Origin of the sequence: Pseudomonas sp. CCC3.1 (genome assembly GCF_034347405.1) — a bacterium.
In the GTDB taxonomy this organism is placed as follows: Bacteria; Pseudomonadota; Gammaproteobacteria; order Pseudomonadales; family Pseudomonadaceae; genus Aquipseudomonas.
In genome coordinates this window covers 5,749,781-5,806,566 of sequence record NZ_CP133778.1, presented here as the reverse complement: position 1 = coordinate 5,806,566, position 56,786 = coordinate 5,749,781, and the positions used below count along the sequence as shown (strand labels likewise).

At 59.6% G+C, this 56,786-nt stretch carries 52 protein-coding genes (1 of these 52 cut by a window edge); 26 read left to right on the top strand and 26 right to left on the bottom strand.

From position 1 onward, the window contains the following. Nucleotides 1–22 precede the first annotated feature (22 nt). From pqqA to RHM56_RS25585, 6 genes are all read left to right on the top strand, one after another. Entirely contained in the window at nt 23–97 is a 75-nt protein-coding gene (gene pqqA, locus RHM56_RS25610) for a pyrroloquinoline quinone precursor peptide PqqA (protein WP_003422658.1), read from the top strand. 97 nt (nt 98–194) lie between these two features. After that, on the top strand, nt 195–1,106 hold the full coding sequence (gene pqqB / locus RHM56_RS25605) for a pyrroloquinoline quinone biosynthesis protein PqqB (protein ID WP_322237204.1): 912 nt from the start codon (nt 195–197) through the stop codon (nt 1,104–1,106). Between the two features lie 103 nt (nt 1,107–1,209). Next, nucleotides 1,210–1,962 carry a pyrroloquinoline-quinone synthase PqqC gene (gene pqqC / locus RHM56_RS25600; RefSeq protein WP_131653336.1) on the top strand — a complete coding sequence of 251 codons (753 nt, stop codon included), beginning with the start codon at nt 1,210–1,212 and terminating at the stop codon, nt 1,960–1,962. Beyond that, nucleotides 1,959–2,234: a pyrroloquinoline quinone biosynthesis peptide chaperone PqqD gene (pqqD, locus tag RHM56_RS25595; RefSeq protein ID WP_322237200.1), complete on the top strand. Its 276-nt coding sequence runs from the start codon at nt 1,959–1,961 to the stop codon at nt 2,232–2,234. Before pqqC ends, pqqD begins: the two co-directional genes overlap by 4 nt. A gap of 7 nt (nt 2,235–2,241) precedes the next feature. Then, on the top strand, nt 2,242–3,378 hold the full coding sequence (gene pqqE / locus RHM56_RS25590; protein ID WP_322241868.1) for a pyrroloquinoline quinone biosynthesis protein PqqE: 1,137 nt from the start codon (nt 2,242–2,244) through the stop codon (nt 3,376–3,378). Continuing rightward, nucleotides 3,344–5,170, top strand: a complete 1,827-nt coding sequence (locus RHM56_RS25585; RefSeq protein ID WP_322237198.1) for a S9 family peptidase — start codon at nt 3,344–3,346, stop codon at nt 5,168–5,170. Before pqqE ends, RHM56_RS25585 begins: the two co-directional genes overlap by 35 nt. A gap of 81 nt (nt 5,171–5,251) precedes the next feature. Here the strand turns inward: RHM56_RS25585 and RHM56_RS25580 are convergent, their stop codons facing one another. Together RHM56_RS25580 and RHM56_RS25575 are read right to left on the bottom strand one after the other, a co-directional pair. Then, entirely contained in the window at nt 5,252–5,416 is a 165-nt protein-coding gene (locus RHM56_RS25580) for a YqaE/Pmp3 family membrane protein (protein ID WP_019409826.1), read from the bottom strand. A gap of 180 nt (nt 5,417–5,596) precedes the next feature. Continuing rightward, on the bottom strand, nt 5,597–6,880 hold the full coding sequence (locus tag RHM56_RS25575) for an aspartate aminotransferase family protein (RefSeq protein WP_322237195.1): 1,284 nt from the start codon (nt 6,878–6,880) through the stop codon (nt 5,597–5,599). Nucleotides 6,881–7,108: 228 nt separating this feature from the next. On the opposite strand from RHM56_RS25575, the gene RHM56_RS25570 reads away from it, so the two are divergent. Further along, nucleotides 7,109–8,008 (top strand): LysR family transcriptional regulator, encoded by a 900-nt coding sequence (locus RHM56_RS25570; RefSeq protein ID WP_322237193.1) that lies wholly within the window; start codon nt 7,109–7,111, stop codon nt 8,006–8,008. A gap of 420 nt (nt 8,009–8,428) precedes the next feature. On the opposite strand, the gene RHM56_RS25565 is transcribed toward RHM56_RS25570, so the two are convergent. The 7 genes from RHM56_RS25565 to bioB form a co-directional block, all read right to left on the bottom strand. Then, nucleotides 8,429–10,207: an acyl-CoA dehydrogenase C-terminal domain-containing protein gene (locus RHM56_RS25565; protein WP_322237191.1), complete on the bottom strand. Its 1,779-nt coding sequence runs from the start codon at nt 10,205–10,207 to the stop codon at nt 8,429–8,431. Between the two features lie 197 nt (nt 10,208–10,404). Continuing rightward, complete coding sequence (locus tag RHM56_RS25560; RefSeq protein ID WP_322237189.1) at nt 10,405–12,210, bottom strand: phenylacyl-CoA dehydrogenase; 1,806 nt, start codon at nt 12,208–12,210, stop codon at nt 10,405–10,407. Nucleotides 12,211–12,461: 251 nt separating this feature from the next. Continuing rightward, nucleotides 12,462–13,142 carry a dethiobiotin synthase gene (bioD, locus tag RHM56_RS25555; RefSeq protein ID WP_322237186.1) on the bottom strand — a complete coding sequence of 227 codons (681 nt, stop codon included), beginning with the start codon at nt 13,140–13,142 and terminating at the stop codon, nt 12,462–12,464. Beyond that, a complete protein-coding gene (gene bioC, locus RHM56_RS25550) occupies nt 13,139–13,951 on the bottom strand; it encodes a malonyl-ACP O-methyltransferase BioC (RefSeq protein ID WP_322237183.1) in 813 nt (270 codons plus the stop codon). Before bioC ends, bioD begins: the two co-directional genes overlap by 4 nt. Then, complete coding sequence (locus RHM56_RS25545) at nt 13,944–14,675, bottom strand: alpha/beta fold hydrolase (RefSeq protein WP_322237181.1); 732 nt, start codon at nt 14,673–14,675, stop codon at nt 13,944–13,946. Before RHM56_RS25545 ends, bioC begins: the two co-directional genes overlap by 8 nt. Further along, nucleotides 14,668–15,840 (bottom strand): 8-amino-7-oxononanoate synthase, encoded by a 1,173-nt coding sequence (gene bioF, locus RHM56_RS25540; RefSeq protein WP_322237180.1) that lies wholly within the window; start codon nt 15,838–15,840, stop codon nt 14,668–14,670. The genes RHM56_RS25545 and bioF overlap by 8 nt, the downstream gene beginning before the upstream one ends. A 108-nt stretch (nt 15,841–15,948) precedes the next feature. Further along, nucleotides 15,949–17,004: a biotin synthase BioB gene (gene bioB / locus RHM56_RS25535; RefSeq protein WP_322237178.1), complete on the bottom strand. Its 1,056-nt coding sequence runs from the start codon at nt 17,002–17,004 to the stop codon at nt 15,949–15,951. Between the two features lie 88 nt (nt 17,005–17,092). On the opposite strand from bioB, the gene RHM56_RS25530 reads away from it, so the two are divergent. From RHM56_RS25530 to rarD, 5 genes are all read left to right on the top strand, one after another. Then, nucleotides 17,093–17,833 (top strand): ComF family protein, encoded by a 741-nt coding sequence (locus RHM56_RS25530; protein WP_322237176.1) that lies wholly within the window; start codon nt 17,093–17,095, stop codon nt 17,831–17,833. 59 nt (nt 17,834–17,892) lie between these two features. Next, a complete protein-coding gene (locus RHM56_RS25525) occupies nt 17,893–18,660 on the top strand; it encodes a TOBE domain-containing protein (RefSeq protein WP_322237174.1) in 768 nt (255 codons plus the stop codon). 171 nt (nt 18,661–18,831) lie between these two features. Then, nucleotides 18,832–20,733: a PhoX family phosphatase gene (locus tag RHM56_RS25520; protein WP_322237172.1), complete on the top strand. Its 1,902-nt coding sequence runs from the start codon at nt 18,832–18,834 to the stop codon at nt 20,731–20,733. Nucleotides 20,734–20,930: 197 nt separating this feature from the next. Next, the gene (locus RHM56_RS25515) at nt 20,931–21,905 is read left to right on the top strand and encodes a serine/threonine protein kinase (protein WP_322237171.1); all 975 of its coding nucleotides are present in this window, start codon (nt 20,931–20,933) and stop codon (nt 21,903–21,905) included. Nucleotides 21,906–22,016: 111 nt separating this feature from the next. Beyond that, nucleotides 22,017–22,904, top strand: a complete 888-nt coding sequence (rarD, locus tag RHM56_RS25510) for an EamA family transporter RarD (protein WP_322237169.1) — start codon at nt 22,017–22,019, stop codon at nt 22,902–22,904. Between the two features lie 17 nt (nt 22,905–22,921). Here rarD and RHM56_RS25505 read toward each other — a convergent pair whose 3' ends face one another. Continuing rightward, nucleotides 22,922–23,440, bottom strand: a complete 519-nt coding sequence (locus RHM56_RS25505; RefSeq protein WP_322237167.1) for a glycine cleavage system protein R — start codon at nt 23,438–23,440, stop codon at nt 22,922–22,924. A 339-nt stretch (nt 23,441–23,779) separates the two neighbouring features. Between RHM56_RS25505 and RHM56_RS25500 the strand changes: the two genes are divergently transcribed. Further along, entirely contained in the window at nt 23,780–25,957 is a 2,178-nt protein-coding gene (locus RHM56_RS25500; RefSeq protein WP_322237165.1) for a malate synthase G, read from the top strand. A gap of 109 nt (nt 25,958–26,066) precedes the next feature. On the opposite strand, the gene RHM56_RS25495 is transcribed toward RHM56_RS25500, so the two are convergent. Then, nucleotides 26,067–26,519, bottom strand: coding sequence for a response regulator (locus RHM56_RS25495; protein WP_322237163.1), 453 nt, complete (start codon nt 26,517–26,519; stop codon nt 26,067–26,069). Between the two features lie 269 nt (nt 26,520–26,788). Here RHM56_RS25495 and RHM56_RS25490 point away from each other — a divergent pair, with 269 nt between their 5' ends. From RHM56_RS25490 to RHM56_RS25460, 7 genes are all read left to right on the top strand, one after another. Further along, nucleotides 26,789–28,723: a putative nucleotidyltransferase substrate binding domain-containing protein gene (locus RHM56_RS25490; RefSeq protein WP_322237161.1), complete on the top strand. Its 1,935-nt coding sequence runs from the start codon at nt 26,789–26,791 to the stop codon at nt 28,721–28,723. Beyond that, entirely contained in the window at nt 28,720–29,430 is a 711-nt protein-coding gene (locus RHM56_RS25485) for a 3'-5' exonuclease (protein WP_322237159.1), read from the top strand. The genes RHM56_RS25490 and RHM56_RS25485 overlap by 4 nt, the downstream gene beginning before the upstream one ends. Before the next feature lie 206 nt (nt 29,431–29,636). After that, complete coding sequence (locus RHM56_RS25480; RefSeq protein WP_322237156.1) at nt 29,637–30,155, top strand: RNA polymerase sigma factor; 519 nt, start codon at nt 29,637–29,639, stop codon at nt 30,153–30,155. Continuing rightward, the gene (locus RHM56_RS25475; protein ID WP_322237154.1) at nt 30,152–31,120 is read left to right on the top strand and encodes a FecR family protein; all 969 of its coding nucleotides are present in this window, start codon (nt 30,152–30,154) and stop codon (nt 31,118–31,120) included. Before RHM56_RS25480 ends, RHM56_RS25475 begins: the two co-directional genes overlap by 4 nt. Nucleotides 31,121–31,217: 97 nt before the next feature. Then, nucleotides 31,218–33,644, top strand: coding sequence for a TonB-dependent receptor (locus RHM56_RS25470; protein ID WP_322237152.1), 2,427 nt, complete (start codon nt 31,218–31,220; stop codon nt 33,642–33,644). A gap of 105 nt (nt 33,645–33,749) precedes the next feature. Then, nucleotides 33,750–34,862 carry a PepSY-associated TM helix domain-containing protein gene (locus tag RHM56_RS25465; protein ID WP_322237150.1) on the top strand — a complete coding sequence of 371 codons (1,113 nt, stop codon included), beginning with the start codon at nt 33,750–33,752 and terminating at the stop codon, nt 34,860–34,862. Continuing rightward, nucleotides 34,859–35,035 (top strand): hypothetical protein, encoded by a 177-nt coding sequence (locus tag RHM56_RS25460; protein ID WP_322237148.1) that lies wholly within the window; start codon nt 34,859–34,861, stop codon nt 35,033–35,035. Before RHM56_RS25465 ends, RHM56_RS25460 begins: the two co-directional genes overlap by 4 nt. Before the next feature lie 162 nt (nt 35,036–35,197). On the opposite strand, the gene RHM56_RS25455 is transcribed toward RHM56_RS25460, so the two are convergent. Next, complete coding sequence (locus RHM56_RS25455) at nt 35,198–35,698, bottom strand: ATP-dependent zinc protease (protein ID WP_322237146.1); 501 nt, start codon at nt 35,696–35,698, stop codon at nt 35,198–35,200. A gap of 221 nt (nt 35,699–35,919) precedes the next feature. On the opposite strand from RHM56_RS25455, the gene RHM56_RS25450 reads away from it, so the two are divergent. Next, complete coding sequence (locus tag RHM56_RS25450) at nt 35,920–36,807, top strand: acyltransferase (protein WP_322237144.1); 888 nt, start codon at nt 35,920–35,922, stop codon at nt 36,805–36,807. A gap of 3 nt (nt 36,808–36,810) precedes the next feature. On the opposite strand, the gene RHM56_RS25445 is transcribed toward RHM56_RS25450, so the two are convergent. Further along, complete coding sequence (locus RHM56_RS25445; protein WP_322237142.1) at nt 36,811–37,383, bottom strand: DUF2780 domain-containing protein; 573 nt, start codon at nt 37,381–37,383, stop codon at nt 36,811–36,813. A gap of 270 nt (nt 37,384–37,653) precedes the next feature. On the opposite strand from RHM56_RS25445, the gene RHM56_RS25440 reads away from it, so the two are divergent. From RHM56_RS25440 to RHM56_RS25430, 3 genes are all read left to right on the top strand, one after another. After that, nucleotides 37,654–38,286 carry an RNA polymerase sigma factor gene (locus RHM56_RS25440; RefSeq protein ID WP_322237140.1) on the top strand — a complete coding sequence of 211 codons (633 nt, stop codon included), beginning with the start codon at nt 37,654–37,656 and terminating at the stop codon, nt 38,284–38,286. Then, entirely contained in the window at nt 38,283–38,957 is a 675-nt protein-coding gene (locus tag RHM56_RS25435; protein WP_322237138.1) for an anti-sigma factor domain-containing protein, read from the top strand. The genes RHM56_RS25440 and RHM56_RS25435 overlap by 4 nt, the downstream gene beginning before the upstream one ends. A 220-nt stretch (nt 38,958–39,177) precedes the next feature. Continuing rightward, nucleotides 39,178–40,227 carry an RHS repeat-associated core domain-containing protein gene (locus RHM56_RS25430; protein ID WP_322237135.1) on the top strand — a complete coding sequence of 350 codons (1,050 nt, stop codon included), beginning with the start codon at nt 39,178–39,180 and terminating at the stop codon, nt 40,225–40,227. A 115-nt stretch (nt 40,228–40,342) separates the two neighbouring features. Here the strand turns inward: RHM56_RS25430 and fdhA are convergent, their stop codons facing one another. The 7 genes from fdhA to glyA all read right to left on the bottom strand — a co-directional run bounded on the left by fdhA (nt 40,343) and on the right by glyA (nt 49,104). After that, on the bottom strand, nt 40,343–41,542 hold the full coding sequence (gene fdhA, locus RHM56_RS25425) for a formaldehyde dehydrogenase, glutathione-independent (protein ID WP_322237133.1): 1,200 nt from the start codon (nt 41,540–41,542) through the stop codon (nt 40,343–40,345). Between the two features lie 75 nt (nt 41,543–41,617). Next, nucleotides 41,618–42,475 (bottom strand): formyltetrahydrofolate deformylase, encoded by an 858-nt coding sequence (gene purU, locus RHM56_RS25420; protein WP_322237131.1) that lies wholly within the window; start codon nt 42,473–42,475, stop codon nt 41,618–41,620. Between the two features lie 96 nt (nt 42,476–42,571). Continuing rightward, nucleotides 42,572–43,204, bottom strand: a complete 633-nt coding sequence (locus tag RHM56_RS25415; protein ID WP_322237130.1) for a sarcosine oxidase subunit gamma — start codon at nt 43,202–43,204, stop codon at nt 42,572–42,574. A 12-nt stretch (nt 43,205–43,216) separates the two neighbouring features. Further along, a complete protein-coding gene (locus RHM56_RS25410; RefSeq protein WP_322237128.1) occupies nt 43,217–46,234 on the bottom strand; it encodes a sarcosine oxidase subunit alpha in 3,018 nt (1,005 codons plus the stop codon). Then, on the bottom strand, nt 46,231–46,563 hold the full coding sequence (locus tag RHM56_RS25405) for a sarcosine oxidase subunit delta (RefSeq protein ID WP_322237127.1): 333 nt from the start codon (nt 46,561–46,563) through the stop codon (nt 46,231–46,233). Before RHM56_RS25405 ends, RHM56_RS25410 begins: the two co-directional genes overlap by 4 nt. Before the next feature lie 14 nt (nt 46,564–46,577). Then, nucleotides 46,578–47,828 carry a sarcosine oxidase subunit beta family protein gene (locus RHM56_RS25400; protein ID WP_322237125.1) on the bottom strand — a complete coding sequence of 417 codons (1,251 nt, stop codon included), beginning with the start codon at nt 47,826–47,828 and terminating at the stop codon, nt 46,578–46,580. A 22-nt stretch (nt 47,829–47,850) separates the two neighbouring features. Beyond that, nucleotides 47,851–49,104: a serine hydroxymethyltransferase gene (gene glyA, locus RHM56_RS25395; RefSeq protein WP_322237123.1), complete on the bottom strand. Its 1,254-nt coding sequence runs from the start codon at nt 49,102–49,104 to the stop codon at nt 47,851–47,853. A 352-nt stretch (nt 49,105–49,456) separates the two neighbouring features. Here glyA and RHM56_RS25390 point away from each other — a divergent pair, with 352 nt between their 5' ends. Then, nucleotides 49,457–50,497, top strand: coding sequence for a low specificity L-threonine aldolase (locus tag RHM56_RS25390; protein WP_322237121.1), 1,041 nt, complete (start codon nt 49,457–49,459; stop codon nt 50,495–50,497). Between the two features lie 112 nt (nt 50,498–50,609). On the opposite strand, the gene RHM56_RS25385 is transcribed toward RHM56_RS25390, so the two are convergent. From RHM56_RS25385 to gbcB, 3 genes are all read right to left on the bottom strand, one after another. After that, on the bottom strand, nt 50,610–50,912 hold the full coding sequence (locus tag RHM56_RS25385) for a cell division protein ZapA (protein ID WP_019408532.1): 303 nt from the start codon (nt 50,910–50,912) through the stop codon (nt 50,610–50,612). Continuing rightward, nucleotides 50,909–51,139: a hypothetical protein gene (locus tag RHM56_RS25380; RefSeq protein WP_322237118.1), complete on the bottom strand. Its 231-nt coding sequence runs from the start codon at nt 51,137–51,139 to the stop codon at nt 50,909–50,911. The genes RHM56_RS25385 and RHM56_RS25380 overlap by 4 nt, the downstream gene beginning before the upstream one ends. A gap of 208 nt (nt 51,140–51,347) precedes the next feature. Further along, the gene (gene gbcB, locus RHM56_RS25375) at nt 51,348–52,448 is read right to left on the bottom strand and encodes a glycine-betaine demethylase subunit GbcB (RefSeq protein WP_322237116.1); all 1,101 of its coding nucleotides are present in this window, start codon (nt 52,446–52,448) and stop codon (nt 51,348–51,350) included. 281 nt (nt 52,449–52,729) lie between these two features. Here gbcB and gbcA point away from each other — a divergent pair, with 281 nt between their 5' ends. Beyond that, a complete protein-coding gene (gene gbcA, locus RHM56_RS25370) occupies nt 52,730–54,022 on the top strand; it encodes a glycine-betaine demethylase subunit GbcA (RefSeq protein WP_322237113.1) in 1,293 nt (430 codons plus the stop codon). A 505-nt stretch (nt 54,023–54,527) separates the two neighbouring features. On the opposite strand, the gene RHM56_RS25365 is transcribed toward gbcA, so the two are convergent. From RHM56_RS25365 to dgcB, 3 genes are all read right to left on the bottom strand, one after another. Then, nucleotides 54,528–55,298, bottom strand: a complete 771-nt coding sequence (locus tag RHM56_RS25365) for an electron transfer flavoprotein subunit beta (protein WP_322237112.1) — start codon at nt 55,296–55,298, stop codon at nt 54,528–54,530. Nucleotides 55,299–55,399: 101 nt separating this feature from the next. Next, nucleotides 55,400–56,611 carry an electron transfer flavoprotein subunit alpha/FixB family protein gene (locus tag RHM56_RS25360; protein ID WP_322237110.1) on the bottom strand — a complete coding sequence of 404 codons (1,212 nt, stop codon included), beginning with the start codon at nt 56,609–56,611 and terminating at the stop codon, nt 55,400–55,402. Beyond that, on the bottom strand, nt 56,608–56,786 hold the 3' portion of the coding sequence (gene dgcB, locus RHM56_RS25355) for a dimethylglycine demethylation protein DgcB (protein WP_322237108.1). It continues 1,765 nt past the right edge of the window; 179 of the gene's 1,944 nt are visible here — the last part of the coding sequence; its start codon lies beyond the right edge, outside the window; its stop codon occupies nt 56,608–56,610. The genes RHM56_RS25360 and dgcB overlap by 4 nt, the downstream gene beginning before the upstream one ends.

Below are 56,786 nucleotides of genomic sequence, written 5' to 3'. Positions count from 1 at the left end.
CACCCGCTGAAGGAGACACCCTATGTCGTGGACTAAACCTGCTTACACCGACCTGCGTATTGGCTTTGAAGTGACCATGTACTTCGCAAGCCGTTGATCTGCCCCGGCTCTTGGTAAACAAGAGTTGAGCAGCGCAACCCAACGCCTCGGCTCGCCGGGGCGTTTTTATTTGAAGATCGACAAGAGAACACGCCATGTTTGTCCAGATTTTAGGTTCCGCCGCTGGCGGTGGTTTCCCACAGTGGAACTGTAACTGCGTCAACTGCGCGGGTTTTCGTGATGGCAGCCTGAACGCCAAGGCACGGACCCAATCCTCGATTGCGATCTCTGACGATGGCGTGAACTGGGTACTGTGCAACACCTCGCCCGACATTCGTGCGCAGCTCCAAAGCTTTGCCCCGATGCAGCCAGGCCGCGCCCTGCGTGACACCGGGATCAGCGCCATCATCTTGATGGACAGCCAGATCGACCACACCACCGGCCTGCTGAGCCTGCGCGAAGGCTGCCCGCACGATGTGTGGTGCACCGACATGGTCCACGAAGACCTGAGCACCGGCTTCCCGCTGTTCACCATGCTCAAGCACTGGAACGGCGGCCTGAACTGGCATCGCATCGAGCTTGAAGGCTCGTTCACCATCGCGGCCTGCCCGAGCCTGCGTTTCAGCCCGCTGCCCTTGCGCAGCGCGGCCCCGCCCTACTCACCGCATCGCTTCGACCCGCACCCGGGCGACAACATCGGCCTGATCGTCGAAGACCTGCGCACCGGCGGCAAACTGTTCTACGCCCCAGGCCTGGGCAAGGTCGACGCGCCGTTGCTGGAGATCATGGCGGGCAGCGATTGCCTGCTGGTGGATGGCACGATGTGGGACGACGACGAAATGCAGCGCCGTGGCGTTGGCACCCGCACCGGACGTGAAATGGGCCATCTGGCGCAAAACGGCCCCGGTGGCATGCTCGAAGTGCTGGAGCAATTGCCCGAGCAGCGCAAAGTGCTGATCCACATTAACAACACCAACCCGATCCTCGACGAAGACTCCGCCGAACGCGCCGAACTGGCCCGTCGGGGCGTTGAAGTGGCCTTTGATGGCATGAGCATCGAGCTGTAACCCACCCAAAACCTGTAGGAGCGAGCTTGCCTCGCGAGCTTTTAAACGATCAAAAGATCGCGAGGCAGCTCGCTCCTACAGAGATTCACTTTCTGGAGGCACCATGACCCAAGCCCCTCTCTCCACCGCCGAGTTCGAAGCCGCGCTGCGGGCCAAAGGCGCGTATTACCACATCTATCACCCGTATCAGGTGGCGATGTATGAAGGCCGCGCGACCCGCGAGCAGATTCAGGGCTGGGTCGCCAACCGCTTCTATTACCAGGTGAACATCCCGCTCAAAGACGCCGCCATTCTGGCCAATTGCCCGGACCGCGAAGTGCGACGCGAGTGGATCCAGCGCTTGCTCGACCACGACGGCGCCCCCGGTGAAGACGGCGGTATTGAAGCCTGGCTGCGTCTGGGCCAGGCAGTCGGTCTGGACCCGGACCAACTGCGCTCCCAGGAACTGGTCCTGCCCGGCGTACGCTTTGCGGTCGACGCCTACGTCAACTTCGCCCGTCGCGCCAGTTGGGAAGAAGCCGCCAGCAGCTCATTGACCGAGATGTTCGCGCCGCAAATCCACCAGTCGCGCCTCGACAGCTGGCCGCAGCATTACCCCTGGATCGACCCGGCCGGGTATGAATACTTCCGCACCCGTCTGGGCCAGGCCCGCCGCGATGTGGAGCACGGGCTGGCGATCACCTTGCAGCACTACACCACCTACGAAGGCCAGCAGCGCATGCTCGAAATTCTCCAGTTCAAACTGGATATTCTGTGGAGCATGCTCGATGCCATGACCATGGCTTACGAACTGGACCGCCCGCCTTATCACAGCGTGACCGACCAACGTGTCTGGCACAAAGGAATCACCTTATGAGCTTCGATCGCAGCAAAATCCCGACCTGGCGCCCCGGCTACCGTTTCCAGTACGAGCCCGCGCAAAAAGGCCACGTGCTGCTGTACCCCGAAGGCATGATCAAACTCAACGACAGCGCGGCCTTGATCGGCGGTCTGATCGACGGCCAGCGCGACGTTACGGCCATCATTGGCGAACTGGACAAACAGTTCCCCGGCGTACCCGAGCTCGGCGCAGACATCGAGCAATTTATGGAGGTCGCTCGTGCAGAGCACTGGATCGAACTTGCCTGATAGCCCGATGGCGCTGCCGCCCAAACCCGAAATCGGCCTGCCGCTGTGGCTGCTGGCCGAGCTGACCTATCGCTGCCCGCTGCAATGCCCGTATTGCTCCAACCCGCTGGACTTCGCCCAGCAAGGTAAAGAGCTGAGCACCGAGCAGTGGATCAAGGTGTTTCGCGAAGCGCGGGAAATGGGTGCGGCGCAACTGGGCTTTTCAGGCGGTGAGCCGCTGGTGCGCCAAGACTTGGCCGAACTGATTGGCGAGGCGCGCAAGCTGGGTTTCTACACCAACCTGATTACCTCGGGTATCGGCCTCACCGAGCAAAAAATCAGCGACTTCAAAAAGGCCGGGCTGGACCATATCCAGATCAGCTTCCAGGCCAGCGACGAGCAAGTGAACAACCTGCTCGCGGGTTCGAAAAAAGCCTTCGCGCAAAAGCTCGAAATGGCCCGCGCCGTCAAAGCCCACGGCTATCCGATGGTGCTGAACTTCGTCACCCATCGGCACAACATCGACAAGATCGACCGCATCATCGAGCTGTGCATCGCCCTTGAAGCCGACTTCGTCGAACTTGCCACCTGCCAGTTTTATGGCTGGGCGCAGCTCAACCGAGTGGGCCTGCTGCCGACCAAAGAGCAGTTGGTGCGCGCCGAACGCATCACCAACGAATACCGAGCCAAACTGGAAGCCGAAGGTCACCCCTGCAAGCTGATTTTCGTGACCCCGGACTACTACGAAGAACGGCCAAAAGCCTGCATGAACGGCTGGGGCAGCATTTTCCTGACCGTGACCCCGGACGGCACGGCCTTGCCGTGCCATGGAGCTAGACAAATGCCGGTCGAGTTCCCTAACGTACGCGACCACAGCATGCAGCACATCTGGTACGACTCGTTCGGCTTCAATCGATTTCGAGGCTATGACTGGATGCCCGAGCCTTGCCGCTCGTGCGACGAGAAAGAAAAGGACTTCGGCGGCTGTCGATGCCAGGCCTTTATGCTCACCGGAGACGCCAGCAATGCGGACCCGGTGTGCAGCAAATCGCCGCAACACGACCTGATTCTCAAGGCGCGCGAAGAAGCCGAGCACGCCACCCAGACCATCGAACAATTGGCCTTCCGAAATGAACGAAACTCACGCCTCATCGCCAAAGGCTGAACCTTTCAGCGCCGCCCTCGCCGTCGCCGCCGGTATCGATTTCGCAGAGCTGCGAGTCGGCCCACAGGGCTTGTTCTGGAACGAATACCGCCCGCAAGACGGGGCCAGCCGCATTTGGCACTGGCGGGATGGCCAACCACATTGCCTGACCCCCGCCGACTTCAGCGTGAGCAGTCGGGTGTACGAATATGGCGGCGGCTCGTTCTGCCTGAGCGATGACGGCGTGGTGTTCGTCAACGAAAAAGATCAACAGCTGTATCGACACGCCCTGGACGGCAGTGCCCCGCAAGCGCTGACCCAAGGCACCTGCCGTTATGGCGATGTGCAGTGTGCGAAGGGTCTGATACTGGCCGTCGAACAAGAAGCCGATCTACATCGTCTGATCAGCATTGACCTGGCCACGCAACAGCGCCAGGTCGTGGCCGAAGGCGCCGACTTCTATGCCGCCCCGACCCTCAGCCCAAATGGCCAGCGTCTGGCCTGGATCGAGTGGAGCAAGCCGCATCAACCCTGGACTTCAACCCGGCTGATGCTTGCCGAAGGCCAGATCGATGGTCACTGGAACGCCGCGCACTGTATGGCTGGAGAGCGCAGTGAAGAGTCGCTGCAACAGCCGCGCTTTAACGAGCACAATCGCCTGTACTGCCTCACCGACCGCGCAGGCTTCTGGCAGCCATGGGCCGAGTCGGGCGAAGGGCTGGTGCCAGCGCAAAGCGCCGCTGCCGATCACGCCCCGGCGCCTTGGCAACTCGGCGGCCGGACCTGGCTGCCGCTGGGCGAACAGCACTATTTGGCGACATGGACCGAAGCCGGGTTCGGCCGCTTGGGTATTCACGCGGCTGACGGCAGCGTCGAAGAATTCACTGGCGACTACAGCCGGTTTCGGTGCCTGGCGCTGGATGATGGGTTTATCTATTGCATCGCTGCGTCGCCAGTCAGTCCGTCGGCGATTATCAGCATCCGTCGCAGCGACAAGCAGGTCAGCGTGCTGGCCGGTGGTGTTGCGCCGTTGCCGCCCGAGCACATCAGCCGCCCGCAAACCTTGCGCTACCCATCAGGCAACGGCGAAGCGCATGGCTTTTTCTACCCCGCCATGCACGGCGAAAGCACACCGCCGCTGGTGGTCTTCGTCCACGGCGGCCCGACGTCAGCCTGCTACCCGATGCTCGATCCGCGCATCCAGTACTGGACGCAGCGCGGCTTTGCCGTGGCCGACCTCAACTACCGGGGCAGCACCGGCTATGGCCGCGAATACCGTCAGGCCTTGCACCTGAACTGGGGCAAAGTCGATGTCGAAGACGCCTGCTCAGTCGTCAGCTACCTGGCCGAGCAAGGGCTGATTGATGGCGACAACGCCTTTATTCGCGGCGGCAGCGCGGGCGGCTACACCACCCTGTGTGCGCTGGCGTTCAAAGACGTATTCCGCGCAGGCGCCAGCTTGTATGGCGTGAGCGACCCGATTGCCCTGACGCGCACGACCCACAAGTTTGAAGGCGACTACCTCGACTGGCTGATCGGTGACCCCGTGCGCGATGCCGAACGTTACGCCGCGCGCACGCCGTTGCTGCACGCGAACCAGATCCGCGTGCCGGTGATCTTCTTTCAAGGTGAACTGGATGCGGTCGTGGTGCCCCAGCAAACCCGCGACATGCTCAAGGCCCTTGAAGACAACGGCATCCCGGCCAAGGCCTATTACTACCCCGAAGAACGCCACGGCTTTCGTAAAGCCAGCAACCAGGCCCATGCACTGGAGCAGGAATGGTTGTTCTACAGCGACTTGCTAAACCACTGAACCCCTGTAGGAGCGAGCTCGCCTCGCGATCTTTTGGTCTTTAAAAGCTCGCGAGACAAGCTCGCTCCTACAGATGGCGGGTTAATTCGAACGCTTGGCAATGATGTACACCGCGTGCACAATCCCCGGGATGTAGCCGCACAGGGTCAGCAGAATATTCAGCCAGAACGCACCGCCTAAACCCACTTGCATAAACACGCCCAGTGGAGGAAGCAGGATGGCAAAGATGATTTTGATAAGTTCCACAGGCTCAGCTCCCAATTGATAACGGGCTCAAACGAGCCCCACAGTCAATCGACTCCGAGCGCCGGCCAAAGGTTCACATCACACTTATCCACAGACAAAAAAAAACGCCCCGTGCCGAACTAAAAGGCACAGGGCGATGCGTTATACCGCGAGACGGTTCTTTAAAGACGGCGTGGCGTTTTAGACGGCCACCCCGCGACGACAGTGCAGTTGTGCTGTTCGAACGCGGGCGAAAGCCCGGGCCAGACGCAGCAACATCTCATCGATGTTGCCTTTGCTCACGCACAACGCCGGGGTAAACCGCAGGCAATCGGGTTGCGGGGCGCTGATCAGCAACCCTTCGTACAACGCCGCTTTAACCACCTCAGCGGCCGAGTCATCCGACAACGTCAGGCCCCAAAACAAGCCTTGGCCGCGCAATTCACCCTGTGCATAACTATTGGCCAGCCGCCCCAAGCCTTCGCGCAGGTAGTGACCCGCGTCGCGCACGTGCGGCAGAAAATCTTTTTCCAGCAGCGTGTCGAGCACTGCAACACCGGCCGCGGTCATCAGCGCATTGCCGTGATGGGTGCCGCCCAACTCACCCGGCGCCAGGCAGCACGCCTTGCCCCGCGCCAGCAGCGCCGCCAAGGGCACGCCGCCGCCCAGGCCTTTGCCCAAGGTGATGATGTCGGCACGAACGCCGTAATGCTGTTCCGCGAGCAAGGTCCCGCAACGGCCCATGCCGGTCTGCACTTCATCCAGGATCAGCAAAATTCCCAGCTCACGGCACAGACGCTCGACGCCCTTGAGGTAATGCTCGGTGGCAGGAATCACCCCGGCATCGCTTTGCACCGGCTCCAGCATGATGGCCACGGTCTGCGCATCCACTGCTGCGTGCAACGCAGGCAGGTCGTTGAACGGCACATTGATGAAGCCCGGCAGTTGCGGCTCGAAGCGATTATCAAAGGTGGCGCTGCCTGAGGCTGACATCGCACCAAAGCTGCGGCCGTGACAGCTGCGGCTCGCCGTAATGATGCGATGAGCGCCGCCACGGTGCAGTTGCCCCCATTTGCGCGCCAGCTTGATCGCGCCTTCGTTGGCCTCGGCCCCGGTGTTTAAAAAATGCACCTGATCGCTGCCGGTGCTGTGGCACAGGCGCTCGGCCAAGTTGAGCATGGGCCGATTGAAGAAACCTGCGCCGGGGTTCATCAACGACTGGGCCTGATCGGCCATCGCCTTGACCAGCACCGCCGGGCTATGGCCCAGGCTGTTTACGGCACCACCTTGGGTGAAATCGAGGTAAGCGCGGCTGTCGCTGTCCCACATCCACGAACCCTGGCCACGCACAAACTCCTGCGCCGGGCGTTCAACGCTGGGCATCAGGCAATGGCGAGCCGAGGGGTTGCTGGTGTGCGACGGCACAGACTCAGCCGTCAGTTGATCAAGACTTGAGTGTGAGCGACGCAGGTTAAACAGGTTCATGCACGCAGACCTTGTGATCATAAGCAGATTCGATTTGCAACCACCCCGCTGTGGCCGGGGCGCTAAAACCTCTGTCGGGTTTTCAGCCTTGCCTATGCAAATTAATGCCCCACTCGGGCGCTTTAGCTCGCGCTATCACTCGATGAGCCCAGTGGAACGGGCGTAGACTAGGCGCCCTCGGCCCGTTGAGCCATTTCGTTTTTTAAGCATTTTCGATAAGTAATACTTATGGATTTCAAACAACTGCGTTATTTCGTCGCGGTGTACGAAGAAGGCCATGTCGGCCGTGCCGCCGAGCGTCTGTCGATCTCGCAACCCGCGTTGTCACAACAGGTCCGCCAGCTCGAACACAACCTTGATGTGACCCTGTTTGAACGCAGCAGCAAACGTTTGCTGCCGACGCTGGCCGCCCACACGTTGTACAACCATGCATTGCCGCTGCTCGACGGGTTGCAGCGCGCCAAAGAGGCATTGCGAAACTTCCAGGGCCACGCGCTGCGCACCATTGCCATTGGCGTGCTGCAAACCGTACACACCAGCCTGGTGCCGCAAATGCTTGAGCGCGTGCGCCAGGCGCAACCGCATCTCGTGGTACAGATTTACGAACTGACGGGGCTGGAGATCGAACGGCGCTTGCTCAATGGATCGCTCGACATCGGCATCAGCTACCTGCCGCCGCGTCAGCCGGGGCTTCACGGCACGCCGCTGTACGAAGATGAACTGCAACTGGTGATCCCGGCGGATCATCCTTTGCGCGAATTCAAGAAAGTCTCGCTGACCCAAGCAGCCGAATTGCCGATGTTGCTGCTGGGAGAAGAGTTTCAGGTACGCCAGATCTGGCAAGCGCAACTCGCCAGCTTAGGCCGCCGCCCACAGGTACAGGCCGAGTTGAACACCATGGCCGCCATACTCGACAGCCTGCTGCATACCCGGCTGGCGACTGTGCTGCCGGGGCGTTCACGTCACGAACATGACCATCCGGCCTTGCTATGGAAACCGCTGACCGAGCCTCGGGTGCCGCTGAAAGTGGGGTTGGTGTGCCGCGACGTGCAACGCCAGCAAGCCACAATGGGGCTATTGCGCACCTTGCTGGAAGAGGTGATGAATCATCAGGAAGTGACGTTGTAGGCAGCCAATTGTGTAGCAGTTGACGAGCCTGCGAGGCTACGTCCGGCGGCGCAGCCGTCGTAAAATCAGGCACTGCGGTGTGTCAGTTCAATCTTGCTCTTAGCGTTTACGATCGCTTCGCAATCGGACGCAGCCTCGCAGGCTCGGCAGCTGCTACGTGATTGGCGCTGCTACGGATCAACGTCTACGAGAAAATTCAGACACGGAAAAAAGAAAACCCCGCCTAAGCGGGGTTTTGCAGACTGTTTCCCTGACATCCTTTTCACTCCGCCACCCTGGCAGAATCCTACGTGTCCGTGTTGTTGCTTTGAGCTTCCTGCTCAACGTCCATTGAAAGTAGATTACATCTGGATCCAATCTGACGATATGGACGATTGCCAGCACGCAATGTAAGCAAATGCTTACATTGCACTAAACACCTTAAAAGTGTGCTTCATCCAGCAAGTACAACGACTCACTGCCGGCCTTCACCGACGCACTCAACGAATGGATGCGCGGCAGTAAACGCGCGAAGTAGAAGCGTGCAGTGCCCAATTTGCTGACATAGAACGCATCATCAGCCACTTTACCCAACGCCGTGCGGGCCATCAGTGCCCACATGTAGGCATACGCCGTGTAACCAAAAACTTGCAGGTACTCGACCGACGCAGCGCCGATTTCGTTGGGGTTCTGTTGCGAACGCTCCAAGACCCAAGCTGTCAACTGGTCAAGGTTGTCCAGCGCCGCCGCCAGCGGCTGAGTGAACTCACTCAGGTCGCCAGAAGCAGAGGCGATGAAGTGGCGAATTTCGTCAGCGAACACCCGATAATCCGCCCCGCGGTTGCCGACGATTTTGCGCCCCATCAGGTCCAGCGCCTGAATGCCGTTGGTGCCTTCGTAGATCTGCGTGATGCGCACATCACGCACTAATTGCTCCTGGCCCCACTCGCGAATGTAGCCGTGGCCGCCAAACACTTGTTGGCCATGAACGGTGGTTTCCAGCCCCAGGTCGGTCAAAAAGGCTTTGGCCACCGGCGTCAGCAAGGCCACCAGGCCATCGGCCCGCGCACGTGCGGTCGGGTCTTCGCTGAACTTGGCGATGTCCAGTTGATTGGCCACGTAAGTCGAAAAAGCCCGACCACCTTCGTTGGAAGCTTTCATGGTGAGCAGCATGCGACGCACGTCCGCGTGCACGATGATCGGGTCAGCGATTTTGTCTTTGGCCTGTGCACCCGTTGCAGAACGCCCTTGCAGACGGTCACGGGCGTATTCCACTGCGTTCTGATACGAACGTTCGCCCGACGCCAGGCCCTGAATACCGACCCCAAGACGCTCGTAATTCATCATGGTGAACATTGCCGCCAGGCCACGGTTAGGTTCGCCCACCAGATAACCGACGGCCTCGTCGAAGTTCATCACGCAGGTGGCCGACGCCTGAATACCCATTTTGTGTTCGATAGAGCCGCAGGTCACCGGGTTGCGGTCGCCCAAGCTGCCATCGGCATTAACCCTGAACTTGGGCACCAGAAACAGCGAAATACCTTTGGGCCCGGCCGGGGCATCCGGCAGCTTGGCCAACACCAGGTGGATGATGTTTTCGGTCAGGTCGTGTTCGCCGCCGGTGATAAAAATCTTGGTCCCGCTGACTTTATAAGAGCCGTCTGCTTGCGGCTCAGCCTTGGTGCGAATAATCCCCAGATCAGTACCGGCATGTGGCTCGGTCAAGCACATGGAACCGGCCCACTCGCCCGAGTACATATTGGGCAGGTAAGTGGCTTTCAATTCCTCGCTGGCGTGGGCATTGATCGACACGCAGGCGCCGGAGGTCAGCATCGGGTACAGGCCGAATGCCAGGCTTGAGGAGTTGATCATTTCTTCGACTTGCGCCGACACCGACTTAGGCATGCCCATGCCGCCGAACTCAGGATTGCCGCCTACGCCGACCCAACCGCCTTCGGCGTAGGTTCTGTAGGCGTCGACAAAACCGGCTGGCGTCGTGACCACGGTGTCATGCCAATGGCAGCCTTCTTCGTCAGCGCTGCGGCTCAATGGTGCGATGCTTTTGGCAGTCACTTTGCCTGCTTCTTCGAGAATGGCTTCAACCGTTTCAGCATCAACGGACTCTGCCAATGCAGGCAGTTGCGCCCAAAGAGAAGCAACCTCGAACACTTCATTGAGGACGAAGCGCATATCACGCAGGGGCGCTTTGTAATCAGCCATGGCAAACCTCGTATTCTGTAAACGACGATTAATGTGGGACGCAGTCTAGCTTAACGACGATAGTGATACATAGGGTCATGCCGTGACCAATAAGAAATATATGGTCACGCTCCTGCACGATTGAATCGAGCCACATAAACCAAAAAAGCCGCTCCCCCCGAAGGAGAAGCGGCTTTTTAAAGGTGACTCGCCAAGACTCAGTAGCCCAGGTCGAAGTCTTCTTCTTTCATGTCCATCAGGTTAGCAGCGCCCGACAGCATGGTTGCAACGTGTGTGCGGGTACGCGGCAAGATGCGCTGGAAGTAGAACCGCGCTGTTTGCAGCTTGGCGTTGTAGAAGGCTTCTTCGGACGTGCCTTGCGCCAGCTTTTCAGCCGCCAGACGCGCCATGTCAGCCCAGAAGTACGCCAGGCACGCATAACCGGAATACATCAGGTAGTCGACCGAGGCCGCACCCACTTCTTCACGGTCTTTCATGGCGGCCATACCGACCTTCATGGTCAGCTCGCCCCATTCCTTGTTCAGTGCAGCCAACGGCGCGACGAACTCTTTAACCGCTTCGTTGCCTTCGTTGTTCTGGCAGAACTTGTGGACGATTTTGGTGAAGCCTTTGAGGGCCTCGCCTTGGGTCATCAACACTTTACGGCCCAGCAGGTCGAGGGCCTGAATGCCGGTGGTGCCTTCGTACAGCATCGAAATACGGCTGTCGCGAACGTTCTGTTCCATGCCCCACTCAGCGATAAAGCCGTGGCCGCCGTAGATTTGAACGCCGTGGTTGGCAGACTCAAAGCCGACTTCGGTCATGAAGGCTTTCGCAATCGGCGTCATGAACGCCAGCAGTGCGTCAGCTTTCTTTTTCTCTTCTTCGTCAACGCCGTATTTCACGATGTCGACTTGCTTGGCGGTGAAGTAAACCATGGCGCGGTTGCCTTCAGCGAACGCCTTGGTGGTCAACAGCATGCGCCGTACGTCCGGGTGAACGATGATCGGATCAGCCGCCTTTTCAGGGGCTTTAGGGCCGGTCAACGAACGCATTTGCAGACGGTCACGGGCATATTTCAAGCCGCCCTGGAAGGCGATTTCAGCGTGCGACAGACCTTGCAGTGCTGTGCCCAGACGCGCGGTGTTCATAAAGGTGAACATGCAGTTCAGGCCTTTGTTCGGCGGGCCGATCAGGTAACCCGTGGCGCCGTCGAAGTTCATCACGCAGGTGGCGTTACCATGGATGCCCATTTTGTGCTCAAGGGAACCGCACGACACTGCGTTGCGCTCACCGAGGGTGCCATCGGCGTTCGCGTTGAACTTAGGCACGATGAACAGCGAAATGCCTTTGGTGCCAGCCGGTGCGTCCGGCAGGCGGGCCAGAACGATGTGGACGATGTTGTCGGCCATGTCGTGCTCACCGGCCGAGATGAAGATCTTGGTGCCAGAGATTTTGTACGAACCATCAGCCTGAGGTTCAGCCTTGGTACGCAGCAGGCCCAGGTCAGTACCGCAGTGCGATTCGGTCAGGCACATGGTGCCCGTCCATTCGCCAGTCACCAGCTTGGTCAGATAGGTGTGTTGCTGCTCTGGGGTGCCGTGCTCGGAGATGGTGTTCATCGCGCCGTGCGACAGGCCTGGGTACATGCCCCACGACCAGTTGGCCGCGCCGACCATTTCACTCACCGCCAGACCCAGCGACTCCGGCAGGCCTTGGCCACCATGGTCGACGTCGTGGGCCAGGCTTGGCCAGCCGCCTTCAACGAATTGTTTGTAGGCTTCTTTAAAACCGGTAGGGGTTTTAACCCCGGTCTCGCTCCATGTGCAGCCTTCGATATCACCCACACGGTTCAGCGGTGCCAGCACCTGCTCACAAAACTTGGCGCCTTCTTCGAGAATGGCGTCAACCATATCTGGAGTAGCGTCCTGGCAAGCCGGCAGGCTCTGATAGTGCGCTTCGTAACCGAGCAGTTCGTCACGAACGAAGCGAATATCACGCAAGGGGGCCTTGTAGTCAGGCATAGCGATAAACCTCTGCTGATGAATCCGGGGGATGAACAACCGCATGGATTTGTTATAGGCGGTCAAACAGTTGTTTGAAACATACGTTTACGCCCATTTGTTGTCAAGCAGCACAAAGCCTCCGTTCGTCTAGGTACGAACAGATCACAGAGAAGGGATATGTCGTCGACATCCTGTAGGAGCGAGCTTGCCTCGCGATCTTTTGATCTTTTAAAAGATCGCGAGGCAAGTTCGCTCCTACAGATAAAGGCTCAGTCCAGCAAGTCCAGTTGCAAATGCTCGGCCACGGCTTGGGCCGACGCCGATTTGAGTTTGGGCACACGGCCCAGGCAAGGTGCGGGGAGACGCTCGGCCAGGGTGGCGAGGTTCTCTTCAAGGCGCACGTTTTTCGGCCCGATGATGTTGGCCACCCAACCGGCCAATTGCAGGCCGTCACGGGCAATCGCCTCGGCCGTCAGCAAGGCATGGCTGATGCAGCCCAAACGCACGCCGACCACCAGAATCACCGGCAGGTCCAGCGCCTGTGCCAAGTCCGACAAGCTGTCCTGACCCGACAGTGGCACGCGCCAGCCACCAGCCCCTTCAATCAAGGTGAAATCGGCCTTCTTGGCCAGGATGTGTTGCATCGGCGCCAATAACGATTGCACGTTCACCACCACACCGGCTTCACGCGCCGCAATGTGCGGAGCGATGGGCGGCTCGAAGGCAAACGGGTTGACCTCATCGTAGGTCAACGCCACAGAACTCTCGGCCATCAGCGCCAGCGCGTCGGCATTGCGCAGGCCTTTGGACGTTATTTCACAGCCGGACGCCACGGGCTTGCCCGCTGCGGTGCTTAATCCGGCTTCACGTGCGGCATATAACAAACCGGCTGCAATCGTGGTTTTGCCCACATCGGTGTCGGTTCCTGTAATGAAGTACGCAGGGCTCATCGCGCTTTCTCCAAAATGCCGTAGACCACCTGATACGTCGCCGGGAGGCCCAGTGGCTGACGAAATTGCTCGTAGGCGCTGACCAATCCTTGAAGCCGCGCCCGGCCAGTCAACCCTTCGGGGCGGCCAGGGTTTAGATTGTGCGCGCCCAAAGCTTTCAGTTCATGGGTCAGTTGCCGTACCTGCGCGTAGTGCAGCACATGTGCCTGATTCTGCAAGTCGAGCACGCGCAAATTACTCTCGGCGCACAGTTGCTGATAGCGTTCGAACTCACGAAAACGGTTCACGTGGACTTGCCCGTCAACCGCCCGCCAACTGTCGCGCAATTCGCTCAAGGTGCCGACGCACAAGCTGGCAAACGCCAGTACGCCGCCGGGTTTAAGCACGCGATGGGCTTCACTGAGCACACGGTCGAAATCGGCGCACCATTGCAGCGCCAGGCTGGAAAAAATCAAATCACAGCAGTTGGACTGCAACGGCAGGCTTTCGGCATCACCGGCAATAAAATGCGCCGCGCCGCCCAAGGGCCGGGCAAACGCCAACATGCCATGGGCGATGTCCAGCGCCAGCCCTTCACTGTGGGCAAATTTGTGGCCCAGCACCCGGCTGAAATACCCGGTACCGCTGCCCAGGTCCAGCCACTGTTGCGGCGCCCTGTCAGTTGGCAAGCGGGCTATCAACTCATGCCCCACTGCACGTTGCAGCTCGGCCACGCTGTCGTAACTGGCCGCCGCCCGCGAAAACGAAACCGCTACCTGACGCTTGTCTGGCAGTTGGCCTGCCAGGGTTGCCACACTTAAATCAGTCATCGCCCAGCTCGTGTAAAAAAGCCTGAATCGCGGCCGCCAATTCGTGGGGCGCTTCCAGTAGAAAAGCATGACAGGCCTGTTCAATCAGACCCACTTCGACATCGGGCAACAGTGCCAGCAACGCATTGGCCGCTTCGGCTGGCACCAAGCCATCCATGCCAGCAAACACGTGCAATTGCGGCCCATTAAACGCTTGCAGCGCGGGGCGTACGTCCAGTTGTCCAAGCAGCTCAAGGCCCGCCAGCAACGTGGACGGCTGCGCGCGCGGCGCCCCACCCAACAGCAACTGCGCCATCGGTCGGGGTTCACCCGCGCCTTGGCTGCACAGCAGGCAAAAACGTTTGAGGGTACTGTTCGGGGCTTCGGCGAAGCCGGTGATAAAGGCCTCGAAGGTCGCGTTTGGCATGGCCGCTGGCCAATCGTCACGGCTGACAAAACTCGGGTTGCTGGCCAGCGTAACCAGCCCGCAGCAACGCTCGCCGCGCCGGGCTGCCAGCTCACTGGCGAGCATGCCGCCGAGTGACCAGCCGCCCAGCCATACGTTGTCCGGCAAGGTTGCGTCCAGCGCGTCCAGCCAGTCCTCCAGCCGGGCAGACTCCAGCACCGGCAGCGGTTCTATTTCGACCCGCAAATGTTCGTCCAATCCACGTAGCGCAGCGGCCAAGGGTTCCAACGCAGAAACACCCAAGCCCCAGCCGGGCAGCAAAATCAAACGATCACGCATGGTCGGGCTCCAGCTCGCGCCAACAGTCAAACAATGCGTTTAACAATAGCTGCACCTGTGCCTCTGTGTGGGCTGCCGACAAGGTCACGCGTAAACGCGCACTCCCGGCAGGCACGGTCGGCGGGCGAATCGCCGTCACCAACACGCCACGCTCGCGCAACATCGCAGACAGGCGCACCGCCCGGCCGCTATCGCCAATCAGGATCGGCTGAATAGGCGTAAAGCTGTCCATCAACTGCAAGCCGATCTGCTCGGCGCCCTCGCGGAACTGGCGAATCAAGGTGTTGAGGTGCTCGCGGCGCCACTGCTCGCTGCGCAACAGCTCAAGGCTTTTCAAGGTGGCACACGCCAACGCGGGAGGCTGGCTGGTGGTGTAGATATAAGGCCGGGCGAACTGGATCAAGCTCTCGATCAATTCTTCGCTGCCCGCGACAAACGCGCCGCTGGTGCCGAAGGCTTTGCCCAAGGTGCCCACCAGCACCGGCACATCGTCCGCGCTCAAGCCAAAATGCTCGGCAATCCCGCCGCCATTGGCGCCCAACGGGCCAAAGCCGTGGGCATCATCGACCATCAACCACGCGCCTTTGGCCTTGGTTTCACGGGCCAAAGACGGCAAATCGGCCACATCGCCGTCCATGCTGAACACGCCATCGGTGACCACCAGCGTATTGCCGCAGGCTTTCTCCAGGCGCTTGGCCAGGCTCGCCGCGTCGTTGTGCAGATAGCGATTGAAGCGCGCGCCGCTGAGCAAACCGGCATCCAGCAATGACGCGTGGTTGAGGCGGTCTTCGAGCACGGTATCGCCCTGCCCGACCAGCGCGGTGACAGCCCCCAGATTGGCCATGTAGCCATTGCTGAACAACAGCGCGCGCGGGCGTCCGGTGAACTCGGCCAAGGCTTCTTCCAGCGCGTGGTGCGGGCCGCTGTGGCCGATGACCAAATGCGACGCACCGCCGCCCACGCCCCAGCGCGATGCACCGGCCTGCCAGGCTTCTATCACTTGGGGGTGATTGGCCAAACCCAGGTAATCGTTGTTACAGAACGCTAATAAAGGCTGACCATCAACCACCACCAGCGGCCCTTGCGGGCTTTCAAGCAACGGGCGTTGACGATAAAGATTGTCGGCACGACGCGCAGCCAGACGGGCGCTTAAATCAAAAGACATGCTGGCCTCGGAAATGGATTGCACAAGACCTGTAGGAGCGAGCTCGCCTCGCGATCTTTTGATCGTTTAAAAGATCGCGAGGCAAGCTCGCTCCTACAGTTAAGAGGCTTACACCGCAGCGTTGTAGAACTGTTCGCTGGATTTCTGCTCGATCAGCGCTTGCTCAATCGCCGCCTGATGCACCTCGTCGGCGTGCTCTTCACGGGCTTCAGGCAAGATGCCCAAGCGCGCAAACAGCTGCATGTCTTTGTCGGCCTGCGGGTTGGAGGTGGTCAGCAATTTGTCGCCGTAGAAAATCGAGTTGGCCCCGGCAAAGAACGCCAGCGCTTGCATCTGCTCGTTCATCGCCTCACGACCGGCCGACAACCGCACATGGCACAGAGGCATCATGATGCGCGCCACGGCCAGCATCCGGATGAAATCGAACGGGTCGATGTCTTCAGCATTGGCCATCGGCGTACCCGCCACTTTCACCAACATGTTGATTGGCACCGACTCCGGGTGTTCTGGCAGGTTGGCCAGCTGAATCAACAGATTGGCGCGGTCGTCCAGCGACTCGCCCATGCCCAGAATCCCGCCGGAGCAGATCTTCATCCCGGCATCACGCACGTAGCTCAGGGTTTGCAGGCGCTCGCTGTAGGTACGGGTGGTGATAATGCTGGTGTAAAACTCCGGCGAGGTGTCGAGGTTGTGGTTGTAGTAATCCAACCCAGCGTGCGCCAGCGCTGCCGTTTGCTCCTGATCGAGCTTGCCCAGCGTCATGCAGGTTTCCAGGCCCAGGGCTTTTACGCCTTTGACCATCTCCAGCACGTAGGGCATGTCTTTGGCAGACGGGTGCTTCCAGGCCGCGCCCATGCAGAAACGCGTCGCGCCGATGGACTTGGCCCGTGCGGCTTCTTCGAGCACCGCCTGCACCTGCATCAACTTCTCTTTTTTCAGGCCAGTGTTGTAGTGGCCCGACTGCGGACAATATTTGCAATCTTCCGGACACGCCCCGGTTTTGATCGAAAGCAGCGTCGAAACCTGAACCCGATTCGCGTCGAAATGCGCGCGGTGAACGGTCTGCGCCTGAAATAACAGGTCATTGAACGGCTGGACAAACAAGGCCCGGACTTCGGCTAAAGACCAATCATGTCGCAAGTTGGCAAGGGTGCTGGCGCTCATCGGCGTTTCTCTTGTTTATGCTTTGACTAGAACCTGAGGTCATTGCCTCAGGCACGGCACGGATGCTCGGCATGTTTAAGGATGTGACATGAGTTGTCAACCACGCTTAAGAACACTGGTTGACAACTGGTTATTTAATAACCAGACCTGTTTATTGTGCGATGAACGCACCGATACCCGCCTCGCGCTGTGCACGGCGTGTGAACTTGAGCTGCCCTGGCTGGGCGACAGTTGCCAGCGCTGCGCATTGCCCTTGCCAATGGCGGGGCTCACCTGCGGCTTTTGCCTCAAGCAACCCCCGGCCTTCGAGTCGGTGCATGCGCCATGGGTGTATGGCTTTCCGGTCGACAGTTTGATCATTCGGTTCAAGCACAACAGCAAGTGGCCGTATGGCCGTCTGTTAGCCGAACTTCTCGGCCAATCGCTGCGCAATCACTTCGATACAGGTAACGATCCACCCGACTTTTTACTGCCCGTGCCGCTGTCTGTTCAGCGTCTGCGCCAACGGGGCTACAACCAATCGACCATGCTCGCCGACTGGCTCAGCGTGCACCTGAACATCCCTTGCCGTGAACACTGGCTGCTGCGCCCCCAAGACACCACGGCGCAACAGGCACTCGACGCCAAGACCCGCAAGCGCAACTTGCTGCAAGCCTTCAGCCTTGCACCGGGGATTGAGGTGCAAGGGTTGCACCTGGCGCTGGTGGACGATGTGCTCACGACGGGCGCCACCGCGCAAAGCCTGGCCCGTCTGCTGCTCAAGGCCGGGGCGCGGCGGGTGGATGTGTATTGCCTGGCGCGCACACCAAAGCCCGACGGGCCACCTTGACGGCACCTCGCTGCGCAGGCACTTTGCGAGGCTCTGCCCGCTTCGCGAAACACGCCGCCATGCCGCTGCCCACTTTGCTGACACAACACATCGCCCGCCGCCCACAGCGTATTGCGCTGTTGCAACACATCGCCGAGCAAGGTTCGATCACCCGTGCAGCCAAAAGCGCAGGTATCAGCTACAAAGCCGCGTGGGACGCGATTGATGAGCTGAACAACCTGGCACAAACCCCGCTGGTGGAGCGCAGTGTTGGCGGCAAGGGCGGCGGCGGTGCGCGCTTGTCTGTTTCCGGCGAGCGGGTACTGAGGCTATATCAGCGCTTGCAGGTGCTACAGAGCCAGGTGCTGGACGCTGCCGAGGACAGCAGCGACCTTGATCTGCTAGGCCGGTTGATGCTCAGGACCAGCGCTCGCAACCAGTTGCATGGCAGCGTGATCGCCATCCAGCGCCATGGCCACAATGATCTGATTCAGTTGGCGCTGCCCGGCGGGCTGACGCTGAACGCGCAAATCACCCGCGACAGTACCCAGCGCCTGGAATTAAGCATCGGCACCCCCGTGGTGGCGCTGATCAAAGCAGGCTGGCTGCAACTGACGGCACCGGACCAACCCGCCGCGCCTGAACACAATCAACTGCACGGGCAAATCGAACACATCCTGCACGCCGACGACGGCCCCAGCGAAGTGCGCATCAGCTTGCCCAGCGGCCAAACCTTGTGTGCCCTGACCGAGCCGCAACAACTCGAAACACTCCAGTTGAAGGTCGGCAGCGCGGTCAATGTGCAGTTCTCGCCGACGCTGGTGTTGCTGGGTACACCCGCCCTGTAGCCGCTGCCGCAGGCTGCGATAAGGGCCGCAGGACCTTCAACCACAGGGTCGCTACGCAACCCATCGCAGCCTGCGGCAGCGGCTACAGGGCGGGCGTGCCCAACATCTGAAACACCGCTGTCATACCCGCTGCTTAAGGTTGCTGCAAAAACCTTCGAGAGCCTGCGCGATATGAACCTGTTAGAAGAACAACAACTCACCGACCTTGAGCAGATGATCGGCCTCAGTCGGCGGCGTTTTATCGGCGCTGGTGCTCTGTGCGGGGCGGCGATGTTTTTGGGCGGCAACCTGCTGAGCCGCAGCGCACTGGCCGCCGGTGTCAGCGCCGCCTCCAGTTCCTTGCTCGGCTTTGAGAGCATCAACGCTGCCACCAGAGACTCCCTCAGCCTGCCGCCCGGCTATCGCGCCTCGGTCCTCATCAGTTGGGGCCACCCCTTGCACGTCAACGGCCCGGCCTTCGATCCGAGCGGCAATGGCAGCGCCGAAGCCCAAGAAGTGCAGTTCGGCGACAACAACGACGGGATGAGCCTGTTCGCGTTCCCCGACGACCCGAACCGCGCCCTGCTGGCGATCAACAACGAATACACCAACTATCGCTACCTGTACCCGCATGGCGGCCAGCCCACGTCTGCCGAAGACGTGCGCAAGGCCCAGGCCAGCGAAGGTGTGTCGGTGATTGAAGTACAGCGCAAAGGCGATGGCTGGCAGTTTGTGCAAGACTCGCCCTTCAACCGGCGCATCCATGGCAACACCCCGATTCGCCTCAGCGGCCCCGCCGAAGGCCACGCTTTGTTACGCACCCAGGCGGACATCAATGGCTCGCGCGTGCTGGGCACTTTCCAGAACTGCGCCAATGGCAAAACGCCGTGGGGCACCTACCTGACCTGCGAAGAAAACTTCACCGACTGCTTCGGCAGCTCTGATCCCAAGCAAACCTTCGACCCCGCGCAAAAACGCTACGGCGCCAGCGCCGCCAGCAAAGACATCAACTGGCACCTGCACGACCCGCGCTTCGACCTCGCGCTCAACCCCAACGAACTCAACCGCCACGGCTGGGTGGTCGAAATCGACCCGTTCGACCCGCAGTCGGTGCCGGTCAAACGCACAGCGCTGGGCCGCTTCAAGCATGAAAACGCCGCACTGGCGCAAACCAATGATGGGCGCGCCGTGGTGTACATGGGCGACGACGAGCGCGGCGAGTTCATCTACAAGTTCATCAGCCGCGACACGATCGATCATCAAAACCCCAAGGCCAATCGCGACCTGCTGGATCACGGCACGTTGTATGTGGCGCGTTTCGACGCGGGTGACAACAACCCGGATCGCCCCAAGGGCCAGGGTCAGTGGATCGAACTGCGTCACGGGCAAAACGGCATCGACGCCAGCAAGGGCTTTGCCAGCCAGGCGCAAGTGTTGATTCACGCCCGCCTGGCCGCCAGCGTGGTCAACGCCACACGCATGGACCGCCCGGAATGGATCGTCGTCAGCCCCAAAGACGGCCAGGTGTATTGCACCCTCACCAACAACGCCAAACGCGGCGAAGACGGGCAGCCTGTGGGCGGCCCCAACCCGCGCGAGAAAAACGTCTACGGGCAGATCCTGCGCTGGAAAACCCACAACGGCGACCACGGCGCTAACCGCTTCGACTGGGACCTGTTTGTGGTCGCAGGCAACCCGGTGGTCCACGCCAAACAGCCCAAGGGCGGCTCGGCCAACATCACCCCGCAAAACATGTTCAACAGCCCAGACGGTTTGGGCTTTGATGACGCCGGGCGTCTGTGGATCCTGACTGACGGCGACTACAGCAACAGCGGCGATTTCGCGGGCATGGGCAACAACCAAATGCTCTGCGCCGACCCCGACAGCGGCGAAATTCGCCGATTCATGGTCGGCCCGGTTGGCTGCGAAGTGACCGGCATCAGCTTCTCGCCCGACCAGAAAACCCTGTTTGTCGGCATCCAGCATCCGGGTGAAAACGGCGGTTCGACCTTCCCCGAGCACACCCCCAACGGCAAACCGCGCTCATCGGTCATGGCCATCAGCCGCGACGACGGCGGCATCGTCGGCAGCTAAACCCTGCACATTCCCTGTAGGAGCGAGCTTGCTCGCGATCTTTTGATCTTTAAAAGATCGCGAGCAAGCTCGCTCCTACAGAGGATGGTGGTAGATCGCAGCCTGCGGCAGCGACTACAGGTTTTGTGCCAGCTTGTAACCGGTCTACGCTAAGATGCATGGCCGGACGCGGCAGCCTGCTGCGCGCAGGAGTCAGCATGTCTCATCCGTTTGCAACACTTACCCCTGATCTGGTGCTCGACGCCGTCGAAAGCATTGGTTTCCTCAGCGATGCCCGCGTGCTCGCACTTAACAGTTACGAAAACCGCGTGTACCAGGTCGGCATCGAAGACTCGGAACCGCTGATCGCCAAGTTCTATCGCCCTCAGCGCTGGACCAACGAAGCCATTCTCGAAGAACACCGCTTCACCTTCGAACTGGCCGAGTGCGAAGTGCCGGTGGTCGCGCCGATGATTCACAACGGTCAAAGCCTGTTCGAACACGAAGGCTTTCGCTTCACCCTGTTTCCACGCCGTGGCGGCCGTGCACCCGAGCCTGGCAACCTCGATCAGCTGTATCGTCTGGGCCAACTGCTGGGCCGCCTGCATGCCGTGGGGGCCACCAAGCCGTTTGAACACCGCGAAGCCTTGGGTGTGAAAAACTTCGGCCATGACTCGCTGACCACGCTGCTCGAAGGCAACTTCATTCCGCGCAGTCTGTTGCCAGCCTACGAGTCTGTGGCCCGTGACCTGCTCAAGCGGGTTGAAGATGTGTACGCCGCCACCCCGCACACCAACATCCGCATGCACGGCGACTGCCACCCCGGCAACATGATGTGCCGCGACGAGGTGTTCCACATCGTCGATCTCGACGACTGCCGCATGGGCCCGGCCGTGCAAGACCTGTGGATGATGCTGGCCGGTGATCGTCAGGAATGCCTGGGCCAACTGTCTGAATTAATGGACGGCTACAGCGAGTTTCACGATTTCAACCCGCGTGAGCTGGCCCTGATCGAGCCGCTGCGCGCCTTGCGCCTGATGCACTACAGCGCGTGGCTGGCCCGCCGCTGGGACGACCCGGCCTTCCCGCACAGCTTTCCGTGGTTTGGCAGCGAACGCTATTGGGGCGACCAGATTCTGGCGTTGCGCGAACAACTCTCGGCACTGAATGAAGAACCGCTGAAGTTGTTTTAAGATCCCCCCCTGTAGGAGCGAGCTTGCCTCGCGATCTTTTTAAAAGATCAACAGATCGCGAGGCAAGCTCGCTCCTACAGCCCCCGTTAGTTGCCCAACCAAGGATTCTGCATGCCAGCCGCAAACCCGCGTCGCGGGTACATTTTAGGCCTCAGCGCCTATGCCATCTGGGGACTCTTCCCGCTCTACTTCAAGCTGCTAGAGAGCGTACCTGCCACCGAAATCATCGTCAGCCGAGTGCTCTGGTCGGCGTTGTTCGGTTCACTTCTGCTGCTGGTCTGGAAACATCCCGGTTGGTGGCAAGAACTGCGCGACAACCCCAAACGCATTGCTGTACTCGCGGGCAGCGGTCTGCTGATCGCGGCCAACTGGCTGACGTATGTGTGGGCGGTCAACAACGACCGCATGCTCGAAGCCAGCCTGGGTTATTACATCAACCCGCTGATCAACGTGCTGCTCGGCATGTTGCTGCTGGGCGAGCGTTTGCGTCGCTTGCAATGGATTGCCGTAGGCCTGGCCGCCGTGGGTGTTGCCCAGCAAGTGTGGCAAGTCGGCAGCCTCCCGTGGGTGTCGCTGGTGCTGGCGCTGACCTTTGGCTTTTACGGGCTGATTCGCAAACAGGCGCCGGTCAAGGCGCTGCCGGGGCTGGTGGTCGAAACCTGGATTCTGGTGCCCATCGCCCTCGTCTGGCTGCTCATACACCCCGAGGCCAACAGTGCCCACGCCCAATTCTGGACGACCTCCGAAGCCTGGCTGTTGGTGGCGGCAGGTCCGGCAACGTTGATTCCACTCGTGTGCTTCAACGCCGCCGCCCGGCATTTGCCCTACACCACACTCGGCTTTATGCAGTACCTGGCGCCGACGCTGGTGTTGATCCTGGCGGTGTATGTGTTTGGTGAGCACTTGTCCGAAAGCACGCTGATCGCCTTCATGTTTATCTGGGCTGGCCTGGTGGTGTACAGCCTCGACGCATGGCTGAGCATGCGCCGAAACGCCTGATCAAAAAACGCACAGATTTACTCGTCTGTGCGTAATTTGAGCTCAACCAGCAGTTCATCGGCCAACGTCTCCAAACGTTCCTGCAACACGTGCAGTGACAACGTCAGCGGCACCGCCAGAATCGCTTCGGCATGAAACAGCGGCTCGTTGCTCATGGGCGCGGGCCGCACGTCGGTCACCAGCCGTTCCAGGTTGACGCCCTGCTCCGTCAGCACCCGAGTGATGTCGCGCACGATGCCGGGGCGGTCGTTGCCCACCAACTCCATGGCAATGGGCTTCCAGGTGCAGGACTGCTCAATCCCGCTTTCGGCGATCAAGACCCGAATCCCTTCTGGCGCCAACCCGTGCAGCGCCTCGACCAGCCCGTCATAGGCCTCGGCTGGCACCGCCACGCGCAAGATCCCGGCAAATTGCCCGGCCATGCGCGACATCCGGCTTTCCAGCCAATTGCCGCCATGCTCGGCGATGCACTCAGCAATGCGCTCTACCTGCCCGGCCTTGTCCTGGGCAAACACCGTAATCACGAGATGGTTCATGGCAGGCTCTCTTATTAGTAGGATCGCTGAGTATAGGCAGCTCCCAAAAAGATCACCCGCCAACAAATTGTGTACTGTTTTTAGAATTATCTGGAACAACCTGTGTGTTTCTTGAGAACATCCCGTACTTCTACGTGACCGATAGCTTAAAAACAGTCGCAGAACGACGTAGTTAGTCTGATTTTCACATCGGCAAATGATCATGTAGTATGCCCCGGCGACCACTACATAATTAGCAACAAGGTCGGTCAAGGCGTCTGCTTTACCCCCGTACAAACCCGCTCAGGCGGTGTTTTGAGAAGCGCTCCAGGCTTTAAATAAAAATGAGTGAGGCAAGCAATGACTGAACACGTTCACGTCGGTGGCCTGCAGGTCGCCAAAGTCCTGTTCGACTTCGTCAACAACGAAGCCATACCCGGTACCGGCCTCAACGCCGACCAGTTCTGGGCCGGTGCCGACAAGGTCATCAATGACCTGGCACCCAAGAACAAAGCACTGCTCGCCAAACGCGATGATTTGCAGGCGCGGATCGACGCCTGGCACCAGGCTCAGGCCGGCAAGGCCCATGACGCCGTGGCTTACAAAGCCTTCCTACAAGACATTGGGTATCTGCTGCCAGAAGCGGCTGATTTCCAGGCAACGACGCAAAACGTCGATGACGAAATTGCACGCATGGCAGGCCCACAGTTGGTGGTGCCGGTGATGAATGCGCGCTTTGCCCTCAATGCGTCGAACGCCCGCTGGGGTTCGCTCTACGACGCGCTGTACGGCACCGATGCCATCAGCGAAGCCGATGGCGCCGAAAAGGGCAAAGGCTACAACAAGGTCCGTGGCGACAAAGTCATCGCCTTCGCCCGCGCCTTCCTCGACGACGCCGCACCGCTGGCCAGCGGTTCGCACGTTGACTCCAGCGCCTACGCGATCGTTGATGGCGCCTTGCAGGTCACGCTCAAGGGCGGCGCCAGCAGCGGCCTGCGCGACACCGCGCAACTGATCGGCTACCACGGCGCGGCCTCGGCACCGACCGCGGTGTTGCTCAAACACAATGGCTTGCACTTCGAGATCCAGATCGACGCCACCAGCCCTGTCGGCCAAACCGATGCGGCGGGCGTCAAAGACGTGCTGATGGAAGCCGCTCTGACCACCATCATGGACTGCGAAGACTCGGTCGCCGCCGTCGATGCAGACGACAAAGTGGTGATCTACCGCAACTGGCTCGGCCTGATGAAGGGCGACCTGAGCGAGCAAGTCGCCAAAGGTGGCACTACCTTCACCCGCACCATGAACCCGGACCGCGAGTACACCGCGCCCAACGGCGGCACGGTCAGCCTGCATGGCCGTTCGCTGTTGTTCGTGCGCAACGTGGGTCACCTGATGACCATCGACGCGATCCTCGACAAAGACGGCAACGAGGTGCCTGAGGGCATTCTCGACGGCCTGTTGACCAGCCTGGCAGCGATCCACAGCCTCAACGGCCAGGCCTCGCGCAAGAACAGCCGCACCGGCTCGGTCTATATCGTGAAGCCGAAGATGCACGGCCCGGAAGAAGCCGCGTTCACCAACGAGCTGTTCGGGCGCATCGAAGACGTGCTCAAGCTGCCACGCAATACGCTCAAAGTCGGGATCATGGACGAAGAGCGCCGCACTACGATCAACCTCAAGGCGTGCATCAAGGCCGCCAGCGAGCGCGTGGTGTTCATCAACACCGGCTTCCTGGACCGTACGGGTGACGAGATTCACACCTCCATGGAAGCCGGGCCGATGGTGCGCAAGGCCGACATGAAAGCCGAGAAGTGGATTTCGGCGTACGAAAACAACAACGTCGATGTTGGCTTGAGCACCGGCCTGCAAGGCCGCGCGCAAATCGGTAAAGGCATGTGGGCCATGCCTGATCTGATGGCGGCAATGCTGGAACAGAAAATCGCTCACCCGCTGGCCGGTGCCAACACCGCCTGGGTCCCTTCGCCGACCGCCGCTGCCTTGCACGCGCTGCACTATCACAAGGTTGACGTGTTCGCGCGTCAGGCCGAACTGACCAAGCGCGCGCACGCCTCGGTCGACGACATCCTGACCCTCCCGCTGGCCGTGAACCCGCAGTGGACGCCTGAGCAGATCCAGAACGAACTGGACAACAACTCGCAGGGCATCCTGGGTTACGTGGTGCGCTGGATCGACCAGGGCGTGGGTTGCTCGAAAGTGCCGGACATTCACGACATCGGCCTGATGGAAGACCGTGCGACGCTGCGTATTTCGAGCCAGCACATCGCCAACTGGCTGCGTCACGGCATCGTCAGCGAGACTCAGGTGCTTGAAAGCCTCAAGCGCATGGCCCCGGTGGTTGATCGCCAAAACGCCAACGACGCGCTGTACCGTCCATTGGCACCCAACTTCGACAGCAACATCGCCTTCCAGGCGGCGGTCGAACTGGTGATCGAAGGCACTAAACAGCCAAACGGCTACACCGAGCCGGTGCTGCACCGTCGTCGTCGTGAGTTCAAGGCTAAAAACGGCCTGTAAATAAAAACCCCGGCACGTGTGCCGGGGTTTTTATTGGGGCGCCCCCTGTAGGAGCGAGCTTGCCTCGCGAGCTTTTAAAGGATCAAAAGATCGCGAGACAAGCTCGCTCCTACAGATCCAGGTCGAGGTTGAGTTCCTGCTTAATCAGGTGCAGCAGCTTTGGCGGATCGATGGGCTTGAGCAAAAAGTCCAGCACGTTCAAGTGCATCGCTTCAATTGCGTCCCGCACCCCCGCATCCCCCGACATGATGATGATTGGCAGCTCAGCGCGATCCGATTCGCGCACCTTGCGGATCAGGTGCAAGCCATCGTGGGGCTCCATGCGCAAGTCCGTCACCATCAGGCCAATCGGCCGCTCAGAATCCAGCAACGCCAACGCCTGCGTTTCATTGCTCGCCGTCAGACACTCGATCTCATGCAGCGTCAGAAACTCCGCCAGCAAATCACGCGCAATCGGTTCATCGTCCACAATCAACACACACTGTTCTGCCTGTGCGGGGGCTTGCATCACCTCCCTCAAAGCTTGACGTTCGGCGTCGGTCAGAATGTCGTGTTCACTCATACACGTCTCAAGAACTGCCTCAAGGGTAAAAACCAAGCGGTTCAGTCAGTTATCCCGCAATGCGCTCAATGTGCACTGAGCTAAGCCTATTTCCAAGTAGACACTGTCTGAAAACCGTAAAAAGCACGCAAGTTGTCGAAAAACGCAGCCTCCACACAGCCTCCCTAGACTTACGTCCAATGGGCACCTGCGTGCAGACAACCGAGCATGAAGGTCAGCTGGGGCCCTGTCCCGTCATAACAACAACGGCCAACAATGCGGTAACGGTAATGAGTAAATCGGATGCGTTTCTCCAGGCAGGGAAAACTGCGGTGTTGCAGAACATTCACGGCACCATGCAGTTCTTGCAGCGATTCCCGCCCTTTAACCAAATGGAAAACACTCACTTGGCGTTCCTGGTGGAGCAGTGCCAACTGCGCTTCTATGGCCCCGGTGACAGCATCATTCGGCCCGCCGACGGGCCGGTCGAACACTTCTATATCGTCAAGCAAGGCCGCGTGGTGGGCGAGCGCACGCACGTAGGACGCGACGTTGCCGAAACCACGTTTGAAATCACTGCGGGGGAGTGCTTCCCGCTGGCCGCCTTGCTCGGTGAACGCGCCACCCGCACCGAGCATCGGGCCGCCGAAGACACCTTCTGCCTGCAACTGAACAAAGCGGCGTTTATCAAACTGTTCGCCCTGTCCGACGAGTTCCGCGACTTCGCCCTGCGCGGGGTCAGCAGCCTGCTCGACAAGGTCAATCAGCAAGTGCAGCAAAAAGCCGTTGAAACCCTGGGCACGCAATACTCGCTCAACACCCGCCTGGGTGAACTGGCCATGCGCCACCCGGTGACGTGCAGCCCGCACACCGCCCTGCGCGAGGCCGTGCGCCTGATGCACGAGCAACAAGTGGGCAGCATCGTGATCGTGGACGAACACAAGGCACCGCTGGGGATTTTCACCCTGCGCGACCTGCGCCACGTGGTGGCCGATGGCATACAGGACTTTGAGCAAGCCATCGACGCGCACATGACGCCGGGGCCGTTTTACCTGTCCCCCGACCACAGCGCCTTTGATGCCGCGATTGCCATGACTGAGCGGCACATCGCCCACGTGTGCCTGGTCAAAGAACAGCGCCTGTGCGGCGTGGTGTCCGAACGTGATCTGTTTTCTCTGCAACGGGTCGATCTGGTGCACCTGGCCCGCACCATTCGCCACGCGCCGCGCCTGGATACCCTGATCAACCTGCGCGGCGAGATCGGCCAACTGGTGGAGCGCATGCTGGCCCACGGCGCCTCGTCGACGCAGATCACGCACATCATCACCCTGCTCAACGACCACACCGTGTGCCGCGTGATCGAGTTGGTGCTGGCTGAACGCGGCGATCCTGGCGTGCCTTTCACTTGGCTGTGTTTCGGCAGCGAAGGACGACGCGAACAAACCCTGCACACCGATCAAGACAACGGCATTTTGTTCGACGCCAAAGACGCCACGCAGGCCGCCGAGATTCGTCTGCGCCTGCTGCCCATTGCGCAACACATCAACACCCACCTCGCGGCCTGCGGCTTCACCCTGTGCAAGGGCAACATCATGGCCGGCAACCCCGACCTGTGCCTGTCACGCGCCGAATGGACCCGACGCTTTGCGGCGTTTATTCGCGAGGCCACACCCGAAAACCTGCTGGGTTCCAGCATCTACTTTGACCTGCGGGTGGTCTGGGGCGATGAGCAGGGTTGCCAGCAACTGCGCCGCGGGATCCTTCAGCAAGTGGCCGACAACCGGTTGTTCCAGCGCATGATGGCCGACAATGCGCTGCGCCATCGCCCGCCCGTGGGGCGCTTTCGCGAGTTTGTGCTGGAGCGCAAAGGCGGCGACAAAGCCACCCTCGACCTCAAGGTGCAAGGCCTGACCCCGTTCGTTGACGGCGCCCGCCTGCTGGCGTTGGCCAATGGCGTTGAAGCCATCAACACCCTTGAGCGTTTGCGCCAGCTCATCACCCTCGGCGTGATCGAGCCCCTGGACGGCGCGGCCTACGAAGAGGCGTATCACTTTATTCAGCAGACCCGCATGCAACAGCACCAATTGCAGACCCGGCAAAACCGCCCGTATTCCAACCGTGTCGACCCCGACAACTTGAACCAGTTGGACCGACGCATCCTGCGTGAAGCCCTGCGCCAGGCCCAACGCCTGCAAAGCAGCCTGGCCCTGCGGTATCAGCTATGAGCCTGTTTTCCTGGCTGCTGGCGCGTAAAACCCCCAGCTTGACCCCGGCTCAGCAGCAGCGTTTAGCGCAGTTAACCGCGCCAGCGGAGTTGAGCGAGCACACCCTGCGCGCCCAACGCTGGGTGGTGGTCGACCTGGAAACCAGCGGTCTGAACCTTAATCGTGACCAAGTGCTGTCGATTGGGGCGATGGTCATTGAAGACGGCGCCATTGATCTGGGCCAGGCGTTCGAACGCACCTTGTTGCGTACCGACAACCCGCTCAGCCCCAGCGTCCTGCTGCACGGCCTGGGCCCGAGTGCGATTGCCGCCGGCAGTGACCCGGTGGATGCCCTGCTCGACTTTATGGCGTTTGTCGGTGATAGCCCGGTGCTGGCGTTTCACGCCCCGTTTGACCAGCACATGCTGAGCCGCGCACTCAAAGACAGCCTGGGTTATCGCTTGCAGCATCCCTTTATGGACGTGGCGGCGCTAGCGCCGATGCTGTGCCCGCAGGTCACTGTGCGAGAGGCCGGGCTGGATGACTGGATCAAGCACTTCAACCTGCACGTTGAAGACCGCCACAACGCCAGCGCCGACGCGCTGGCCACCGCTGAACTGGCGCTGATCCTGTTCAGCCGCGCCCGCGCCCAAGGCATCGACAGCCCCCAAGCCCTGCAACAGCGGCTTAACCAGTGGCAACGGCGCAAACAGGTTCACAGCTTTTAAGCACACACAGGCCCCCTGTAGGAGCGAGCTTGCCTCGCGATCTTTTGATCTTCTAAAAGATCGCGAGGCAAGCTCGCTCCTACAGATGAGGGCAGCCAACGACACCCATCAAAAGTCATCCGATGAGCGTCAATTGCGCCGCTCGTTCCCCTCTGACACAATCGCGAATAATTATCGTTAGTTAAAACTTGCATTCGGTGCTGCTCTTGTCGTCAGTCCAAACCCCTAACAGTGAACTGGTTGGATCGCTTTACCGCGACCATCGCGGTTGGCTGCTGGCGTGGTTACGGCGCAATGTGGCCTGCCCGCAACGTGCCGAAGACTTGAGCCAAGACACGTTCGTGCGCCTGCTGGGACGCCCCGAATTGACTGCCCCGCGTGAGCCGCGCGCCTTTCTGGCAGCCATCGCCAAAGGCCTGCTGTTTGACCACTTTCGCCGCGCCGCGCTGGAGCAGGCATACCTCAACGAACTGCTGCTGATCCCCGAAGCCGAGCAACCTTCGCCCGAAGAACAGCACCTGATTCTCGAAGACCTGAAAGCCATCGACCGCCTGCTGAGCAAGCTGTCGAGCAAATCGCGCGCGGCCTTCCTGCATAGCCGCCTCGATGGCCTGACCCACGCCGAAATCGCCGAACGCCTGGGCGTGTCTGTGCCCCGCGTGCGTCAGTACCTGGCGCAAGGCATTCGCCAGTGCTACATCGCGCTGTATGGCGAGCCGACATGAACGCGATCAGTTCCAAGCCGGTGTCCGCCCGCGTACTCGACGCCGCCATCGCCTGGCAACTGTGCCTGGACTGCGGCAATGGCAGTCTGGTCGAACAGGCCGAATTCACCAAGTGGTACGAAGCTAACGAAGAACACGCACGTGCCTGGCAACAGTTGGGCATGCTTGACCACCGCTTCAGCAACGCCAGCCTTCCGGCCCGCAATGCCCTGCTGAACGCGCGCAACGGCTTGCATCAACGGGTGCGCAAGCTCGGCAGCGGCTTGGCGAGCATCGCGCTGGTCTGCGGGCTGGCCGTGTTCGCGGGCAAACAGTATGTGCCGATTGATTACTGGATGGCCGACCAACGCACCGCCACCGGCGAGCAGCGCGAACTGCGACTGGCCGATGGCACCGTGATCAACCTCAACACCCACAGTGCCGTGGACGTTAAGTTTGACGCCAGCACCCGGCGAATCATCCTGCAAGAAGGCGAGATCATGGTGCAGACCGGCCATGGCGATCCTCGGCCGTTTATCGTGCAAACCCGTGATGGCAGCCTGCGCGCCTTGGGCACGCGCTTCTTGGTCAAGCGCGAAGACGACGGCACCCGCCTCAGCGTGCTGCAATCGCGCGTTGCTGCACACCCCGAAGACAGCACCGGCGAGACGATCTACAACGAAGGCCAGCAAGTGCTCATGCACCGCGATCACCTGGGGCAAATGGTTGCCGTCAACGCCGGGGCTGATGCCTGGACCCGCGGCATGCTAGTGCTCGACAACGTGCGACTGGCCGACATGGTGCGCGAGCTTAATCGCTACCAGCACGGCCATCTGGGCGTCGACCCGCACGTGGCCGACCTGCGCATCACCGGCAGCTTCCCGCTGAACAACGTGCCGTTGGCACTCAATGCCCTGCAACCCACCCTGCCCGTGAAAATTGAGCAACTCACCCCGTGGTGGATCACCGTCAGCGCCCAGCCGTAAAAGCCAAATCGAAATTATTTTCAATTAGCCCTATCACTTTTGAACGCTCGTTCGGCACATAAGCATTGAGAAACATTTCCATTCAGGAACCCGCCGAATGTCCCGCACCCTAGACACGTTGTTGCGCCCTAGCCTGTTAGCCGTCGCCATCGCCCTCAGCGCCCCGCTGGCCAGCACCTCGCTGATCGCCGCCGAGCAAAGCACGAGCGCGCGCAGCTACAACCTGCCCGCCGGACCGTTGGCGGCCACACTGAACCAGATCGCCAGTCAGGCGGGTGTGACGCTGGCGATTGATCCATCTTTACTCGCCGGTAAAACCTCGGCCGCAGTTAAAGGCACCTTTGAGGCCACCACCGCATTGCGCGAAGCCCTGCGCGGCACAGGCCTGCAATTGCAACAAAGCGGCGCCGCAACCTACACCCTGGTGCCCGTGGTCGAGGGTGCCTTGACCTTGGGCGACGTCAACATCAATGGTCAGGCAGTACCTGAAGGTTCAGAAGCGGCGGGTTACGTCAGCGAAAACGTGAGTAACGTCGGCGCCTTGGGCGGGATGAAACTGCAAGACACGCCCTACTCCATGAGCGTCACGTCGCAGGCGCTGCTCAAAAATACCCAGGCAACGTCCCTTGATGATGTGTTCAAACGCAACCCCTTCACCCAGATGTATTCGCCCACCGGGGCCGGTTATGCCAGCGCCGTCAATATTCGGGGCTTTAGCGGTGCGGGCAGCCTGAACATTGCCAACGATGGCTTGCGCTTCACCACAGGCGCAGATGCGGGCAACTTTCTGGAAGACACCGAACAGCTGGAAATCATCACGGGCCTGACCGGCTTCCTGTACGGCCCGGCATCGCCTGGTGGCTTGGCAAACTATGTACTCAAGCGCCCCACCTATGACACCTACCGCAGCGTAACGGTGGGCAATGCCGGTGGTGAGAACTACTACCTGCACGGCGATTTCGGCGGAAAGCTCGACGATGAAGGCAAGTTTGCCTATCGCTTGAACCTGCTGACTCAAGACGGCGAAACCGCCATCGATATGCAGAAACGTCGCCGCGAAATGATCAGCTTTGCCCTGGACTGGAATGTCAGCGACGACCTGCAATTGCAGTTCGATGCCTCGCACAAGAAAACTGAAAACCGTGGCCTGACCAGTTACTGGTTCTTCGGCGATCAGGCCTATCGGCCCCGGGCTTCGCAGTTGGACAACGACAAGCTGCACAGCCAGAAATGGGCGTTCTCGGATAACGAGACCGACAAGGCGGGCGTACGCGGCAAATGGCGTCTGAACGACACCTTTAGCCTGCGCGGCGCAGTGGCGGCGCAAAAATTCACCGAAGAGAACACTTACACCGGCCCAACGGTTTACAGCCCAGGGGTTTACACCCAGCCGCTGTATGCATTTGCCCCCATCGAACACGAAGAAACATCGGGCTATCTGTTCCTCGATTCGGCGTTCCAGACCGGCAACATTGGCCACAAGATGACCGTGGGTTATCAGGGCAATGTCTCGCGTATTCGCCAGTATGAAGACCACATCCCGTATCCCGGTCCGCAATACACGGACATGAGTGGCGGTGGTTTGCCCATCGGTGACAGCCAGCAATACGACAAACCCGGTTACTCGATTGGCCATGGTGATCAGCGTCTGGCGAGTAAAACAGAGTCCAATAACTTCCTGATCGGTGACGTCATCACCTTCAACGATCAATGGTCCAGCATCCTTGGCGTGACCCGCACCCAGATCAAGACCTACGCCAACGAGTTCGTCTACGCCAAGGCGTTTGGCACACCCGAAACCGAAACCCGCTACAACCAAAGCAAAACCTCGCCCAACATCTCGCTGATTTACAAGCCGCTGCCCTGGCTGACCACGTACGCCACCTACATTGAAGGGCTGCAAGCGGGCGGCACGGCGCCAAACACGGCGATCAACTATGGCGAAATGTTCGCCCCGCAAGTGAGCAAGCAATACGAAGTGGGTGCAAAAGCGACGGTGGGCGAAACCCTGCTGACGCTGGCCTTTTTCAACATTGAAAAACCCAATGGCTACATCAATCAGTTTCAGGTGTATTCCGAGGACGGCAAACAGGTCAACAACGGCCTGGAATTCAGCGTCACTGGCAAAGTCACGCCTGAGCTGACGGTCATCGGTGGTTTCACCCTGCTCGATCCGAAAATCAAAGACAGCAGCATCAAAGCCAATGACGGCAACGCCCCCACCAACGTCGCCAAGCAATTGGCCAAGGTGTATGCCGAATACGACATCAACCCGGTACCGGGCCTGGCCTTGACGGGTGGCGCGTTTTACACCGGCAAGCAATACACCGATGAGGCCAACGACTACCATCTGCCCGCGTTCACCACCTTTGATGCCGGGGCGCGTTACCGTATGAAAGTTGCCGAAAATGACCTGACCCTGCGCCTGAACGTCAGCAACCTGACCAACAAAGAATACTGGCTCAACAGCTACTACCTGGGTGACCCGCGGGCCGTGCAATTCTCGGCTCAATTGGAGTTCTAAAACCCCTCCCCCCTGTAGGAGCGAGCTTGCCTCGCGATCTTTTGATCTTTAAAAGCTCGCGAGGCAAGCTCGCTCCTACAGGGTGCTTTTGCATTTAGGACCCTCATGAAAAGCAAAACCATTCGCCGCTGGTCCTTTATCCACACCTGGACCAGCCTGATTTGCACCGCCTTCCTGTTGATGCTGGCGCTCACCGGTTTGCCGTTGATTTTTCACCATGAAATCGACCACCTGCTGGGTGATGCACCACAGGTCAAAGTACTGCCCCAAGGCACGCCGCAACTCGACTTGCAGCAACTGGTGCACGCCGCCGAGGCTCACCGGCCGGGCGAGGTCATGCAATATTTCGGCTGGGAAGAAGACGAGCCCAACGCCGTCTACGCCATCATGGCCGCCACCGCAGGCACCGAACCCAACTCATCCCACACCTTTATGCTCGACGCCCGCAGCGGCGAGGCCATAGAAGTGCCCTCCGCCAACGGCGGCATCATGATGGTCATGTTGCGCCTGCACGTGGACATGTTCGCCGGGCTGCCCGGCAAACTGCTGCTGGCCGTTATGGGCACCTTGTTTGTGCTGGCGATCATCTCCGGCACCGTGCTGTACCTGCCCTTCATGCGACGCCATGAATTCGCCACCGTGCGCACCGACAAATCCACACGCCTGCGCTGGCTCGACCTGCACAACCTGATCGGCGTGGTCACACTCACCTGGGCGTTGGTGGTCGGCGTCACCGGGGTTATCAGCGCCTGCGCCGACCTGATCATCGACGCCTGGCGCAACGACACCCTCAGCGCCATGGTCGAACCCTACCGCAATGCGCCGCCCCTGACCCAACTCGCCCCCGCCAGCCACCTGCTGGACATCGCCGCCACCGCGGCACCCGGCATGCGCCCGGACTTTATCGCCTTCCCCGGCACGCGCTTCTCCAGCGAACACCACTACGCCGTGTTCATGAAAGGCAGCACCCACCTCACCTCGCACCTGCTGACACCGGTCCTGATCGACGCCAGCACCCTGCACGTCACCGCCGTGGGCTCACGCCCTTGGTACATGGACGCCATGGGCATGTCGCAGCCGCTGCACTTTGGTGACTACGGCGGCATGCCCATGAAAATACTCTGGGCAGCCCTCGACCTGCTGACGATCATCGTGCTCGGCAGCGGCCTGTACCTGTGGTGGGTGCGGCGCAAGGCCGCCAAGGAGAGCGCGAAATGAAACCGCGTCAGTCGAGTTTCTGGAAAGTGTTCAGCGTGCCGCTGGCGATTGCCCTCGTCACAGGTGCGGGCTTGTTCGGCGCGCTTCTGGGCGACAGCGCCTGGGACGTGCTGAGCTGGATCGGCCTGGGCATCCCGGCATGGATCAGCGTGCGCGGGCTGCTTAAACGCTGATTCGAACCCACCCCCGCGTGGGAGCTGCCGCACTTCAATTCCCGCCCATTTTGATATGGGGCCTCATCTCTCGCAGCCGGTCCACATCAGGTCCATGGCTTTAATGGCGAACGACAAGACCCGCTTACCGGGCATTACTTATTGGGCAATGGGTACCCGACCTCAGCAGCCCGGCTTGTCCGCCGTATAGCGACGTGCCGGGTTCACCGCCGCACCGAACTCACGCAGCGCTTTGGCGCCGATCAACAGCGGGTAGTTAAAGCTGCTGCGGTCGGTGAGGTTGACCTCCACGGTGCGTTTGACGTCACCCAGGCACATCTCCAAATCGACCACCGGGCGCTTGGCCACTTCGGTGCCGTCTTTGTCTTCGTCTTCATCGGCGCGGTTTTTGATTTTGCTGATGCGCGACACTTTGTGTTCATACACCTTGCTGCTGGCATCCGGGGTGGCGAGCTGGAAACGTACCCACTCTTCACCATCACGGGTAAAGGTCTGAATATTTTTGGCCGACAGCGAAGCGGTCAAGGCACCGGTGTCCATTTTGGCTTTGAGCGTTTCGCCGATTTCCGGCAGTTTGATGTACTCATAACGCCCGTACAGGGTCGGTTCGGCGGCCATCACCGGCAGCGCCAATACAGACAGCAAGGCTAAAACAGACTTCATGGCGGTCATTTCCTTAAAAGAATCCAGTGGTCACACCCCCCTGTAGGAGCGAGCTTGCCTCGCGATTTTTTGATCTTTTAAAAGATCGCGAGGCAAGCTCGCTCCTACAGGATTTGCGTCAGGTTATCGCATTGCGAGTGAAACATTTGTTAGCACTTCGATTTGGCGTTCTGCAACACGCTGCTTATCATGGCCAGTCCTTAAACGTTCAAGAGTTGCTTATGCGCCGCCTGCTCACCGGCTGTTTGGTCACCCTGCTGTTGCTGTGCAACACCCTCATTCTGTTCGGCCCGCTGATGCTGTTTGCGCTGCTCAAACTGGTCTCGCCAGGGCGCCTGCGCGATTACAACTCGCAGGCCGTGATGTGGATCGCCGAGACCTGGTCCGACATCGACAAACGCATCTTCGCCCTCTGCCTGCCCACTCAATGGGACATACGCGGCGCCGAAAACCTCAGCCGCCACACCTCGTATCTGGTGATCAGCAATCATCAATCGTGGGTCGATATTCCCGCGCTCATGCAAGGCCTGAACCGGCGCACGCCGTTCTTCAAGTTCTTCCTCAAGAAAGAACTGATCTGGGTGCCCTTTCTGGGCCTGGCCTGGTGGGCACTCGACTACCCGTTCATGAAACGCTACTCCAAGGCATTTTTGGCCAAACACCCCGAACTCAAGGGCCAGGACCTCAAAATCACCCAAGCCGCCTGCGAGCTGTTCAAGCGCCAGCCGGTCACTGTGGTCAACTACCTGGAAGGCACGCGCTTTACCCCGGCCAAACGTGCGCAACAACAATCGCCCTACACCTACCTGCTCAAACCCAAGGCGGGTGGCGTGGCGTTTGTGCTGGCGGCGATGGGTGAACAGCTGGACGCGGTGCTCGACGTGACCGTGGTGTATCCACAGGCCAGCATTCCGGGCTTTTGGGCGTTGATCAGCGGGCAAGTGCCCAAGGTGATTGTCGATATTCAGACCCGCGAGCTGGACCCGGCGTTGTGGCAGGGCGATTACGCAAACGACCCGGTGTTTCGCGAGCAGGTCCAGAGCTGGATCAACCAGCTCTGGATCAAGAAAGACCAGCGCATCAGCACATTGCGCGCTGAGCGCGGCTAACGCTTAAATGCCCCAGAGGCTGCCCAGGGTGGTCAACAGCGGGCTGGCAACGCCCTGTTGGCCCAAGTACTGAGTAATGAGAGGGGCAAACTGCTGAACCATGCTGCTGTTCATGCCCAAGGCTTCGAACGCAGAGTCCAGTTGCGAGGCGTTGGTCACATTGCTCACCGCCACCTTGGCGTCTGAGCTGACTGGGTTGATCTGACCCACAAGGGCCTGAATCTGCGGGTTCTTGGCGCTTAATTGGCTCAGTTGAGTCAATGCACCCGCACCCGTCACCTTGTTGATACCCGGCACTTGCTGAGTCAGGGCACTGTAATCGGTAGAGGTCAGTTGGTTTTTAGCCAGGCTCAACATTGCACCCGCCCCCCCTGCGGCTTGCTCCGGCGTAACCCCCAATGCCTTGGCTTTGGTCAGCAAATCGACTGCCTGCATCGTCTTGTCAGAGCTGGCGCTGTTGCCGCCTTGTACCTGATTGAGTATTTGCGTTGCCGCGCCCAAGTCAAAACCTGCAAAAACCGGGCTCGCTGCCACGCTCATCAATGCTGCCAGTGCTACCGCATTCAACGTTTTCATCGCATCAACCTCTTAAACCAAAAAACCGCCCGCAACGGAGCAGCCAAACTGTCAATAAGACCCAACCCCTCGGCAGATGTTCCCAACAGCCTGCGGCGGATCAAACAGTGCGCCAGCTTAATGGAAAAAAGTTGATCTGCGCTGCATCCGCTTTACACACCCCCGCGTATATCAAACACAGACAGACCTGAAGGACCGTGCGCTTGACCCGCTAAAAACTAACTAGGCGGTCAGAAAAAAAGCCATGGAAATGAGTGGATTAACCTCGTCATGAATGGAAAAAACGCGGATTTTGAACTAATCTCCTTAGGCGAATGGCACTGTGCCATCCCTTTGATATATGGGAGAACGGGTATTTTAATCTCCGACGCTGAGTACCTCAAAAAGCTGTTGGCCCAGTGCTCCTTGGGTAACCGCCGAGCTTTTGAAACGTTGTATCGTAGCGTCGCTCCCCGTCTGCAAAGCGTGGCCTTGCATTGCATGGGTCGCCGGGATCTGGCCGAAGAAGTCGTACAAGAAAGTTTCGTGCGTATCTGGCACAACGCCGCGCGCTACGAGCCCCGCTTGTCCGCACCGTTGACCTGGATGATCACCATCACCCGTCATCAAGCCATCGACCAACTGCGCAAGCAGCGCGAGCTGCCGCTAAGCGATGTACAGCAAGACGCCCTGGCCGATGAGAGCCCTGGCGCTGACGAACAACTGGACACTGCCCGCCAGGCCAAAGCGCTCAACCAGTGCCTTGAGCAACTGGAGGGCCAGCAGCGCCAAACCATTACCACGGCTTATTTCCATGGCCACAGCGCCAGCGAATTGGCCGAGCAATTGGCCGCTCCGATCGGCTCGGTAAAGTCCTGGATACGCCGGGGCATGGAACGTCTGCGCAGGTGCCTTGAATCATGAATTACCAAACCCCTAGCCTGCGCCGGGCATTGGCTGGCGATTACGCCATCGGTTTAATGCCGTCTGGCGCACGCAAGCGTTTTGAACAACTGCTACTCAATGATGCGGGTTTGCGTGAGGAACTCGCCGCCTGGCAAACCACCCTCGTGCGGCTGACCGATACGCTTGGCCAAGACCCCGTTCCCGAGCATGTGTGGCGAGGCATCGTGGCGCGCATTGAGCCGCAAAAACTCCACGTGCCGGCCAAGCCGCCATTCTGGAACTGGCTGCGCGTCACAGCAGCCGCCTGCACCGTGGTGATCGCCGTAGCCGTGGGCCTGCTCACGACCCGCGACAGCATCACCTACAAAGCCACCTTGCTCAGCGGTACCGCTCAACCGACCCTGCGCATTGAAGCGCATGCCGACTACCTGAACGTGAAGCCGCTGCAACTGGCGGCCGTGGACAGTGGGCGCAGCCTGCAATTGTGGGCGATCCCGGTAGGCGGTAACCCCGTGTCGCTGGGTCTGCTGCCAGCGGCAGGCGCGGGCAAGATCGACCTGAACGCCAGCCAGCAGCAACTGCTGGCAAGCAACGTGGTGTTGGCCGTGAGCCTGGAGCCCGAAGGCGGCTCACCGACCGGACAACCGACTGGGCCGGTGTTGTATCAGGGGCCGTTGGCCGCGTTGTAATCGAAGTGCCTCGCGGTCTTTTGAAAATCAAAAGACCGCGAGGCAATCGGGCGTCGACCTCAAACACATCTCCCAGCGCTTGCAGCCACAATCTCTGTAGAAGCTGAAAAGCGCAGCGACTACAGGCGCACGTCTCTACCTATCAGATCTGCTAGCTATACAGCCCATGAGGCCGGGTGGATGCTGTGTGTTCGTCCGAACTATATTCCGGGAGTTCAGCATGAGCAAAACAGGCAAACTATTAGCCAGCACCTACCAATACGACCCCTTGGACCGCCTCGCAAGCGCCAACACCACTCAACGCTTTTACAACCAGAGCCGCATTGCCACCGAAATTGAAGGCGAGCGTAAAAGCCGGTTTTTTGAGTTCGATTCACAACCGCTGGCGGTTCAACAACACGGTACTGCACCCGGCACCACCTTATTGGCTACCGACCAGCAAACATCGGTGCTCAATGGCGTTAGCCCAGATGGCCGCCAGCAAGCACAGGCATATTCTGCGTTTGGTCATCATCCTGCTGACGATGCAATCAACGGCGCAGGCTTTAATGGCGAACGACCAGAACCCGTGACCGGGCATTATTTATTGGGCCAGGGGTATCGGGCGTTTAATCCGGTATTGATGCGCTTTAATAGTCCGGACAGTTGGAGCCCGTTTGGCGAGGGGGGGATTAATGCGTATGCGTATAGTACAAACCCAATTAATGAAACAGACCCAAGCGGCCATATCGCAATTTTTCGTAATATTTCGAAATTTCTATCACGCTTCAAAAGTTCACGTACAAAATCAGCCCCACGTCCCACTCATACAAATAACGTCATAAACAAACCAAGAAGGGCTGCGCCTGCTGTTCTCAAAAACCTTCAATCTGAAAAATTAGACCGCGAGATAAATCGCTTTAAAAATGTTAAAGATACGGGACATGACTTCGGTATCAAAAAAATAACAAAACCAGGAGATTTGGACTCGCTATCTACGGACCTTGAGTACAAATTTATTTTCGATGGCGAAAACGGACTATTTGTAGCAAAGAATAACTGGTCGAAGGGAACAGGCTACATCCCTCACTCCGTTCTCGCCAATGAAGTGGGCGCAACCCATATACTCAGTGCAGGCTCATTTTTCAGAACTGAGGATGTACAAGGTAGTTTGGGGGTGTCCTTAACTAATAGATCAGGCCACTACAAGCCTTCACACGAAAGCTTATTTTGGGCAAAAAAATACTTAAAATTCATGGGGGAAAAAGTCCATTTAGTCAGAGAATTTTAAAAAAATTCGCAAAAAGACAGCCATCGAAAACCAAACAGCTAATCACGTCCAGCGAATATTCCGTTAACTTATATCAAGCGCTCCTTGTACAAGGAGCGCTTAGCTTCAATAAAACTCAGGCGCCACTAAACAATTTATGCGGATCAATCACAAACTTCTTCGGCACACCCGCATCAAACTCGCCATACCCGCGTGGTGCGTCATCCAGGCTAATCACCTCAACGCCCACAATGTCGGCAATTTTGATGCGGTCCCACATGATCGCTTGCATCAATTGGCGGTTGTATTTCATGACGGGGGTTTGCCCGGTGTGGAAGGAATGGGATTTCGCCCAGCCCAAGCCAAAGCGAATGCTCAGGCTGCCCATTTTTGCCGCAGCATCCACAGCGCCCGGGTCTTCGGTGACGTACAAACCCGGAATACCGATTTTGCCCGCGACCCGCACCACGCCCATCAGTGAATTGAGCACCGTGGCCGGCGCTTCGTGTTTGACGCCGTCATGCCCGTGACCACGCGCTTCAAAGCCCACCGCATCGACCGCGCAGTCGACTTCAGGCTCGCCCAGCAAGTCAGCAATTTGTTCGTGCAGCGGGGTGTCTTTGGACAGGTCGGCAATTTCAAAGCCCTGCGCCTTGGCGTGGGCCAAACGAATCGGATTCACGTCCCCCACAATCACCACTGCTGCGCCCAGTAAACGCGCCGAAGCGGCCGCGGCCAAGCCCACCGGGCCAGCGCCTGCGATGTACACCGTGCTGCCCGGCCCCACGCCTGCGGTCACGGCGCCATGGTAGCCAGTGGGCAGAATGTCGGAGAGGCAGGTCAGGTCGCGAATTTTCTCCATCGCCGCGTCGCGGTTTGGCAGTTTGAGCAGGTTGAAATCGGCATACGGCACCAATACATATTCAGCCTGACCGCCGACCCAATCGCCCATGTCCACATAGCCATACGCACCGCCGGGACGGGCCGGGTTGACGGTCAGACACACGCCGGTATTTTGCTCTTTGCAACTGCGGCAACGCCCGCACGCCACGTTAAACGGCACCGACACCAGGTCGCCGACTTTCAAATGTTCAACGTCACGCCCGGCTTCGATCACCTCGCCGGTGATCTCATGGCCCAGCACCAACCCGGTTTGCGCCGTGGTGCGACCGCGCACCATATGCTGGTCAGAGCCACAAATATTGGTCGACACCACCCGCAGGATCACTCCGTGATGAATCGGCTTGCCTTGAGGGTTTTGCATCTTGGGAAAAGGAATGCTCTGCACTTCAACCTGGCCATTGCCCAGGTACACCACACCGCGATTGTCAGCCATCGTATTCACCCTTGTTGTTTTTGGAGGTGAAGCAGTTTTAACGTGTCGCTTGCAGCTTAGAACGTGTCACTGCCGTCATAGCACCACCGTACGACCTCCATTTAGGAAAACGCGCCGTTCAATGTGATACCCCACACCCCGCGCCAGGGTCTGGGCTTCGATGTCGCGGCCTTTGGCGATCAAGTCTTCGGGGTAGTGGCTGTGGTCCACCACCTCCACGCCCTGAGCGATGATCGGGCCTTCGTCCAGGTCGTTGTTGATGTAGTGCGCAGTGGCGCCCACCAGTTTCACGCCTTTCTCATACGCCTGGTGATACGGCTTGGCGCCCTTGAAGCCGGGCAGCAACGAGTGGTGAATATTGATGGCCTTGCCGTCGAGTTTGCGGCACAGCTCGGGCGACAGCACTTGCATGTAGCGGGCAAGGATCACCAGCTCGGCGCCGGTGTCTTCGATCACTTGCCACACACGGGCTTCTTGCGCAGGTTTGTTGGTCGGGTCGAGGGCGAAGTGGTGATACGGGATGCCATGCCATTGCGCCAGCGGCTCAAGGTCGGGGTGGTTGGACACTACCGCCACCACATCCATCGACAGTTGGCCGATGCGCTGGCGATACAGCAGGTCGTTGAGGCAATGATCAGCCTTGGACACCATGATCAGCACTTTGGGCCGGTAGTGCGGCGGGGTCAGTTCGAAGGCCATGCCGAATGCCTGGCCGCGTTCGGCCAGGCCTGCGCGAAAGACATTCTCGTCAAAACCCTCGGGCTGACGGAATTCGACGCGAATAAAAAACCGTCCCGAACGCTGATCATCAAAGGAATGGTGCTCGGTGACGTAGCAACGGTGTTCAAACAGGTAACGGGTCACAGCGTCGACCGTGCCCAGCAGGCTGGGGCAGTCGGCCGTGAGGATCCAGGTGTCAGGGGCGCGGCTCATGATGAAGTTCCTTGTTATAGACCCCTCTGTAGGAGCGAGCTTGCTCGCGAGCTTTTAAAAGATCGCGAGCAAGCTCGCTCCTACACAGGATTGGCGTTATGCCTCGACATTCAGCCCATATTCCGCCGCCGCATCTTGCAGCCACAGCCACCAGTAATCCGAGAAACTGCGGCGGATCAACAGCTCCCAGGTGTCTTCAGCCGTGTGCCGGATCACCAGTTGCGACTTGGCAAACACCGTACCGATCGCCTTGCCCACCGGGAAGTTGTCGGGGTGCACGTCGTAGCTGGTGGACTTCATTAACACGTTGCGCACGTTCGGCCCGCTCAACTCCAGCAGTTGTTGCCCGCCACTGACGTTGACCACCGAAATGTGCAGCCCTGCTAACGCGGCGCGCAGGGCTTGTTCCACCGCGTATTCCTGGCCGCCAGGGACGATCAGCAGCCATTCATCCGGGCCCATCCATTGCAGCGAGCTGTCGCCCTTGGCCACCAGGCTCAAGGCCACCGGCAGCTCCAGGCCCAGTGCCTTGTGCACGCCTTCGGCAAAGGCCGGGTCTTTGGCGTCACCGCGCAGGGTCAGGTGGCCCAGCAGTTTTTTCTCGCGCACGGTGACGCCGGGGTTTTTACGGCCCTTGCCGATCAACTTGGCCAGGTGGGCGTGATGCAGCGATGACTCGGCTTTAGCGCCCGAGTCCGGGCGTTGTTGGTATACGTTTGCGGTCGTCATGAGATCACCCACTCAAATATTCTGCCGGTCGCCTTTCGGGTCGAAAAACACCGAAGACACAATTTCAGCCTCGATCACGCTGCCATCCGCCTGGGGTGAGAACACCCGTTCGCCAATGCGCTTCAAGCCACCTTTGACCACGCCCATGGCAAACGAATACCCCAGCGAGTTGTGCGCATAGCTGGAGGTCACATGGCCAACCATGGTCATCGGGATGGTCTGCTTAGGGTTGAACACCAGTTGCGCCCCTTCCGGCAGCCACTTGTTCGGATCAACCGGCTTGAGGCCCACCAGTTGTTTACGCTGATCACGCACACAGTCTTCGCGGTTCATGCCGCGCCAGCCGATCCACGAGAACGGTTTGGTGCGACCCACGCACCAGCCCATGTTGAGGTCGTCCGGGGTCATGGAGCCGTCGGTGTCTTGGCCGACGATGATGAAACCCTTCTCGGCCCGCAGCACGTGCATGGTCTCGGTGCCGTACGGGGTCAAGTTGTACGATTTACCCGCCTCGGCGATTTTTTCCAGCACGCCCATCGCGTAGTCAGCCTGAATGTTGACCTCGTACGACAGCTCGCCGGTAAACGAGATACGGAACACCCGCGCCGGTACACCAGCGACCAGGCCTTCTTTCCAGGTCATGAACGGGAACGCTTCGCGGTCCAGATCAATGTCGGTCACTTCGCTCAGCAGCTTGCGGCTGTTGGGCCCACTCAAGGTCAGCGTTGCGTAGTGGTCGGTGACCGAGGTGAAGTACACCTTCAGGTCAGGCCATTCGGTCTGTTGATAGATTTCCAGCCACTGCAACACGCGCGCGGCGCCGCCGGTGGTGGTGGTCATGACGAAATGGTTGTCGGCCAAACAGGCGGTTACACCATCGTCGAAGACCATGCCGTCTTCTTTGCACATCAGCCCGTAACGCGCCTTGCCCACATCCAGCTTGGTCCAGGCGTTGGTGTAGATGCGGTTCAAAAACTCACGCGCATCCGGGCCTTGAATGTCGATCTTGCCCAGGGTGGAGGCGTCCAGGATGCCGACGCTTTCACGCACCGCCAGGCATTCGCGCTTGACCGCTGCGTGCAGGTCTTCGCCATTACGCGGGAAGTACCACGGGCGTTTCCATTGGCCGACGTCTTCAAACTCGGCGCCTTGCTTGACGTGCCAGGCTTGCAGCGCGGTGTAACGCACCGGCTCGAAAATGTGCCCGCAATGGCGACCCGCTATCGCGCCAAAAGTCACCGGCGTGTAGTTGGGGCGGAACATGGTGGTGCCCATCTGCGGGATGGTCACGTTCAGCGAGCGGGCGGCAATCGCCAGCCCGTTGACGTTGCCCAGCTTGCCCTGGTCGGTGCCAAAACCCAGCGCGGTGTAGCGTTTTACGTGTTCGACCGACTCAAAACCTTCGCGGGTGGCCAGTTCAATAGCTGCTGCCGTGACGTCGTTTTGCAGGTCGACAAATTGTTTCGGCGCCCGCGCCGTGCCCTTTTCATGGGGTACATGGAACAACGCCACGGTGGCTTCCTGACGTTGATTCAAGGCTTTTGGCAGCACGCCTTCGACCGCCTTAAACCCGGCCTCGCTGGCCGCGCGCACGCCGCCTTCAAAGCCATCGGCCAAGCTGTCGCCCAAGCCGTATACGCCGTTGATGCCGCCGACGCACACGCGTTTTTGCGGCGCTTCGCCGGGCACAAAACCCAAAATATCTTCGCGCCAGGTCGGCTTGCCGCCCAAGTGCGAAGCCAAGTGCACCACCGGGCTGTAGCCGCCCGAGGTGGCCACCAGATCACATTCCAGCCATTCGCCAGGGCTGGTGACGCTGTGGGTTTTAAGGTCGATTGCCGCCACACGGGCGCCCGTCACGCGCTTGGTGCCACGGGCTTCAATCACTGCGCTGCCGGTCAGAATCCGAATGCCTTTGGCCCGTGCTTCTTCTACCAGTGCGCCACGCGGGTTGCTGCGTGCATCTGCCACGGCGACCACATTCTGGCCTGCATCCAACCAGTCCAGCGCCACGCGATACGCGTGATCGTTGTTGGTGCTCAGCAACAGTTTTTTACCCGGCGCCACACCGTAGCGGCGCACGTAAGTCGACACCGCACCCGCCAGCATGTTGCCCGGCACGTCGTTGTTGCCATACACCAGTGGCCGCTCGCAGGCGCCGGTGGCCAGCACCACACGCTTGGCACGAACCCGGTGCAGGCGTTGACGTACCTGACCAATCGGTGCGCGGTCACCCAGGTGGTCGGTGAGGCGCTCATGAATGGTCAGAAAATTGTGGTCGTGATAGCCGTTGACGGTCGCCCGTGGCAGCAACAGCACATCGGGCAAGCCTTTGAGCTCGGCGATGGCTTTGGCCACCCATTCCATGGCGGGCTTGCCGTCCAGGCTTTCGCGGCTGTCGAGCAGGCTGCCGCCAAATTCTTCCTGTTCATCGGCCACGATCACCCGGGCACCGCTGCGTGCGGCGGCCAGTGCCGCAGCCAGACCGGCCGGGCCTGCGCCGACGATCAGCACGTCGCAGTGATGGTTCATGTTGTCGTAGGTGTCGGGGTCGTTCTGGGTCGGCGAACGGCCCAAGCCTGCGGCTTTGCGGATGTACTTCTCGTAGGTCATCCAGAACGACTTCGGGTACATAAAGGTTTTGTAGTAAAAACCCGGCGGCATCAGCTTGCCGCCGACTTTGCCCAAAATGCCCATCATGTCGGTGTTTACGTTGGGCCAGCCGTTGGTGCTGGTGGCGACCAACCCTTGATACAGCGCCTGTTGCGTGGCGCGCACGTTAGGAATTTGTGTGGCTTCGGTGGCGCCGATTTGCAGCACTGCGTTCGGCTCTTCAGCGCCCGCGGCATAAATGCCCCGAGGCCGGGAATATTTAAAACTGCGACCGATAATGTCGACGCCGTTGGCCAGCAACGCAGCGGCCAGGCTGTCGCCTTCGTAGCCTTTGTACTGTTGGCCGTTGAAGGTAAAGGTCAGCACTTTATTGCGATCAACGCGGCCGCCGTTAGGCAAGCGATGGGTCTGGCTCATACCTTTTCTCCCTGCTCACGGGTAGCGGTTGGCGCGACGGGCGCAGCCTGTTCGGTGAACTGCGGCTTAGTGCCGATCAGGTAGGTTTCAAGAATCTCGTACGTCACGGTGTTGCGCGTGGCGTTGAAGAACTGGCGGCAACCGGCCACGTGGTTCCACAGTTCGTGGTGCAAGCCGCGTGGGTTGTCGCGAAAGAACATGTAATCGCCCCACTCCTTGTCGGTGCAGGCGTTCGGGTCGAGCGGGCGCGGAATGTGCGCCTGACCGCTGGCGTGAAACTCTTCTTCGGAGCGCAACTCGCCGCAATGAGGACAGAAGATATGCAACATGGGTATTTCCTCTGTTAGTGGGCGACAGCCGCAGCGCCATGTTCGTCAATAAGGGCGCCGTTATGGAAACGGTCGATAGAAAACGGTGCCGCCAGCGGGTGCATTTCGCCTTTGGCCAAACTGGCGGCGAACACGTTGCCCGAGCCCGGCGTGGCTTTAAAACCGCCAGTGCCCCAGCCGCAGTTGAAGAACAGATTCGGCACCGGGGTTTTGGAGATGATCGGGCAGGCGTCAGGCGTGGTGTCGACGATGCCGCCCCATTGACGGTTCATGCGCACGCGGGACAACACCGGAAACATTTCCATAATCGCTTGAATGGTGTGCTCGATCACCGGGTACGAGCCGCGCTGACCATAGCCGACCCAGCCGTCGATACCGGCACCGATCACCAGGTCGCCCTTGTCGGACTGGCTGATGTAACCGTGTACGGCGTTGGACATGATCACGCTGTCGATAATCGGCTTGATCGGCTCCGACACCAACGCTTGCAGCGGGTGCGATTCGATCGGCAGACGGAACCCGGCCTGGCGCGCCATGTGCCCGGAGTTACCGGCCGTGACCACGCCGACGCGCTTGGCGCCGATAAAACCTTTGCTGGTTTCAACGCCGATGCACACGCCGTTTTCCTTGCGGAACCCCAGCACTTCGGTCTGCTGAATCAAGTCCACACCCAGCGCGTCTGCCGCACGGGCAAAGCCCCAGGCCACGGCGTCATGACGGGCCACGCCGCCGCGCCGTTGCACGGTGGCGCCGATGATCGGGTAGCGGGTATTTTTTGAGCAGTCGAGATACGGAATTTCGTCCGCCACTTGTTTGCCGTTGAGCAACTCGCCATCCACGCCATTGAGGCGGTTGGCGCTAACCCGGCGTTCCGAGTCACGCATGTCTTGCAGGGTGTGGCACAAGTTGTACACACCGCGCTGCGAGAACATCACGTTGTAGTTCAGGTCTTGAGACAACCCTTCCCACAGTTTCATGGCGTGTTCGTACAAGTGCGCCGACTCGTCCCACAAATAGTTGGAACGCACGATAGTAGTGTTGCGCGCCGTGTTGCCGCCGCCCAGCCAGCCTTTTTCGACCACGGCCACATTGGTGATGCCGTGTTCCTTGGCCAGGTAATAAGCAGTGGCCAGCCCGTGCCCGCCGCCGCCAACGATGACCACGTCATAGACCTTTTTCGGGGTCGGCGTGCGCCACATTTTCTGCCAGTTTTCATGGTGGCTGAGGGAGTGTTTGAAGAGGCCGAAGCCTGAGTACCGTTGCATAGGAATTACTCCAAAACCGCGCTCAGCGATAAACCGGGAAGTCTTTGCACAGCGACGTCACCTGACGGGCCACATCGGCCTCAATGTCAGGGTCACCGAGGTGATCGAGAATGTCGCAGATCCAGCCCGCCAATTCCGTGCACTGCGCCACTTTAAAACCGCGGGTGGTCACTGCCGGAGTGCCGATGCGCAGGCCCGAGGTCACGAAAGGCGATTGCGGGTCGTTCGGCACGGCGTTTTTGTTGACGGTGATGTGCGCACGGCCCAAGGCCGCATCGGCGTCTTTGCCGGTCAAGCCCTGACGAATCAGGCTGACCAAAAACAGGTGATTGTCGGTGCCGCCCGAGACCACGTCGTAGCCGCGCTTGATAAACACCTCGGCCATGGCCTGAGCGTTGTCGATCACCTGTTGTTGATACGCTTTGAAGCCCGGCTCCAGCGCTTCTTTAAAGCACACAGCCTTGGCGGCGATCACGTGCATCAACGGCCCGCCCTGACCGCCGGGGAACACGGCGGAGTTGAATTTCTTCTCCAGCGCTTCGTTGCTCTTGGCCAGGATCAGCCCACCACGCGGCCCACGCAGGGTTTTGTGGGTGGTGGTGGTCACCACGTCAGCGTACGGCAGCGGGTTGGGGTACAAGCCCGCCGCAACCAACCCGGCCACGTGGGCCATGTCGACAAACAGGTACGCGCCGACTTTGTCAGCGATCTGACGAAAGCGTGGGAAATCCAGGGTTTTTGAGTAAGCCGAGAACCCGGCGATGATCATTTTCGGCTGATGCTCAACCGCCAAACGTTCCACTTCGTCGTAGTCGATCAGCCCGGTGGCGGTGTCGATGCCGTACTGCACCGCGTTGTACAACTTGCCCGAAAAGCTGACGCTGGCGCCGTGGGTCAAATGCCCGCCGTGCGCCAGGCTCATGCCCAACACCGTGTCGCCAGCATTGAGCAGCGCCAGGTACACCGCCGCGTTGGCCTGGCTGCCCGAGTGCGGCTGCACGTTGGCGTAATCGGCGCCGAACAGTTGCTTGGCGCGCTCGATGGCCAGTTGCTCGACTTTATCCACGTGCTCGCAGCCGCCGTAATAACGCTTGCCAGGGTAGCCTTCAGCGTACTTGTTGGTCAGGCCGCTGCCCTGGGCTTCCATCACACGCTGGCTGGTGTAGTTTTCGGAAGCGATCAGCTCAATGTGATCTTCCTGACGCTGATCTTCGGCGTTGATCGCCGCCAACAAGGCATCGTCGTAACCCTGAATCTGATCCTGTTTGCTGAACATTGCGTACTCCCAGCGCCAGCGCGCCATTCGTCTCGGTGAGGCTTGTGCCCTTTGAGCCAGATGGTAGAGCTGGTGCAGGCCGATCAAATGCCTGCGCACGCCACGCAATGGTGCGTTTACGACATGGCGCAAAAGCAAATCTCTGTCGCCGTTGCGATGAGCAGCGCAGCGGCCCCGGTTTTAAAGGCGAAGCCCCTTCAATCCTTATCGCAGCCTGCGGCAGTGGCTACAGGGATAGATGTCGCTTAGGGGCAATTGCCGCGTAGGCAATTTCTGTCTCTAAGCCGGTGCCTGTGCACCTGCCGCATTCTTGGATAAAGTGCACCACACCCTTCGACCACGGAACCGGGAAATGACTGATAAGAGCCAACAATTCGCCAGCGACAACTACTCCGGTATCTGCCCCGAAGTCTGGTCTGCCATGGAAAAAGCCAACCACGGCCACCAACGCTCCTACGGCGATGACGAATGGACCCTGCGCGCCGCCAACGACTTTCGCAAACTGTTCGAAACCGACTGCGAAGTGTTCTTCGCCTTCAACGGCACGGCCGCCAACTCGCTGGCCCTGTCGTCGCTGTGCCAAAGCTTCCACAGCGTGATCTGCTCAGAAACCGCCCACGTCGAAACCGACGAATGCGGCGCCCCGGAGTTCTTCTCCAACGGCTCCAAGCTGCTGCTGGCACGCACCGAAAACGGCAAGATCACCCCTGAGTCGATCCGCGAGATCGCCACCAAGCGCAAAGACATCCACTACCCAAAACCCCGCGTGGTCACCATCACCCAGGCCACCGAAGTAGGCAGCGTGTACCGCCCTGAAGAAATCCGTGCCATCAGCGCCACCTGCAAAGAGCTGGGCTTGCTGCTGCACATGGACGGCGCCCGCTTCTCCAACGCCTGTGCATTTCTTGAGTGCTCGCCTGCCGAACTGAGCTGGAAAGCCGGGGTGGATGTGCTGTGCTTTGGCGGGACTAAAAACGGCATGGCGGTGGGCGAAGCAATTTTGTTCTTCAACCACGATTTGGCGGTGGACTTTGACTATCGCTGCAAACAGGCGGGGCAACTGGCGTCGAAAATGCGCTTCTTGTCAGCGCCGTGGGTGGGCCTGCTCGAAAACGACGCGTGGCTCAAACACTCGCGCCACGCCAACCATTGCGCACAGTTGCTGAGCCAACTGGTGAGTGACATTCCAGGCGTTGAACTGATGTTTCCGGTCGAGGCCAACGGTGTGTTTCTGCAATTGTCGGAACCGGCAGTGGCTGCATTGACCGCCAAGGGCTGGCGTTTCTACACCTTTATCGGCAAAGGCGGCGCACGTTTCATGTGCTCATGGGACACCGAAGAAGCGCGGGTGCGGGAATTGGCGGCGGATATTCGGGAAGTGATGGCGGGCTGAACACCTGTAGTCGCTGCCGCAGGCTGCGAAGGGTTGCATCGCAACCCGTTTTTTGAAGGCCCTGCGGTCCTTCTCGCAGCCTTCGGCAGCGACTACAGGATTTTGTGATTGTTCAGACTTGCCCGAGGGTTCGCTCAATCACATCGACCGTGGCGCTGACTTGCTCTTGATAACGGTCGAGTTCCTGTTTGTGGCTCAGTTGCAATTCAATCTGCTGCGAGCACAGATTCAACGCGGCCAACACCAGCAATTTGTCCCCGATCAAGCTCGGGTACTTTCTTTTCGTTTCGGCCAGGGCAGCTTTCAACATGACCGTGGCGGCCAGCAGAGTTTGTCTCTCCCCTTCCGGCGCTTTGATCGTGTAGTCGTTACCCAGGATCGAGACGACGCTTACACCGTCTCTGTCCACGCTCATGCGTTGACAGGGCTCACGCTCGCGCGCTCAACCAGGGCTTGAATGCGCGCAGCCGTATCGCCTTGCTTCTCTTCAGCTTCCATCAGAGACAATTGCAGGGTTTCGTTTTCTTCTTTGGCCTGGACCAGTTCAGTGTTGAGCTGAGTGTTGGCGTCCAGCAGTTCTTGCTTTTGCTGAACCAGGTCGCTGACCAGTTGTTCCAGTTTGCTAAGGGATGACTCAATCATGGTGGTGTTCTCAAGCAGTTTCAGAGGGCGCGTACGATAAAGAAAAGTCGGCCGCTAAGCTAGCGGCGACCGGCCTTTAAGAGCCCTAAAGACTGCGGTTTGCAACCTTTGTTCCCGAGACGCCCGAATACACTGTAGGAGCGAGCTTGCCTCGCGAGCTTTTTAAGGATCAAAAGATCGCGAGACAAGCTCGCTCCTACAGTCCCTTTCAGAATTCGATTCGTACATCCCCTTTCGGCACGCTGCAGCACGACAAAATGTAGCCTTCTGCCACGTCTTCGTCGGTGATGCCGCCGTTGTGCTCCATCTCGACCTCGCCGCCCAATTTGAGCACCTTACAGGTGCCGCAAATGCCCATGCCGCACGCTTTGGGAATCAACAGCCCCAGCTTGGCTGCTGCCGCGTGCACGGTTTCGGCCGGGCCCACGCGGATGCTTTTGCCAGAAGCGGTGAATTCGACCTGGTTCAAGTCCGCCACGTCCAGCTCCGGCGCCTCGGCGGCTTGCTCGGCTTGCTCAACCGCGTCGGCCCGCGCTTCGGGCGGCGTCGCGCCGAACGACTCTTCGTGGTAACGGCTCATGTCAAAACCGTTGCTTTCCAACAAACGCTTCACGGCATTCATGTACGGCGTCGGCCCGCAGCAAAATACCTCGCGCTCCATAAAGTCGGGCGCCATCAGGTCGAGCATTTTGTGGTTCAAGTAGCCGCGATAACCCGCCCACGGCTCGCCCAGTCCATGCTTCTCGCAGATCAGGTGCAGGCTGAAGTTGTCGATGCGCGAAGCCATGTGTTCCAGCTCGCGGTGATAAATGATGTCTTTGGGTGAGCGAGCGCTGTGGATAAACACCATGTCGACGTTGGCGTTGGTGTCGTAAAACCAGCGCGCCATCGACATCACCGGGGTAATGCCTACGCCGCCGCTGAGGTACAGCACTTTGGGGCTCGGCGCGTCGATGGCATTAAACAGCCCGACCGGCCCGTGCACAGCCAGCTCCTGGCCTTCTTGCAGGTTGTCGTGCAGCCAGTTGGACACCCGCCCGCCCGGCACGCGCTTGATGGTCACCGAAAAGCTGTACGGCACCGACGGTGAACTGGAGATGGTGTACGAGCGCATCACCGGGTCGCCGTCGATTTCCAGCTCCAGGGTCACGAACTGGCCCGGCTTGAAAAAGAACAAAATCGGCTGGTCAGCCATAAAGCAGAAGGTGCGCACATCCCAGGTTTCCTGAATCACTTTGACGCAACGCACGATGTGTCGACCATTGGCCCAGGTCTGGGTAGTAACCGGATTCAGAAAGCTGTTGGACATACGCTTCTCCACGGCCGACAGCCGGCCTCTTGATGGCGATTCTGCGCATGCCCAAAGGCGGCCATTTATCTATTCACGACATTCACATACTTATCGCGACCAGCCCCTGATAACAGGGGCTCGCGCGTCGGGAACAGATTGGGCCATGTCGCCCGCAGATATGGCATGTCGGCGCTTCGAACGCACACTCAGCGCCACACATAACGTTTATTGCTATGCCTTGCGTCGAACCCTGATCAGCTACTTTTAGGCCACATCGAATGGCCATGAGGACTACAACGATGGACGTCACCGCAACCTTGAGCCTGGGCGATCCACTGGAACCCGCACGCAAGGCCACCGCCGAGATGCTGCAAAACCGCGAGCGCACGTTTTCGCTGCCGCAGCCGTTTTATAACGACGAACGCCTGTTCGACATCGACATGCAGGAGATTTTTCAGAAGGAGTGGCTGATTGCGGGCATGACCTGCGAGATCCCGGCCAAGGGCAACTTCCTGACCCTGCAAGTGGGCAAAAACCCGATCATCGTGATTCGCGGCGCCGAGGGTCAGGTGCATGCGTTTCATAACGTGTGCCGCCATCGCGGCTCACGGCTGTGCACCAGCGACAAGGGCAAAGTCGCCAAGCTGGTGTGCCACTACCACCAGTGGACCTACGAGCTGGACGGGCGTCTGCTGTTTGCCGGCACCGAAATGGGCGCCGACTTCGACATGAAGCAATACGGCCTGAAGCCGGTGAACGTGAAAACCGCTGGCGGCTACATCTTTATCAGCCTGGCTGAAAACCCACCGGCGATTGACGAGTTTCTGGCCACGCTCAACCACTACATGGAACCCTACGACATGGAAAACACCAAGGTGGCGATTCAAACCACCCTGGTCGAAAAAGCCAACTGGAAGCTGGTGCTCGAAAACAACCGCGAGTGCTACCACTGCAACGCGTCGCACCCTGAGCTGTTGAAAACCCTGCTGGAGTGGGACGACGTCACCGACCCGCGCGCCGACCAAGCATTCAAGGACCACGTGGCCGCCTCGGCAGCGGCCTGGGACGCAGAAAAAATCCCGTACGCCCACGCCAGTTTTGGCCTGCGTAACCGCATCGTGCGCATGCCGCTGCTCAAGGGCACCGTGTCCATGACGCTGGACGGCAAACAAGGCTGTGCAAAACTCATGGGCCGGATCAAAAACCCGGACCTGGGCTCGATGCGCATCCTGCACTTGCCGCACTCGTGGAACCACTGCATGGGCGACCACATCATCGTGTTCACGGTGTGGCCGGTCGGCCCGCAAGAAACCATCGTGACCACCAAATGGCTGGTGCACAAAGACGCGGTAGAAGGCGTGGACTACGACGTAGAGCGCATGCGCAAAGTCTGGGACGCGACCAACGACCAGGACCGTCGCCTGGCCGAAGAAAACCAGCGCGGCATCAACTCCGTGGCTTACCAGCCGGGCCCGTACTCCCAGACCTATGAGTTTGGCGTGGTCAACTTTGTGGACTGGTACAGCGAGCGCCTGCTCAACAACCTGGGCGCGGCGCCAGCGTCGTACCTCAAAGGCATCGTCGCCCAGTAATCAAAAAACTGTAGGAGCGAGCTTGCCTCGCGATCTTTTGAACGTTTAAAAGATCGCGAGACAAGCTCGCTCCTACAGGTTCAGGTTGTTTTTTGATCAACTGTGTAAAACCCACGCAATCAAAGGCGCGCAGCCCTTCACCAACATCTTATCCACAGGCACACCCACAGCAATTGTGGGGAAGTGGGTAAGTTATCCCGAAAAGCTCAATTGGCTGTTTTTTGTACAATTCATTGAAAGCCACGGTTTACATGGCCTGTAGACAACCGTGAACACGTTATCCACATAACCGCCAACAGAGATTGTGCGCAACTTATGCACCGCCCTCCCCGACTGTGGAAAACCCTGTAAAGCCGCCATTCTTCAAGGGTTTAAGCAGTAAGCGGTGGATAACAACGGCATTTGGGTGTTTTTTGATCAGAAGCCTGTAAGCCTTGATTTGTATAGCGCTTAGCCGACAGCAAACAACTTATCCACATAAGCGCTAACAGACTTTGTGGGCAACTCAGCGCACCACGCCTTCTTCGATTAATAACTTCAAAATCGCCTGCGCGCCCTCTTCGGCGCTCACGCCTTTGAGCACTTGGCCCGAGCCACCGGCCGCCTTGGCGGTGGCTGCTTTCATACGGTCTGCGCCACTTTTGGCTTTGATCACTTTTAAGCGCTTGGGGCGCGGCTTCGCAGCCTGGAAAGCGCCCTGTGTGGATAAGTCATCCATCACCACCTCAACGGCTTCGACACCGATCAGCCCGCGTGTAGCAGGGCCGTAGGCATTTTGACGTGCCTTGGGGGCGGCGTTATCCACAGTCGCCAGAAAGGGCAGGCGCACTTTAAGGCGCCGACGCTGACCACGGGGCAGCGCTTGCAGCACCAGCGCCACGCCGTTGTGGATAGATTCGATCTGCGCCACGCCCGCGAGCAGCGGCCAGCCCAGTTGCTCAGCCAGCAGGTACGGCAGCATGCCCGAGCCTTCGCCGGTTTCGGCCTGGCTGCCCGTGAGCACCAGCTGTACGCCAGATTCGCGTAAATAGTCGCGCAGTATCGGCACTGCATCGCTGCCCTCCGGCTGCTCCAGCACATGCAGTTCGTCCAGGCCCATGCCCAGATAAGCGCGCAGAGCCGGTTCGTGCGGGTTGCCCGCGTGCAACACATGCAGGTTATCCCCAGCCAGTTGCAGGCCCAGCTCGACAGCACGGGCGTCGTGTTCCGCACGGCGGGCGCGGCCCGAGGCCGGGTGAGCGCCGATTGAAACCAGTGCAACGGTAGCGATGGTCATACCTAACTCTCCAAACCAGTGCAAAACCCGTAGGAGCGAGCTTGCCTCGCGATCTTTTAAAAGATCAAACGATCGCGAGGCAAGCTCGCTCCTACAGAGGGTCAGGCGGCGTCTTGTTTCGCGCCATGCCGCCAGTTATCAACAGCCTCTATCAGTGCTTGCAGCACCGCTGTGCCATCGCCGATCACCGACAAATCCGCACGCTTGATCATGTCGCAGGCCGGGTCCAGGTTGATCGCCACCACTTTGTCGCAGGCGCCAATGCCTTGCAGGTGCTGGATCGCGCCGCTGATACCGACCGCCACATACACCCGCGCCGTCACCCACGTGCCACTCGCGCCCACTTGGCGTTCGCGGCCCATAAAGCCATCGTCCACCGCCACCCGTGACGCACCTTCTGTGGCCCCCAGCGCGGCGGCCGTCTTGTGGAAAAGTCCCCAGTCCTTAACGCCATTGCCACCACTAAGGATGAATTCCGCCTCCGCCATGGGAATCGCTGCCGGGTCCACGTCCACTGCGCCCAGGTCTTCTATACGCGGCAAGCAACGCGGCGCCTCTGTGGATAACTCCACTTCGAGCGCTTCATGCCGGGTTTCGCTCACCGGCTCCGCGCATTCCGCCGCAGCCAAAATCAAGCGCGGCACAGGTTGCGCCACGTCTTGCAGCCCGGCCCCGGCACGGCCGACGCACTGGCCGTCCTTGACTTGCCACACCCGTGTGGCTGGGCGCTCGCCCAGGCTGGCCGCCAAGCGTCGACCCAATTCACCGCCGCCGCTACGGCTGTCCGGCAGCAACCAATGTTTGGGCGCGAACTGGTTATCCACAGCCCGCAACCCCACGACCTGTTGCTCCGGTGCATAACCTTGGCTGTCGAGCCGCAACAAGCGGTCAACACCCGCTGTGGCAAAGGCGGTTTCTTTGGATTCGCCAAACACCACCGCCAGCACCGCGCCGTCTGTGCCAGCCAATTGATGGGCCAGCCCCAGCAGGTCGCGGTCGTGGCTGCTCAAGCGGCCACCGACCATGTCCGGCACCACGGCGATATAAAACGCAGGGGCCGCCACCTGATGCAGCGGCAATTGCACCTCAACACTGGCCGTACGTTTGCTCGCCCCGGCTTGCTGTTCGCCGCTGCGGTCTATGCGCTTGATGCCGTTAGGGCCGATAAACCCCACGCCGTGCACATTTTTACGCAGCACGCCGTTGGGCCCCATCCAGCTCAGTTGTGCCGGTTGCATGGCCGCGTGCAGCGGGTGCAGGCGATTGCGGGCGATCCACTCGGCACGCGGGTCGCGACGAATAATGTCACTCATGCGATCACCTCTTCGGTTGCGCGCTTGACCGTTTTGGCCGGTGCCGGAGCTTCAACCAGCGCATCAGCCACCAATTCAGCGATGTCTTTGATCAGCGGCCGGGGCTCGACCACGCCTTCGAGCATGGCGGTGCATTGCGGACAGCCCACGGCCACGCGCTCGGCGCCGGTCTCGC

Bases quoted from the DNA above. Each gene is read 5' to 3' on its own strand.
- RHM56_RS25570 (WP_322237193.1), top strand. From the start codon at position 7,109: ATGGATTTCAAACAACTGCGTTATTTCGTCGCGGTGTACGAAGAAGGC.
- RHM56_RS25410 (WP_322237128.1), bottom strand. From the start codon at position 46,234: ATGAGCCAGACCCATCGCTTGCCTAACGGCGGCCGCGTTGATCGCAAT.
- RHM56_RS25500 (WP_322237165.1), top strand. From the start codon at position 23,780: ATGACTGAACACGTTCACGTCGGTGGCCTGCAGGTCGCCAAAGTCCTG.
- RHM56_RS25565 (WP_322237191.1), bottom strand. From the start codon at position 10,207: ATGGCTGATTACAAAGCGCCCCTGCGTGATATGCGCTTCGTCCTCAAT.
- purU (WP_322237131.1), bottom strand. From the start codon at position 42,475: ATGAGCCGCGCCCCTGACACCTGGATCCTCACGGCCGACTGCCCCAGC.
- bioC (WP_322237183.1), bottom strand. From the start codon at position 13,951: ATGACTGATTTAAGTGTGGCAACCCTGGCAGGCCAACTGCCAGACAAG.
- RHM56_RS25440 (WP_322237140.1), top strand. From the start codon at position 37,654: ATGAATGGAAAAAACGCGGATTTTGAACTAATCTCCTTAGGCGAATGG.
- RHM56_RS25485 (WP_322237159.1), top strand. From the start codon at position 28,720: ATGAGCCTGTTTTCCTGGCTGCTGGCGCGTAAAACCCCCAGCTTGACC.
- RHM56_RS25560 (WP_322237189.1), bottom strand. From the start codon at position 12,210: ATGCCTGACTACAAGGCCCCCTTGCGTGATATTCGCTTCGTTCGTGAC.
- RHM56_RS25430 (WP_322237135.1), top strand. From the start codon at position 39,178: ATGAGCAAAACAGGCAAACTATTAGCCAGCACCTACCAATACGACCCC.
- RHM56_RS25380 (WP_322237118.1), bottom strand. From the start codon at position 51,139: ATGATTGAGTCATCCCTTAGCAAACTGGAACAACTGGTCAGCGACCTG.
- RHM56_RS25365 (WP_322237112.1), bottom strand. From the start codon at position 55,298: ATGACCATCGCTACCGTTGCACTGGTTTCAATCGGCGCTCACCCGGCC.
- pqqD (WP_322237200.1), top strand. From the start codon at position 1,959: ATGAGCTTCGATCGCAGCAAAATCCCGACCTGGCGCCCCGGCTACCGT.
- RHM56_RS25525 (WP_322237174.1), top strand. From the start codon at position 17,893: ATGCCGCTGCCCACTTTGCTGACACAACACATCGCCCGCCGCCCACAG.
- bioB (WP_322237178.1), bottom strand. From the start codon at position 17,004: ATGAGCGCCAGCACCCTTGCCAACTTGCGACATGATTGGTCTTTAGCC.
- RHM56_RS25530 (WP_322237176.1), top strand. From the start codon at position 17,093: ATGAGTTGTCAACCACGCTTAAGAACACTGGTTGACAACTGGTTATTT.
- RHM56_RS25465 (WP_322237150.1), top strand. From the start codon at position 33,750: ATGAAAAGCAAAACCATTCGCCGCTGGTCCTTTATCCACACCTGGACC.
- pqqB (WP_322237204.1), top strand. From the start codon at position 195: ATGTTTGTCCAGATTTTAGGTTCCGCCGCTGGCGGTGGTTTCCCACAG.
- pqqE (WP_322241868.1), top strand. From the start codon at position 2,242: ATGGCGCTGCCGCCCAAACCCGAAATCGGCCTGCCGCTGTGGCTGCTG.
- RHM56_RS25470 (WP_322237152.1), top strand. From the start codon at position 31,218: ATGTCCCGCACCCTAGACACGTTGTTGCGCCCTAGCCTGTTAGCCGTC.
- RHM56_RS25475 (WP_322237154.1), top strand. From the start codon at position 30,152: ATGAACGCGATCAGTTCCAAGCCGGTGTCCGCCCGCGTACTCGACGCC.
- RHM56_RS25385 (WP_019408532.1), bottom strand. From the start codon at position 50,912: ATGAGCGTGGACAGAGACGGTGTAAGCGTCGTCTCGATCCTGGGTAAC.
- rarD (WP_322237169.1), top strand. From the start codon at position 22,017: ATGCCAGCCGCAAACCCGCGTCGCGGGTACATTTTAGGCCTCAGCGCC.
- RHM56_RS25455 (WP_322237146.1), bottom strand. From the start codon at position 35,698: ATGAAGTCTGTTTTAGCCTTGCTGTCTGTATTGGCGCTGCCGGTGATG.
- RHM56_RS25545 (WP_322237181.1), bottom strand. From the start codon at position 14,675: ATGCGTGATCGTTTGATTTTGCTGCCCGGCTGGGGCTTGGGTGTTTCT.
- RHM56_RS25520 (WP_322237172.1), top strand. From the start codon at position 18,832: ATGAACCTGTTAGAAGAACAACAACTCACCGACCTTGAGCAGATGATC.
- RHM56_RS25490 (WP_322237161.1), top strand. From the start codon at position 26,789: ATGAGTAAATCGGATGCGTTTCTCCAGGCAGGGAAAACTGCGGTGTTG.
- gbcB (WP_322237116.1), bottom strand. From the start codon at position 52,448: ATGTCCAACAGCTTTCTGAATCCGGTTACTACCCAGACCTGGGCCAAT.
- RHM56_RS25405 (WP_322237127.1), bottom strand. From the start codon at position 46,563: ATGTTGCATATCTTCTGTCCTCATTGCGGCGAGTTGCGCTCCGAAGAA.
- RHM56_RS25445 (WP_322237142.1), bottom strand. From the start codon at position 37,383: ATGAAAACGTTGAATGCGGTAGCACTGGCAGCATTGATGAGCGTGGCA.
- RHM56_RS25400 (WP_322237125.1), bottom strand. From the start codon at position 47,828: ATGCAACGGTACTCAGGCTTCGGCCTCTTCAAACACTCCCTCAGCCAC.
- RHM56_RS25585 (WP_322237198.1), top strand. From the start codon at position 3,344: ATGAACGAAACTCACGCCTCATCGCCAAAGGCTGAACCTTTCAGCGCC.
- bioF (WP_322237180.1), bottom strand. From the start codon at position 15,840: ATGTCTTTTGATTTAAGCGCCCGTCTGGCTGCGCGTCGTGCCGACAAT.
- RHM56_RS25415 (WP_322237130.1), bottom strand. From the start codon at position 43,204: ATGACGACCGCAAACGTATACCAACAACGCCCGGACTCGGGCGCTAAA.
- RHM56_RS25505 (WP_322237167.1), bottom strand. From the start codon at position 23,440: ATGAACCATCTCGTGATTACGGTGTTTGCCCAGGACAAGGCCGGGCAG.
- gbcA (WP_322237113.1), top strand. From the start codon at position 52,730: ATGGACGTCACCGCAACCTTGAGCCTGGGCGATCCACTGGAACCCGCA.
- RHM56_RS25435 (WP_322237138.1), top strand. From the start codon at position 38,283: ATGAATTACCAAACCCCTAGCCTGCGCCGGGCATTGGCTGGCGATTAC.
- RHM56_RS25390 (WP_322237121.1), top strand. From the start codon at position 49,457: ATGACTGATAAGAGCCAACAATTCGCCAGCGACAACTACTCCGGTATC.
- RHM56_RS25360 (WP_322237110.1), bottom strand. From the start codon at position 56,611: ATGAGTGACATTATTCGTCGCGACCCGCGTGCCGAGTGGATCGCCCGC.
- RHM56_RS25495 (WP_322237163.1), bottom strand. From the start codon at position 26,519: ATGAGTGAACACGACATTCTGACCGACGCCGAACGTCAAGCTTTGAGG.
- glyA (WP_322237123.1), bottom strand. From the start codon at position 49,104: ATGTTCAGCAAACAGGATCAGATTCAGGGTTACGACGATGCCTTGTTG.
- pqqC (WP_131653336.1), top strand. From the start codon at position 1,210: ATGACCCAAGCCCCTCTCTCCACCGCCGAGTTCGAAGCCGCGCTGCGG.
- fdhA (WP_322237133.1), bottom strand. From the start codon at position 41,542: ATGGCTGACAATCGCGGTGTGGTGTACCTGGGCAATGGCCAGGTTGAA.
- RHM56_RS25450 (WP_322237144.1), top strand. From the start codon at position 35,920: ATGCGCCGCCTGCTCACCGGCTGTTTGGTCACCCTGCTGTTGCTGTGC.
- RHM56_RS25515 (WP_322237171.1), top strand. From the start codon at position 20,931: ATGTCTCATCCGTTTGCAACACTTACCCCTGATCTGGTGCTCGACGCC.
- RHM56_RS25575 (WP_322237195.1), bottom strand. From the start codon at position 6,880: ATGAACCTGTTTAACCTGCGTCGCTCACACTCAAGTCTTGATCAACTG.
- bioD (WP_322237186.1), bottom strand. From the start codon at position 13,142: ATGAGCCCTGCGTACTTCATTACAGGAACCGACACCGATGTGGGCAAA.
- RHM56_RS25460 (WP_322237148.1), top strand. From the start codon at position 34,859: ATGAAACCGCGTCAGTCGAGTTTCTGGAAAGTGTTCAGCGTGCCGCTG.